This window comes from Azospirillum sp. (assembly GCF_035627195.1).
GTDB lineage: Bacteria > Pseudomonadota > Alphaproteobacteria > Azospirillales > Azospirillaceae > Azospirillum.
Genome location: NZ_DASPMG010000380.1, coordinates 1 through 45,168, shown reverse-complemented (window position 1 = coordinate 45,168; position 45,168 = coordinate 1). Strand labels below are relative to the sequence as shown.

The following is a 45,168-nucleotide window of genomic DNA, read 5'->3' as shown; positions in this document are numbered from 1 at the left end:
GATGATGCGGCGGCGCCTGCTGCGCGACGAGCGCGGGTCCGTGCTGATCGAGTTCGCGCTGGTCCTGCCGCTGTTCTTCGCCGTGCTGGTCGCCATCATCGAGACGGCGACCTTCTTCTGGACGCGCAACACATTGCAGTTCGCCGCCGAGGAGGCCGCGCGGCTGTCCATGGTGAACACCGCCACGACGCCGGCCGCCATCAAGACCGCCGTGAACGCCCGGCTGACCACGATCTCCCTCGATCCGGCCCGGCTGACGGTGACCGCGGTGCTCGACCCCTTCGGCGGGGTGAAGTTCATGAAGGTGACGGCGCGCTACGCCTGGCCGGCCGGCGGCATCACCGGCCTGCTCCCGGTCGCGCTCGGCGACGCGGTGGGCGAGGCGCGGGTGCCGATGGTGCAGTGACGGCCGGGGGGTGCCTGGTCAGACCGACACCACTTCGCCGTGCCGCGTGCAGGCCGGTTCGGCCAGATCGACGAAGCGGTCGGTGATCTCCTCCGGCGCCGGCAGGGTGTCCGGGTTCTCGCCGGGGAAGGCCTGCACGCGCAGCTTGGTGCGCACCACGCCGGGGTCGACCAGATTGACGCGCAGGTTCGACTGGGAAACCTCCAGCGCGTAGGTCTGCACCATCATCTCCAGCGCCGCCTTGCTGGCGGCGTAGGGGCCCCAGTAATGGGTGGGGCCGTGCGCGGCGCCCGAGGTGACGAAGATCGCCCGCCCCGCGTCGGAGGCGCGCAGCAGCCGGTCCGTGCTGCGGATCAGCCGGTAGTTGGCGGTGACGTTGGTGTCCATGATCCGGTGCCAGTGCTTCGGATCGTAGGTGGCGATCGGACCCAGCGTCTCCAGGACGGCGGCGTTGCCGACGACGATGTCCAGCCGGCCGAAGCGCTCGAAGATCGCCTGGCCCAACTGGTCGATCTTGTCGAACTCCATCAGGTTCAGCGTCACCAGCGTGGCATTGGCGCCGGTTTCCTTCTGGATGGCGTCGTCCACCTCCTCCAGCGCACCGGTGGTGCGGGCGGTGAGGATGACGTGGGCACCCTCGGCGGCGAAGCGCTTGGCGACGGCGGCGCCGATGCCGCGCGAGGCGCCGGTGATCAGGGCGATGCGGCCTGCAAGACGGGACATGCTTGCTCCGCTCCTCAGGCGCGCACGGCGGTGCGGACGGGGGCGTCCGGCCCGTTTTCCGCGTCGCGGTCGGTCAGGCGGATCGGGTAGTCGCCGGTGAAGCAGGCGTCGCAGAAGCTCAGCGCGTCCGGGTCGCGCTTCGCCTCGCCCATGGCGCGGTAGAGGCCGTCGAGCGAGATGAAGGCGAGGCTGTCGGCCTGGATGAACTGCCGCATCTCCTCCACCGACATGCGGTGCGCCAGCAGCTTCGACTGCTCCGGCGTGTCGATGCCGTAGAAGCAGGGGTGCGAGGTCGGCGGGCTGGAGATGCGCATGTGCACCTCCTTGGCGCCGGCGGCGCGCACCATCTCCACGATCTTCTTGGACGTGGTGCCGCGCACGATGGAGTCGTCCACCAGCACGACGCGCTTGCCTTCGATCATGGCGCGGTTGGCGTTGTGCTTCAGCTTCACGCCCAGGTGGCGGATCTGGTCGGTCGGCTCGATGAAGGTGCGGCCGACGTAGTGGTTGCGGATGATCCCCAGCTCGAACGGCACGCCGCTTTCCGCCGCGTAGCCCAGCGCCGCCGGCACGCCGCTGTCCGGCACCGGGACGATCAGGTCGGCCTCGACCGCCGCCTCGCGGGCCAGTTCGCGGCCGATGCGCTGGCGCGCCTGATAGACCGACGATCCCTCCATCACGCTGTCGGGCCGCGCGAAGTAGATGTATTCGAAGATGCAGAAGCGGCGGTTGGTCGGCTGGAACGGGCGCAGGCTGTGCACGCCGGTGTTGTCCAGCACGATCATCTCGCCCGGCTCCACGTCGCGCACGAAGTCGGCGCCGACGATGTCCAGGGCACAGGTCTCGCTGGTCAGGATGTAGGCGTCGCCCAGCTTGCCCAGCACCAGCGGCCGCACGCCCATCGCGTCGCGCACGCCGATCACCGTGTCGGCGGCCTGCGCCACCAGGGAGAAGGCGCCCTCGACCTGCCGGATCGCCTCGATCATGCGGTCAACGGGGGAGCCGCCGCGGGCCAGCGCCATCAGGTGGACGATGACCTCGGTGTCGGTGGTCGACTGGAACAGGCAGCCGCGGCGCACCAGCTGGCGGCGCAGCACCTGGGCGTTGGTCAGGTTGCCGTTGTGCGCCAGCGCGAAGCCGCCGAAGTCCAGTTCGGCGTACAGCGGCTGCACGTTGCGCATGCTGACGTCGCCGGTGGTGGCGTAGCGCACGTGGCCGATGGCGGCGTCGCCCTTCAGGCGCGAGATGACCGATTCCTTGGAGAAATGGTCGCCGACGACGCCCATCGTGTGTTCGACGTGGAAGTTCGTCCCGTCGAAGCTGACGATGCCCGCGGCCTCCTGGCCGCGGTGCTGCAGCGCGTGCAGGCCCAGCGCGGTGATCGCGGACGCCTGGGTGTGGCGCAGGATGCCGAACACGCCGCACTCCTCGCGCAGCTTGTCGTCATCGACGAACGGATGCGTCGTCAGCATCGGGGAATCCTCGTGTTGCACGGCCGGTCCTCAGCGCGTGTTCTGAATCAGTCGCTCGAGATCGCCGCGGTCGCGATCCTTATAGCCCGTATCATTGGCGGGCGCACCCGTCTTGGCGGTGCCCGCCGGCACCGGGGTGGCGAGGCGGTCAAGCGCCTGCTTGGCTTCCAGGGCCTGCCGCGTGGCGTCGCGCGCCATGCCCATCTGGTTCAGGCTTTCCGTGCGCATGTGCGCCGGAACCAGTTCATAGATCATGCCGGCCCCAGCCGTCAGCAGCGGCTGGGTCTTGGCCTCCTTCAGCCACTGCGGCTGCTCGGCCGGCGGCACCAGCCACGTGAAGAAGAGGAAGGCGACCGACACCAGGACGCCACCCTTCAACAGGCCGAACAGGAACCCCAGCGAGCGGTCGACCGCCGACAGGGACGAATTCTGCACGCCGCGCGACAGCCGCCCGGCGATCAGCGTCAGCGCCACCAGGGCCACGATGAAGATGGCCACCGCCGACAGCGCGTAGGCGATCATCTCCACCTTGATGTACTGCTGGGTGACCGGCAGCACGAAGGGCAGGGTGTAGAGCGTGATGACGGCGGCCCCGCCCCAGGCGGCGACCGACATCACCTCGGCCACCATGCCGCGGGTGAATGCCAGCAGTGCGGCCAGCAGCAGCACGGCGAACACCGCCGCATCCGCCGGATTGATCGGAAAGTTTTCCATGATCCGCTACCTCAGCCCTCTCATCGCCGCGTGCCGCCGTCCGCCTGGAACAGCGGCATCAACTCGCCCAGGTGCTGCAGTTCCACCGTGCGCAGGGCGGCGTCGCTGCGGCCGGCGCTTCGTCTAGCCGGAATGAGCGCCGATGAAAACCCCAGCTTTGCGGCTTCCTTGAGGCGGGCCTCGGTCTGGCTGACCGCGCGCACCTCGCCGGACAGGCCGATCTCGCCGAACACCACGGCGTCGGCGGGCACCGGCTCGCCGGTCAGCGACGACACCAGCGCCGCCGCCACGGCCAGATCGGCCGCCGGCTCGCCGATGCGCAGGCCGCCGGCGACGTTCAGGTAGACGTCGTTGGCGCCGATGGCGACGCCGCAGCGCGCCTCCAGCACCGCCAGCACCATGGCAAGCCGCGCCGAGTCCCAGCCCACCACCGCGCGGCGCGGCGTGCCCAGCGGGGAGGGGGCGACCAGCGCCTGCACCTCCACCAGCACCGGCCGCGTGCCCTCCATGCCGGCGAAGACGGCGGCACCCGAGACGTCGCCGCGCCGTTCCGCCAGGAACAGGGCGGAGGGGTTGGAGACCTCCGACAGGCCGGCGTCGCCCATCTCGAACACGCCGATCTCGTCGGTGGCGCCGAAGCGGTTCTTGACCGCGCGCAGGATGCGGAACTGGTGCCCGCGCTCGCCTTCGAAATACAGCACCGTGTCCACCATGTGCTCCAGCACGCGGGGGCCGGCGATGGTGCCTTCCTTGGTGACGTGGCCGACCAGCAGCAGCACGACGCCGCGCCGCTTGGCCACGCGGATCAGCTCGTGCGCCGAGGCGCGGACCTGCGCCACCGTGCCCGGCGCGCTGTCCAGCGTGTCGACGTACATGGTCTGGATGGAGTCGATGACGACGATCTCCGGCCCGTCCGCCATGTCCAGCGACGCCGCGATGTCGCGCACGCTGGTGGCCGAGGCGAGGTCGACCGGGGCGGACGCGCAGCCCAGGCGCTGTGCCCGCAGGCGCACCTGGTCCACCGCCTCCTCGCCCGAGACGTAGGCGCAACGCCAGATCTGCGCCAGACGCGCCATGGCCTGGAGCAGCAGGGTGGACTTGCCGATGCCCGGATCGCCGCCGATGAGGAGGACGGAGCCCGGCACCAGACCGCCGCCGCACACGCGGTCCAGCTCGGCGATGCCGGTCAGGCGGCGCGGCGCGGGTTCGGAGGCGCCGGACAGGCCGACGAAGTCGATGCGCCGCCCCTTGGCCGCGCCCAGGCCCTTCGGCGCCGATTCCGGGACCGCTTCCTCGACCAGGGTGTTCCATTCCCCGCAGGCGTCGCAGCGTCCGGCCCATTTGGGGAAGGAAGCGCCGCACGACTGGCAGGCATAGCGCGTGGTGGGCTTGGCCAAGGTCTTATGGAGCACGGTCGGGGGTTCGGGGTCGGCGCATATATAGCAAGCCGGGTGCCCGAGTCCTATGGGGCAAACATGAAATTATTGGGGTTGAGCGAGGGGCAGCTATACCGGATGGTGGGGCCATGATGACCGATACCGTTTCACTGACGAACGAAGCCTTCACGACCGATGCCGAGGGGCGGCGCGTGCCGCTGCACGGGCCGGAGGCGTTCGAAAAGCTGCGCCGCGCCGGCCGCCTGGCCGCCGAGACGCTGGACCACATCACCCCGCACGTGGTGCCGGGCGTGACCACCGGGCACCTGGACGCGCTGATCGAGCGCTTCATGCGCGACAACGGGGCGATCCCGGCCACCATCGGGTACAAGGGCTATCCGGCCGCCAGCTGCATCTCGCCCAACCACGTGGTCAACCACGGCATCCCCAGCCCGGACAAGCGGCTGGTGGACGGCGACATCGTCAACATCGACGTGACGGTGATCCTGGACGGCTGGTACGGCGACACCAGCCGCATGTTCTTCGTCGGCGACAAGATCGGCGTGAAGGCACGCAAGCTGACCGAGATCACCTACGACGCCATGATGGCCGGCATCGCCGCCGCCAAGCCCGGCAACACGCTGGGCGACGTCGGCCACGCCATCCAGACGCTGGCGGAGGCCAACCGCTTTTCCGTGGTGCGCGACTTCGGCGGGCACGGTATCGGCCGCGTCTTCCACGACGCCCCGCACGTCGACCATTTCGGCCGGCCGGGGCAGGGGACGCGCCTCGTCCCCGGCATGGTCTTCACCATCGAGCCGATGCTGAACGCCGGCAAGCCGGACGTGAAGATCCTGTCCGACGGCTGGACCACGGTGACCCGCGACCGCTCGCTCTCCGCCCAGTTCGAGCATCAGGTCGGCATCACCGAGGATGGCTGCGAGATCTTCACCCTCTCGCCCGCCGGCTTCACCAGACCGCCCTATTGACGGAGCCCCCGCGCGTGTCCGACGAACTGAAGCCCTGGTCGATCGTCGCCAGCCGCGACGTGTACGTGCACGAGCCCTGGCTGAAGATCCGCGTCGAGACGCTGGAACTGCCGGACGGACGGCGCGTGGAGTTCCATCAGGTCGACACGCGCGACTTCGTCATCATCGTGCCGCAGACCGACGACGGGCGCTTCGTGCTGCTGCGCCAGTACAAGCATGGTGCCCGCCGGGTGAACGTGAACTTCCCCGCCGGCACCATGGAGACCGGGGAGCCGCCGCTGGAGTGCGCCCGGCGCGAGTTGCTGGAGGAGACGGGGTACGAGGCGGACGACTGGACGGCCTGCGGCGGCTACGTGCTGATGGGCAACGCGCGCGGCGCCACCTGCCACCTGTTCGTCGCCCGCAACTGCCGCAAGGTGGCCGAGCCGGACTCCGGCGACCTGGAGGAGATGCGCGTCGAGGTGATGACGCGCGACGAGCTGCTCGCCACCGTGGCGCGCGGCGACTTCGCCATCGCGTCGCAGGTGGCGGCTCTCGGGCTGGCGCTGAACCCGGAGATGGCGGCGGCACTGGCCCAAGGGGCCGCACGGGGAGCCGAGGTGACGGGATAGGCGTTTTCCGGTAGGATCATACCGATCCCTGGGAGGTGCCGCGATGAACGCCCTGCCGAAACGCCGCTCGATGACGCTGGCCGAGTTCCTCGACTGGGAGGAACGGCAGGAGGAGCGGCATGAATTCATTGATGGCGAAATCACCGCCATGGTCGGTGGAACCATCCTGCATTCACGGATTGCCGGGAACCTTCACGTGGCCCTCCGCAGCCGTTTGCGTGGCTCGCCGTGCGAGGTGTTTCAGGAGGGGATCAAAGTCGTTACGGCATCGGGTGCCTTTTACCCCGACGCGTTCGTCACCTGCACCAAGCTCACGGACGCCGACCGGCTGGTGGCTGAACCCGCGGTGATTTTCGAGGTGCTTTCCCCAACCACCAGGAATCGCGATCTCATCACGAAAAACCGGGCTTACCGCACCATCGGAAGCCTGTCGCAGTACGTCGTGGTGTCGCAGGAGGATCTCAGCGTTCAGAGCTTTCTTCGTAAGGGCGAAGACTGGACGCACCAGATCGCGGACGGTGCCGACGGCATTCTTGCCGTCCCGAGCCTCGGCTTCGCGATTCCGCTGAGCGAGATTTACGAGCGGACGGAGTTGCTCGCCGCCGCACAGGCCGACGAGGCGTGATCACGCTGGCAGGGTGACGTTGCCGTCGGCGTCCAGCGGGAAGAACGGGTTCCAGGCGACTTCCCACAGGTGCCCGTCGGGATCGGCGAAATAGCCGCAGTGGCCGCCCCAGAACACGTCCTGCGCCGGCTTCACCAGCGTGGCGCCCGCCGCCACCGCCTCCGCCAGCACCGCGGCGACCTCGTCCTTCGTCGCCACGTTGTGGGCCAGCGTGACCCCGCGGAAGCCGCTGCCCTGCTCCGGCACCGTCGCGTCCTGCGCCAGCGCGGCCCGGCCGAACAACGCCAGCACCGTGCCGCCAGCCTGGAAGAAGGCGACGTTGGCGTTGCTGGTGCTCGACGCCACGAAGCCCAGCCGTTCGTAGAAGGCGCGGCTGCGCGCCACGTCGGCGACACCCAGGGTGACGAGGCTGAGGCGCGGTTGCATGGCTTTACAGCGCCCGGATCTGCATCTGGATCGGCCCCTCGGCGCGGCCGTGCACGAACTGGTCGACGTAGGGGTTGCCGGAGTTGTCGATCTCGCTGGCGTGGCCGGCCCAGATGATCTTGCCCTGGTAGATCATGGCGATCCGGTCGGCGATCTTGCGGGCCGAGGCCATGTCGTGCGTGATCGTCACGGCGGTGGCGCCCAGGTCCTTCACGCACTTCACGATCAGCTCGTTGATCACGTCGGCCATGATGGGGTCGAGGCCGGTGGTCGGCTCGTCGAAGAAGATGATCTCCGGCTCGTCGGCGATGGCGCGGGCCAGCGCCACGCGCTTCTGCATGCCGCCCGACAGCTCGGCCGGCGACAGCTCGCCCACCTCCGGCGACAGGCCGACGGCGCCCAGCTTGGCGATGGCGATCTCCCTGGCCTGGGGGCGCGGCATGTGCTCGCCCTGGATCAGGCCGAAGGCGACGTTCTCCCACACCTTCAGGCTGTCGAAGAGGGCCGCACCCTGGAACAGCATGCCGAACTTGTGCAGCAGCTTCTCGCGCTCGCGACTCTTCAGGCGCGTGGTCTCCTGCCCATCCACCTTGATGGAGCCGGTGTCCGGCTGCAGCAGGCCCAGGATGCACTTCAGCATCACCGACTTGCCGGTGCCCGAGCCGCCGATGACGACCAGCGATTCGCCGCGCCCCACCTCCAGGTCGATGCCGTTCAGCACGACCTTGTGGCCGAAGCGCTTGTGCACGTGCTTGAGCGCGATCTTGGGCGGGGGATTGGTCATTTCGTCGAGAAGAATATGCCGGTGATCAGGTAGTTCGACACCAGGATGAGGATGGAAGCGGCGACCACCGCGTTGGTCGTCGCCTGACCCACGCCCTGCGCGCCGCCGCGCGACTTGTAACCGAAATAGCAGCCCATCAGCGCGATGACGAAGCCGAACACTGCCGCCTTGACGAGGCCGGAGATCACGTCCAGCGGCTCCAGGAACTCCCAGGTGCGGCTGATGTAGGAGGACGGGTTGAAGTCCAGCCGGTAGACGCTGACCAGGAAACCGCCGAACACGCCGATGATGTCGGCCACCAGCACCAGCAGCGGCAGCATGGCCGTGCCGGCGATCAGGCGCGGCGCCACCAGATACTTGAACGGGTTGGTGGACAGCGTGGACAGCGCGTCGATCTGCTCGGTCACCCGCATGGTGCCGATCTCGGCCGCCATGGCGGCGCCGATGCGCCCCGCCACCATCAGGCCGGCCAGCACGGGACCCAGTTCGCGCGTCACCGACAGCACCACGACGGTGGCGATGGCGCCCTCCGCCTGGAAGCGGGCGAAGCCCGTGTAGCTTTGCAGCGCCAGCACCATGCCGGTGAACAGCGCGGTCAGGCCCACCACCGGCAGCGAGTAGTAGCCGATGTCGATCATCTGCCGCAGGATCTGCCGGGCGTAGTACGGCGGCCGGAAGCAGTGCGAGATGGCGCGGCCGGTGAACAGCGACAGCTGCCCCGTCGCCTCCAGGAAGATCAGGAAGGCACGGCCCGTCGCGGCTAGGAACGGCATCGCGCGCCCTCGGCCGGATCGACGTAGACGCGGTGGTAGCGCGGGCCGAGCGACGTCAGCACCTCGTACCCGATGGTGCCGGCCTGCTCCGCCACGGTGTCGACCGTCCGGTTGGGGCCGATCAGCTCCACCAGCATGCCGGGGGCGACGGCGCCGTCCGGCAGCGCGGTGATGTCGACCGTGATCAGATCCATGGAAATCCGTCCAACCACCGGAGCCGGGACGCCGCCGACGTGAACATGCCCGCGACCGCTGAGCGACCGCAGGTAGCCGTCGGCGTAACCCACTGCGATGGTTGCAATTTTGCCTCTCCCCGCAACGCGGTGGGTGGCACCGTATCCAACGGTCATAGGGCTGTCAACGTTGCGCACCTGCAGGACCCGCGCGTCCAGGCGCACCGTCTGCGCCATCGGGTTCGGCTGCGTCGGCGTCGGGTTCACGCCAAAGAGCGCGCAGCCCGGCCGCACGAGGTCGAAATGCCAGGGATTTCCAAGGAAAATCCCCGACGAATTGGCGAGGCTGGCCGGCGCCGCCGGCAGCCGCGCCAGCGCCATGCGGAAGCGACCGAGCTGCTGCGCGTTCATCGGCGTGTCCGCCTCGGCGCAGGCGAGGTGGCTGATCCACGCCCGGACACGCATGCCCGACAGGCGTGCGGGATCCTCCGCCAGCGTGTCCAGCTCGTCGGGACCCAGCCCGAGTCGGTTCATGCCGGTGTCGATGTGCACGGCGGTCGGCAGGGACTCGCCGCGCGCCCGGCAGAAGGCCGCCCAGGCGTCGATCTCGCCCAGGTGGTTCAGCACGGGGACGATGCGGTGCGCTGCGAACTCGGCCTCCGTCCCGGTGGGCAGGCCGCCCAGCGACAGGATCTCGGCGTCCGGCACGACGGCGCGCACCGCCAGCGCCTCCTCGAACTGTGCCACCACGAAGGTCTCGCATCCGGCCGCCGCCAGGGCAGGGGCCACGCGCGCGGCCCCCAGGCCGTAGGCGTCTGCCTTCACCACGGCCGAACAGCGCGCCGGGGCCACGCGGTTGCGCAGCAGGCGCCAGTTGGCGACGACGGCGCCGAGGTCGACGGTCAGCACCGCGCCGGCGCGGGCCAAGGCATCACGGGTCGGGTCACTCATCGGGGCCGATGTCGTGCGTGGTGTCGAGGTCGCCGAAGCGCGTGAACTGGCCGTCGAAGTAGAGGCGCACCGTGCCGACCGGGCCGTGGCGCTGCTTGGCGATGATCGCCTCGGCGGTGTTGTGCACCTCGGCGTAGCGCTTCTGCCAGGCGGCGTAGCGGTCGTTGTACTTGTCCTCCGTCTCCTCCGGGCGGCGGGCCGGCTCGGCGCGCTCCAGGTAGTACTGTTCGCGGAAGACGAACATGACCACGTCGGCGTCCTGCTCGATCGAGCCCGATTCGCGCAGGTCCGACAGCTGCGGCCGCTTGTCCTCGCGCGACTCGACGGCGCGGCTCAGCTGCGACAGCGCCAGCACCGGCAGGTCCAGCTCCTTGGCGATGGCCTTCAGGCCGCGGGTGATCTCCGAGATTTCCAGCACGCGGTTCTCGCTGGCCTTGGCCGAGCTGCCGCGCAGCAGCTGGAGGTAGTCGACCACCACCATGCCCAGGTTGTGCGTGCGCTTCAGCCGCCGGCAGCGCGTGCGCACCGCGGCCACCGACAGGGCCGGCGTGTCGTCCACGAAGAACGGCACGCGCGACAGATCCTGGCTGGCCTTGATGAATTTGGGGAAGTCGGTGTCGCGGATCTCGCCGCGGCGGATCTTGTCGCCCGACACCTCCGCCTCGTCGGCGAGGATACGGGTGGCCAGCTGCTCGGACGACATTTCCAGCGAGAAGAACCCGACGCACGCCCCTTCCTGCCCGTTCGACTGCATGTGCGCCTTGGCCGCGCGGAAGGCGATGTTCGTAGCGAGGGCGGTCTTGCCCATGCTCGGTCTTCCGGCCAGGATGATCAGGTCGGACGGGTGGAAGCCGCCCAGCTTGCGGTCCAGGTCGCGCAGGCCGGTGGTGACGCCGGTGACGTGGCTGGAGCGGCGGAAGGCCGTCTCCGCCATCTCGATGGCCAGTTTCAGCGACTCGGAGAAGGCGACGAAGCCGCCCTGCACGTCGCCCGTGGAGGCCAGGTCGAACAGCTGCTTTTCCGCCTGCTCGATCTGGTTCATGGCGTTGGTGTCGAGGTCGTGCTGGTACGCCTCGTTCACCATGTCGGTGCCGACCTCGATCAGCTGCCGGCGCAGGAACAGGTCGAAGATGGTGCGGCCGTAATCCTCGGCGTTGACGATGGTCACCACGTTGGCCGCCAGCTCGGCCAGATAGCTTCCGCCGCCGCCGTCCGCCACCAGATCCGGGTCGTTCTCGAAATAGGCCTTCAGCGTCACCGGGTTGGCGATCTGCCCGCGCTCGATCATCTTCATGACGGCTTCGAAGATGCGCTGGTGCGCGGGGTCGTAGAAGTGCTGCGGCCGCAGGAACTCGGCCACCCGCTCGTAGGCCTTGTTGTTGACCAGGATGGCGCCCAGCAGCGCCTGCTCCGCCTCCTCGTTGTGGGGCGGGGTGCGGTACTCGGACGACGTGCGGGCGGAGCCGGCGTCGAGGATGCGCGGCTCGAAGGCTGTGGGAAGCTTGTTCTCCATGGGCCGCACTCTACCAAAGCGCCAGGGCCGGGAGCTGTGCCAAGCGCGCACGGCTCCCAGAAAAACCTGTGCACAACTTTCATCCCCAGGGGGACAACACCGGGGATAACCGCAAAGCGCGGCCAAAAACAAGCCATTGCGGGCCGATGTTCAGGCGGCGATGCCGGTGGGCGCAGCCGCCAGGGCGTGTTCCGCAGTGCCGATGTAGTCGCGCGTCAGCGGCACCGCGTCGGCGCGCTTGGCCATCTGCACCTGGAAGACCATGTGGCCCTGGAAGCGGAAGGCGATCTCGCAGCCGGCCAGATAGAACTCCCACATGCGGCAGAACCGCTCGTCGTAGAGCCGCCGCGCCTCCTCCCGCCGCGCCGTGAAGCGCTGGCGCCAGTGGCGCAGCGTCTCGGCGTAGTGCAGGCGCAGGATCTCCACGTCGGTCGCCCACAGCCGCGCCTCTTCGATGCGCGGCAGCACCTCCGACAGCGCGGGGGAGTAGCCGCCGGGGAAGATGTACTTGCGGATCCAGCCGTTGGTGGTGCCCGGCCCGTCGCTGCGGCCGATGGAGTGCAGCAGCGCGACACCGTCGTGGGCCAGCAGCGCGTGCACCCTGGCGAAGAACTCGGGATAATGCGGCACGCCCACGTGCTCGAACATGCCGACGGAGACGATGCGGTCGAAGCGGCCGGACATGTCGTGGCCCGTCATGGCGCGATAATCGCGCAGTTCGAAGCGCACGCGGTCGGCCAGCCCGGCGCGCTCGGCGCGCTCCTGCGCCACGGCCAGCTGCTCCTTGGACAGCGTGATGCCGGTGACCTCGACGCCGCAGGTCTGCGCCAGGTACAGCGCCATGCCGCCCCAGCCGCAGCCGATGTCCAGCACGCGCTGCCCCGGCTCCAGCAGCAGCTTGGCGGCGATGTGGCACTTCTTGGCCTCCTGCGCCTCCTCCAGGCTCATGCCGGGCCGCGCGAAGTAGGCGCAGGAGTACTGCATGTCGCGGTCGAGGAAGAGTTCGTAGAGCTGGCGCGACAGGTCGTAGTGGTGGGCGACGTTGCGCTGCGCGCGCTGCATGGGGTTGTGCTGCTGGATCGCGCGCACGGCCTTGCCCAGCGCTTCGCGCAGGCGGCCGAAGGGGCCGACTACGTCGGCGTCCTGGCACAGCACCACCAGCGCGTCGTAGATGCTGCCGCCCTCCACGCTGATGCGGCCGTCCATGTAGGCCTCGCCGAAGGCGATGCGCGGCTTCATCAGCAGCTCGCGCTGCACGGCCTTGTCGTGGAAACGCAAGGTGACCCGCGGTTCGCCGCGGCCGAATCGATGAGTCCTGCCCGCGCCGTCGACGATGGCGAGTGCGCCGGTGACGATCGCGGGTTCAAGGAAACGCGCAAGGAGCATTGCTGCCCTCCCGTCTCTGTCGAGCCCCCGCTTGGTAAGAGTGGGTGCCGAACGCGCGGGAGGAAAGGGGCAATCGTACGCATGCTATCGATTGCGCACGAAAGAGTGCTCCGAAGGCCACCCCCGGAAACGCGGAAAGCCGCCCCACTCCCTTGCGGGAGCGGGCGGCTTCCGGACGAGCGGTTCCCCGGTGAGGGGAGAGGATCAGGCCTCTTCGGCCTCGCCCTCGGTACCCTCGGTGGTCTCCTCGGCCTCTTCCTCCTCCAGGAGGTCGGCCGCGGTGACCATGCCGCCGCGCTGCGCCTGCAGCTCGGCTTCTTCCTGGGTGCGGGCGACGTTGACCGTCACCGACACGCTGACCTCCGGGTGCAGCACGATGCGCACCTTGAACAGGCCCAGCGTCTTGATCGGCTGGTCGATCGCCACCTGCTGGCGGCCGGTCTTGTAGCCGGCGGCCTCCAGGGCGTCCGCGATGTCGCGGCTGGACACCGAACCGTACAGCACGCCGGTCTCGCCCGCCTGGCGGGTGATGACGACCGACACGCCTTCCATCTTCTGCGCGACGAACGTGGCGTCCTTGCGGCGCTCGAGGTTCTGGGCCTCAAGCGTGGCGCGCTGCTTCTCGAACAGCTCCAGGTTGGCCTTGCTGGCGCGCAGCGCCTTCTTCTGGGGCAGCAGGTAGTTGCGGGCGAAGCCGGGCTTCACCTTCACAACCTGACCCATCTGGCCGAGCTTCTCGACCCGCTCCAACAGAATAACTTCCATCACTCGTCCTCCTGATCGGGGCCGGCGTTCGCCCAGCGGCGGCGCAGCCCAATCCATTGCTCGATCACCCCGAGGCCGACCAGAACCACGATCGGCCAACCGAAAAGAAACAGGAACAGGTAGAACCCGACGAGGAGCGCCACCCTGGCCTTCTGACGACCCGCGAACGCGTGCACGACGGCGAGGCCCGCGAAGCTGAACGGCACGGCGAGCACCAGCGCCACGTTCAGCGCCAGGAACCCGACCGGATCCGGCAGCAGCGCCGCCCCGGCGACCGCCAGCGCGAACGCAAGCGGCAGCCAACCCGGCAGCTCCACCGCGGTTATCCGCATCGGCGGCCGCCGATTGCGGGAGAACCGCATGAGGAGCCCCTGCGCCAGCGCCCCGTTGATGATGGTCATGAGCAACCACGACACCACCACGAGGCCCGGCATCAGCCGGGCGATGCCGAACGCTTCCGGCCCCAACGCTCCGGACTGGGCCGCCGTCCCCCCTTCCGGGGCGACCGCGCGCACCATGCCGGCGAGCGTCTCGCGCAACACGCCCTCCAGGCCGCCCGGCTCGCCGATCGTCCACACCACGGCGGCGAAGAACGCCGCGATGCCGAAACCGGTGAGCCCCATGAGCAGGAGGCCCGGTGGATACCACTCCACCCCGCCGCCGGCCGTGGGCCGGGCCAGCAGGGCTTGCCGCACCACGAACGCCGCGGGTACCGCCGCGGAAATCGCGTAGCCCACGAGGGCCGTCACGCTTCCGCTCGCCAGCAGCACCAGCACCGCCGCCGTCCCGCCGGCGATGGCCGTGGCCCGAGGGCCCAGCCAGAGACCGGCGAGGAGCAGCGGCAACGGCGCCAGATACGCCAGGATCAGCGCGCCGACGCTGCCGAACAGGACGGCGGCGTAGAACAGCGCGCTGACCGCGCCACCCGCGAGGGCGGCCACCAGGGCCGTTGGCATGCGGGCACCACTCCCAGGCGTCGGGTCCGTTCCGTTCCCGCCCTTACTTCACCACGTAGGGGAGCAGGGCGAGGAACCGGGCGCGCTTGATGGCGCGGGCCAGTTCACGCTGCTTCTTCGCGGACACCGCGGTGATGCGGCTCGGCACGATCTTGCCGCGCTCGGAAATGAAGCGCGACAGGAGCTTGACGTCCTTGTAGTCGATCGCCGGAGCATTCGCGCCCGAGAACGGGCAGGTCTTGCGGCGGCGGAAGAACGGGCGGCGCGGGCCGCCGCTGCGCGGCGCGGCGCCGCCGGTGGTCTGCTTGTCGCTCATCAGGCGGTCTCCCCTTCGGCGGCGGCGGGCTGCTCGGAACGGCGGGGCGGGCGGGGCCCGCGGTCATCGAAGCGGCGCGGGCCGCGGTCGCCGCGGTCACCACGCTCGCCGCGCTCGCCGCGGCTCTGCATCATCGCCGACGGGTTCGGGTCGAGCTTCTCGACGCGGACGGTCATGAACCGCAGCACGTCTTCGTTGATGCCCATGTTGCGCTCGGCCTCGAGCACGGCGGCCGCCGGCGCGTCGAGGTTGAGGAACAGGTAGTGACCCTTGCGGTTCTTCTTGATCTTGTAGGTGAGCGTCTTCAGGCCCCAGTACTCGGTCTTGGCGACCGAACCGCCGTTGTCGCGGATGATCTGGGAAAACTGCTCGCCCAGCGCCTCGGCCTGGGCGGCCGAGATGTCCTGGCGTGCGATGAGCACGCACTCGTACAAAGCCATTTGACTCCCCATGGCTGTTCATGGTCCGCCGCTGTGCCGTTTCCCACCACGGGTCGGGCCAGCCGCACGGGCCTAGCCGGCGGCACGGAGGCGCGCCGGCAAGGAGTTTGAAGCGCGGGAGTATGCACAGAACATGCGGCAGATCAAGCGATTCCGCGTGCGTGCGCGGATTCGATGCGCCCGCGTCGTCGTCGCCGGGAAAACAGGCGCAGAGGCAGGGAAGAAGGGGCCGCCGGCCGATCCGGCGCGGGGACTATAATATATATGGATACGGCCGTCTTGATCGGCCGGCCCGGGACAGCGGTCCAAGCATCGCTTGACTTGGCGTTTTTCGCGGGTATGACTGTCGCCCACTTCCATGGCGGCGCGCGGGGCGCGCCGCGTCCACACACGGGTTTCCGCACAGCATGACCAGGGCGTTCGTGTTTCCGGGGCAGGGCAGCCAGGCGGTCGGCATGGGCCGCGAGCTGGCCGAGGCTTTCGAAGTCGCCCGTCTCACCTTCGAAGAGGTGGACGATGCGCTGAACCAGCGCCTGTCGCGCCTGATGTTCGAGGGGCCGGACGCCGACCTGACGCTGACCGAGAACGCCCAGCCGGCGCTCATGGCCGTCTCGGTCGCCGTCGTCCGCGTGCTCAAGGACCAGGGCAAGCTCGACCTGCGCAAGCACGCCACCTTCGTGGCCGGGCATTCGCTGGGCGAGTATTCGGCGCTGTGCGCCGCCGGCTCCTTCTCGCTGGCCGACGCCGCGCGCCTCTTGAAGCTGCGCGGCCAGTCCATGCAGAAGGCGGTGCCGGTCGGGCAGGGCGCCATGGCGGCGCTGCTGGGCGCCGAGCTGGAGCAGGCGCAGGCCATCGCCGCCGACGCGGCGGAAGGACAGATCTGCTCGGTCGCCAACGACAATTCCTCGGGGCAGGTGGTGATCTCCGGCCATGCCGAGGCCATCGACCGCGCCATCGTGCTGGCCGCCGAGCGGGGGCTGAAGCGCTCCGTCCGGCTGCCGGTGAGCGCCCCCTTCCATTGCCCGCTGATGCAGCCGGCCGCCGACGCCATGGCGCAGGCGCTGGCCAACATCACCATCCTGCCGCCGGACGTCCCGGTGGTCGCCAACGTCACCGCCACGGCGGTCAGCGATCCCAGCCAGGTGCGCAGCCTGCTGGTGCAGCAGGTGACGGGCATGGTGCGCTGGCGCGAGAGCGTGCAGTACATGAAGGCGCAGGGCGTCGACACCCTGGTCGAACTGGGCGCCGGAAAGGTGCTGGCCGGCCTCGCCAAGCGCATCGACAAGGAGCTAACGGCCACCTCGGTGGGCTCGCCGGCCGACGTCGAAGCCTTCCTCAAGACCCTGTGAGGCGTCCCATGTTCGACCTGACCGGTAAGTGCGCGCTGGTGACCGGCGCTTCGGGCGGAATCGGCGCGTCGATCGCCCGCGCGCTGCACGCGCAGGGCGCCACCGTCGCCCTGTCGGGCACCCGCGTGGAGCCGCTGGAGGCGCTGGCCGCCGAACTGGGCGAGCGCGCCCGGGTGGTGCCCGCCAACCTGTCCGACGCCGCCTCGACCGAGCAGCTGCTGAAGGACGCCGAGGCCGCCATGGGCCAGGTCGACATCCTGGTCAACAACGCCGGCCTGACGCGCGACCAGCTGGCCATGCGCATGAAGGACGAGGACTGGCAGACGGTGCTGGACGTCAATCTGACGGCTGCCTTCCGCCTGTCGCGCGCGGCGCTGCGCGGCATGATGAAGCGCCGCTGGGGGCGAATCATCGGCATCACGTCGGTCGTCGGCGTCACCGGCAACCCGGGGCAGGCGAACTACGCCGCCTCCAAGGCCGGCCTGATCGGCATGTCGAAGGCGCTGGCGGCCGAGGTCGCGTCGCGCAACATCACGGTCAACTGCGTGGCGCCGGGCTTCATCACCACGGCGATGACGCACGCGCTGAACGACGATCAGAAGAGCAAGATTTCGAGCGCCATTCCCGCCGGCCGCATGGGCGAGCCGGCGGAAATCGCCGCCGGGGTCGTGTACCTGGCGAGTGAAGAGGCCGCCTACGTCACCGGCCAGACGCTGCACATCAACGGCGGCATGGCCATGATCTGAGGTGGTTTAACCTAGGGTTGGACGAAACGGAACCGGTGCCTCAGCGGCGCTGGTCAAGTCCCCCGAAATGTGTTATCGGACGGGGCTTTTCGCGGCAGGACGACACGCTTACGACGCGTGCCCGGGATGCCGGATTCGCCCGAGCGGCATCAAGGATTTGGAAGGTCGAAGATGAGTGACATCGCCGAGCGCGTGAAGAAGATCGTTGTGGACCACCTGGGGGTCGAAGAGTCGAAGGTGACGGAGAACGCCTCCTTCATCGACGATCTCGGCGCCGACAGCCTCGACACCGTCGAGCTGGTGATGGCCTTCGAGGAGGAGTTCGGCTGCGAGATCCCGGACGACGCCGCCGAGAAGATCCTCACCGTCAAGGACGCCATCGCGTTCATCAAGGACAACGCCGCCGCCTGATCCAGGCGGGGTTCTGCCGCCGCCCGTTCCCGGGGGGCGGCTCTACCACGAGGGCCAGCGGCTCCGGCTACCGGAGACCCTGGCCGTCGCAGGAACAAACGGAACAAGGTCAGGGATCGCCATGAGACGTGTCGTCGTCACCGGCCTCGGTCTGGTCACGCCGCTCGGCGTCGGTCACAAGCTCAATTGGGACCGCTTGGTCAACGGCCAGTCGGGCATCCGCGGGATCACGTCGTTCGACGTGTCGGACCTCGCCTCCAAGATCGCCGGCCAGGTGCCGCGCGGCAAGGGCGACGGGGAGTTCGACGCCGACGCCTACGTGCCGCACAAAGACCAGCGCAAGATGGATGACTTCATCCTCTACGCCATCGGCGCGGCCCACGAGGCGGTCCGCGACGCCGGCTGGATGCCGGAGGACGAGGAGGAGCGCGAGCGCACGGGCGTGATGATCGGCTCCGGCATCGGCGGCCTGCCCGGCATCGCCGAGGGCGCGGTCACCCTGCACGAGAAGGGCGCGCGGCGCATTTCGCCGTTCTTCATCCCGGCCTGCCTGATCAACCTGGCCTCCGGCCACGTGTCGATCCACTACGGTTTCAAGGGCCCGAACCACGCGGTGGTCACGGCCTGCTCGACCGGCGCGCACGCGCTGGGCGATGCCGCGCGCCTCATCATGTGGGGCGACGCCGACGTCATGGTCGCCGGCGGTGCGGAAGCGGCGGTCAGCCGCCTGGGCGTCGGCGGCTTCGCCGCCATGCGCGCCCTGTCCACGAACTTCAACGACACGCCCGAGAAGGCCTCGCGTCCCTATGACAAGGACCGCGACGGCTTCGTCATCGGCGAGGGTGCCGGCGTCGTCGTTCTGGAGGAGCTGGAGCACGCGAAGAAGCGCGGCGCCCACATCTATGCCGAGATCGTCGGCTACGGCCTGTCGGGCGACGCCTACCACATCTCGGCCCCGGCCGAGGACGGCAACGGCGGCTTCCGCGCCATGCGCGGGGCCCTGCAGCGCGCCGGCCTCGACCCGTCGGACATCGACTACGTCAACGCGCACGGCACCTCGACGCCGCTGGGCGACGAGATCGAGCTGGGCGCGGTGAAGCGCCTGTTCGGCCCGGCCATGGACTCGGTCGCCATGTCCTCCACCAAGTCGGCGATCGGCCACCTGCTGGGTGCCGCCGGCGCGGTCGAGGCGATCTACTCGATCAAGGCGATCAACCACAGCGTGGTTCCGCCGACGCTGAACCTGGAAAACCCGTCGGAGAGCTGCCTGGGCGTCAACCTCGTGCCGAAGGCGGCGCAGGAACGCCGGGTGCGCGCGGCGCTGTCCAACTCCTTCGGTTTCGGCGGCACCAACGCGTCGCTGGTCTTCAAGGAGTTCGCCTGAGGAGGCTGCCATGGGGTGGGGCCTCCGGATCGCGGCCGGGGCACTCGCCGCATCGGCTCTCCTGGCTGCGACGGTGTTGTGGGGGACCCTGCGCATGGTGGCGCCGGGTCCGCTCTCCGAACCGGCCACCGTCGTCATTCCGCGCGGCAGCAGCCTGGAAGCGATCGCCGCCACGCTGGCCGAGGCCGGCGTGGTCGAGTCGCCGTGGCTGTTCCTGTTCGACGTCAAGCTGAGCGGCGCCGGGCGTGAGCTGAAGGCCGGCGAATACGCCTTCGCACCCGGCATCAGCACGGACGGCGTCGTCACGCTGATGCGCCAGGGGAAGACCGTGGTGCGCCGGCTGACCGTGCCGGAGGGGCTGACGGCCGCGCAGATCGTGGCGTTGGTGGAGAAGGAACCGGCGCTGGCCGGCGAGGTGCGCGAGCGCCCGAAGGACGGCACGCTGCTGCCGGAAACCTACCACTTCTCCTACGGCGACGGCCGCGAGGCGCTGCTGGAGCGCATGCGCACGGCCATGGAGCAGACGCTGGCCGAGGCGTGGAAGAGCCGCGATCCGGACCTGCCGCTGCGCACGCCGGAGGAGGCCGTCACGCTCGCCTCCATCGTCGAGAAGGAAACCGGCGTGGCGGCGGAGCGTGCGCGGGTGGCCGGCGTCTACGTCAACCGGCTGCAGACCGGCATGCGGCTGCAGTCCGACCCCACCGTCATCTACGCGCTGACGCAGGGCAGCGGCGAACTGGGCCGGGCGCTGACGCGCAACGACCTGAAGGCCGAATCGCCGTACAACACCTACGTCGTCACCGGCCTGCCGCCGGGTCCCATCGCCAATCCGGGCAAGGCCTCGATCCTCGCCGCGCTGAAGCCGGAACGCCACGAATACCTGTACTTCGTGGCCGACGGCACGGGCGGGCATGCCTTCGCCAAGACGCTGCCCGATCATAACCGGAACGTCGCGCGCTGGCGGGACGTCCAACGCCGTCAGTCGGGGAACGGCGATTCGTCATCGGAGTGACGGCCGATACTTTTGGACTCCCACGTCCGACGAAGGCGAAATTGCGCGCGCGAACCACCTTCGGCACGATGCGACGCAACACAATCGCCGCAACACAATCGTCGAAGGGAGAGTGCGGATGAGCGCGGGTATCGAAGAGCGGGTCCGGGAGCGCGCCCACGCGATCTGGATCGAGGAAGGCTGCCCCGAGGGCCGCGACCAGGATCACTGGCTGCGCGCCGAGCAGGAAGTGGGCGCCGTGATCACCGTGCCGGCGAAGGCTCCGGCCCGCAAGCCGGCCGCGCGCAAGCCGTCCGTCAAGGCCGCTGCGGCGGCACCCCAGGCCGCGGCGCGCAAGCCCCGCGCGCGCAAGGCGGCGGTGACGGCCTGAGAGCAGGGCAGGGGGCGGGATCGTGAAGATCCCGCTTTCCGCAGACAGGAAGCGGGATCAGGCCGCGGAGGGCACCGCGACGACGCCGGCCAGCTCGCCATAGGACTTCCGCGCCGCGCGCATCTTCTCCAGCGATTCCCGCAGGCTCTCCTCGGCGAAGCCGGGCTGGAGCTGGTTGAGTTCCTTCTGCGTCAGATCGATGAAGGCGTCCAGCAGACGGGCATGGATGCGGCAGGCCTTGCGGACTTCGTCAGCAACCATCGGACCGGGCATTTCCTGATCTCCTGTCAGGTGATTGATCGTTCGCCCACAGTTGACGCTGGCCCGGTTAACAAAACCTTTCACATCTCCGCAAAGCGAAGTAATCTTTAGTGTTAATCCCTTCGAAATTCTTCGGAAATCCCACTTTTGATAAGACATGGCCCGAAAAGCGGCGGCCTCCATAGGCAATGTTGAGACAGGAATGGGATTTATAGTGGCACGGGCCTGATAAAAAGCTTCACCGCCTGTCCATCGCCACGGCACCCCTGCAACCTTCCGGCCGCCGGCGCATACCAGCAATCCGCCACGCCCACCGGGCGCCGACGCCGCGTCCGTCGTATACAGGCGGGGAACGATGCGAGACGGCGGGGGACGGCGGGCATGCAGGCGACCGACACGCAACCGGCCCTGGCGGAGCGGCCCGCCTACTGGTGGATCAGCGGCCTGCTGCTGGCGACGGCCGGCGTGCTGGCCTTCTCCGTGCGGCCGGTGATCATCAAGCTGGCCTACGGCTACGGCGTCGACGCCATCACGCTGCTGATGCTGCGCATGCTGTTCTCGCTGCCCTTCTTCCTGGCGGTGGCGGTGTGGAGCGGCGGCCGGCGCGGCGGCGCGCCGATGACCGGACGCACGCTGGCCGCCACCCTGGCGCTGGGCATCACCAGCTATTACGTGGCGAGCTTTCTGGACTTCCTGGGCCTGCAATACGTCTCGGCCGGCATCGGCCGGCTGCTGCTGTTCCTCTACCCGACCATCGTCGTGGTGCTCTCCGCCCTGTTCCTGGGCAAGCCGATCCGTGGGCGGGAGGTGGCCTCGCTGGTCATCTCCTACATCGGCGTGGCGCTGGTGCTGTCCAGCGAATGGGGGCACGGCGGGTCGGACATCGCGCTGGGGGCCGCCCTCGTGTTCGGCGGGGCGGTCTGCTACGCCATCTATCTGGTGGCCGGCAGCCGGCTGGTGGAGCGGGTCGGCTCCATGCGTTTCACCGCCTACGGGATGACGGCGGCCAGCGTCTGCTGCATCGCCCAGTTCGTGGCGCTGCGCCCGTTCTCCGCGCTTGAGCTGCCGTGGCAGGTCTACGCGCTGTCGGTGCTGATGGCGGTGGCCTGCACGGTCCTGCCCGTCTTCATGACGGCGGAGGCGCTGCGGCGCGTCGGCGCCAACACGGTGGCGCTGCTGGGCGCCCTCGGCCCGGTCTCGGCCGCAGCACTCGGCGCGCTGATCCTGGGGGAGGCGGTGACGCCCGCCCAGGCGGCCGGCGCCGTTCTTGTCATGGTCGGCGTGCTGCTGATCAGCCTGCGGCGGAAGGCGGCGGTGTAACCGCCGGCCCGGTGCGCCGTTGTAGGGGCAGTTAACCCCACGACGGAGGCACCGGTGATCGAGCGCCCGGCAACACAACGAATGGTGGCCGTGGACCAGGGCCGCGTGCGCCTGCACACCCTCCTGGCCGGCCCGGAGGACGGCCCGCTGGCCGTGCTGCTGCACGGCTTTCCCGACACCTCGCACGGCTGGCGCCGGCAGGTCCCGGCGCTCGTCGCGGCCGGCTGGCGGGTGGCGGTGCCCGACCAGCGCGGCTACGCCACCAGCGACAAGCCGCCGGGCCTCGACGCCTACCGCCTGGAACGCCTCGCCCGGGACGTGGTGGATCTGGCCGGGGCGCTGGGGCGGCGCCGCTTCGCCGTGGTCGGGCACGACTGGGGCGGCATCGTCGCCTGGGCGCTGGCGCTCGGCCATCCCGACCGGGTCGAGCGCGCCGTCATCCTCAACGCGCCGCACCCGGCGACGGTGCTGCCCTATTCGCTGCGGCACCCCGGCCAGCTGGCGCGCAGCTGGTACGTGCTGGCCTTCCAGCTGCCCGGCGTGCCGGAGCGGATGTTCCGCGCCGGGGACTTTCGCCTGGCCCGGCGCGCCCTGCTCGCCACCAGCCGGCCCGGCACCGTCACGGCCGACGACCTGCGCCGCTACCGCGAGGCGTGGGCGCAGCCCGGCGCGGTCACGGGCATGCTGAACTGGTATCGCGCCCTGCGCCGCCGCGCGCCGCTGCCGCAGGATCGGGTGCGGGTGCCCACGCTCGTGCTGTGGGGCGACCGCGACGCGTTCCTTCAACCGGGGCTGGCCGACGCCGCGCTGGAGCGGTGCGACGACGGCCGGCTGGTGCGCTTCGCCGACCTCGGCCACTGGCTGCACCAGGAGGATCCGGCCCGCGTCAACCCGCCCCTGATCCACTTCCTGGACGCCCATTTCCTGGACGCCGGCCGGGCCGACCCGGCGCCGTTCCCCGGCGAGGAGAAACGCTTTACAACGGAGGGGGCAACACCGGGCAGGCAAGGGCGCAGCGCATGAAGATCGCCATCCTCGACGACTACCAGCGCGTGGCGCGCGGCCTGGCCGAGTGGGACCGGCTGCCGCCCGGCAGCGAGCTGCGCGTCTTCCACGAGCATCTGGGGGACGAGGACGCGGTGGCCGAGGCGCTGCGCCCCTTCGACGTGCTGGTCATCATGCGCGAGCGCACGCCGATGCCGGCTTCGCTGATCGCCCGGCTGCCGAACCTGAAGCTGCTGGTCACCACGGGGATGCGCAACCTCGCCGTCGACCTGGACGCCTGCCGGGCGCGCGGCATCCCCGTGTGCGGCACGGCCATCGGCGGCACGCCGACGGCGGAGCTGACCTGGGGCCTCATCCTGGCGCTCGCCAAGCGCATCCCGGCGGAGGACCGCGCGCTGCGCGAGGGGCGCTGGCAGACCGGGCTGACGCGGACCATCGCCGGCCGGCGCCTGGGCGTCGTGGGCCTGGGCAAGCTGGGCGCGCAGGTGGCGAAGGTCGGCCTCGCTTTCGGCATGGAGGTGGTGGCGTGGAGCCAGAACCTCACCGACGCCCGCGCCGCGGAGGTCGGCGTGCGCCTGGTGGAGAAGCCGGAGCTGTTCGCCACGAGCGACGTGGTGACGCTGCACCTCGTGCTCGGCGAGCGCACGCGCGGCGTCGTGGGGGCGGCGGAGCTGGGCGCCATGAAGCCGACGGCGTGGTTCATCAACACCGCGCGCGCCGGCCTGGTGGACGAGGCCGCGCTCCTCGACGCGCTGACCAACCGCCGCATCGCCGGCGCCGCGCTGGACGTGTTCTCCCAGGAGCCGCTGCCGCCCGGCCACCCGCTGCTGGCGCTGGACAACGCGGTGCTGACGCCGCACGTCGGCTACGTCACCGAGGAGAACTACGCGGCCTTCTACCGCGAGGCGCTGGAGGACATCCTCGCCTGGACGGAGGGGCGGGTGGTCAGGCCGCTGACGTGACAACGTTGGGTTTTCGGCTTCGGCCTCAACCCAACCTACTGAAAACATTCCATAATCGTCATGGCCGGGCCCAGTCCCGGCCATCCACGCTCCTTGGATTGGTCGGCGTGCGTGGATGCCCGGGACAAGCCCGGGCATGACGGCTTGAGAAAGGTCACGCCAGCGCGATGCCCTCGCGCTCCACGGCGCGGCGCACGGCCGGACGGGCCAGCATGCGCTGCTTGTGCGCGGTGTAGTTGGCCAGCTCCGCCACCGGCAGCTCGATGCGCATCCCCCACCAGTAGAAGACCAGCAGGTACGGGTCGCACACCGTGTACGGACCCTGCACCCATTCCTTGCCGGCCAGCAGCCCGTCGATTTCCTTCAGGTAGTCGTGGAAGACCTGCCGGCCCTTCTCCTTCAGCGCCGGGTGGACCGCCGTGTCGTCGGCGAACCGCTCGGGGCGGAAGATGTGGGCGAAGGCGGGGTGCACGCTGCTGGACAGGAAGGCCATCAGCGACAGGCAGCGCGCCTCGGCCAGCGGGTCGGTGGGCAGCAGCTTCGCCTCGGGGAAGCGCTTGGCGAGGTAGGCGAGGACCGCCAGGTTTTCGGTCAGGATTTCGCCGCCGTCGACGCGCAGGGCCGGCACCCGGCCGCGCGGGTTGACCGCCCGGTATTCCGGCGTGTTCTGCTCGCCGTTGGCCAGCGCCACGCGGCGTGCCTCGAACGGAGCGCCGGTTTCTTCGAGCGTGATGTGCGAGGCCAGGGAACAGGCACCGGGCGAGTAGAACAGCGTCAGCATGCGCTTCCTCCTGAATTGGTGTTACGTTCTTAGCCACCGGGCGGGATGCGGTCCATGTGGGCGGCTGCATGCATCCCATGCCGCAACGTGGGCTTGTTCCGGGGGCGGGTCGGGTTATTCTTTTCGCCCTGCGACGTTCCTGGAGATCCGCATGCCGCAGGCGCCCGTGATCTGGACCATCGGCTACGAGCGCGCGGCACCCGACGCGCTGATCGCGGCGCTGCGCGAGGCGGGCGTGCAGGCGGTGCTGGACGTCCGCGAACTGCCGCTGTCCCGGCGGGCCGGCTTCTCCAAGGGGCCGTTGCGCGCGGCGCTGGCGGAGGCCGGCATCGACTATATCCACCTGAAGGCGCTGGGCACCCCGGCCGAGGGGCGGGAGGCGGCGCGCCGCCGCGACCACGGCCGGTTCTGGGCGATCGTCGAGGAACGCCTCGACACGCCCGAGGCGGAGGCCGCGCTGCACCGCGCCGCCGAGCTGGCGCGGGCGCGCCGCAGTTGCCTTCTGTGCCTGGAGGCCGATCCCTGCGTCTGCCACCGCCTGCGCGTCGCCGAGCGGCTGGCCGGCCGGTTCGGATTCACGGTGGAGCATCTCCACCCCGTCATCCTGTGACCCCCAAGGAAGCCCAAGGAAGAAAGCATGAGCCTGGAGGAAACGACGGCGGCCGACTGGGCCGCCTGGGAAGACACCGTGCGCCGCGCCGGCGGCAGCCCGGCCGCGAGTGCCGAGGACGCGATCACCGGCCGCCGCTCGGTGCGCGCCTTCCTGCCCACGCCGGTGCCGCGCTTCGTGATCGAGCACCTGCTGACGGTGGCCAGCCGGGCGCCCAGCGGCTCCAACATCCAGCCGTGGAAGGTGACGGTGGTGACGGGGGCGGCGCTGGACCGGCTGCGCGGCGTTCTGGTCGACACGTTCCTCACGGGCGGCGATCCGGAATGGCCCTACCACTACTACCCCCGCCGCTTCAGCGAGCCCTACCTGTCGCGCCGCCGCGCCTGCGGCTGGGGCCTGTACGGCGCCCTGGGCATCGGCAGGGCGGACGCCGTCCGCATGCGCGAGCAGCATTCCCGCAACTTCCGCTTCTTCGACGCGCCGGTCGGCCTGATCGTCACCATCGACCGGGAGTTGGAGATCGGCAGCTGGCTCGACCTCGGCATGTTCGTGCAGTCCATCATGGTGGCGGCGCGCGGCGTCGGGCTGCACACCTGCCCGCAGGCGGCCTTCGCCCCCTACCACGCGCAGATCCGCGATCAACTGGGCATCCCCGAGGATCAGGTGGTGGTGTGCGGCATGGCGATCGGCCTGGAGGACACGGCCGCCCCCGAGAACGGCTTCCGCACCGATCGCGAGCCAGTGTCCGCGTTCGCCCGCTTCATCGGGGAGTAGCCGCGCTCAGGCCCGCTTGCGGTCGGATCCGGCGGGGGCCGGCGCCTCGTCGGTCCCGCCCGGCCGCGGCTTGCGCGTGGCGAACAGGCCGCAGGGCGAGACCGTGCCCACCGTGTAGCCGGTGTTGCGCGGAAAGCGCTGGGTCAGGCGGTCGAGCGCCTCGCGCTGGCTGGCGGCGGCGATGAGATAGGTGCGTGCACCGCCCCAGGCCGACGCGAGGCGCGTCGTTCCCGAGGTGGCGTCGGTGGCCAGCTCGACGCGCGCCGCCCAGATGACGCCGGGCCGCGGTTCCAGCCGGTCGAAGACGTGGAAGCGCTCGACGGGCATGCGGCGGGTCTTCTCCAGATCGGCCTCCGCCGCCTGCAGGGCGGCGCGGCCCTGCTCGATGCGGGCGTCCGCTTCTTCCAGCCGGCGCTCGGCGTCGCGCAGGGTGCGCTGCGCGGCCAGCAGGTCGCGGTCCAGGTCGCGCATCGCCTGCTCCTCGGCGGCCATGTCCCGCCGCACCCGCGTCAGCCGCCGCGCCACCGCGCGGTTGGCGAAGACGCCCAGCGCCAGCATGACGACGCTGGCGTAGAGAAGCAGCATCGTCATGTCGCCTCCGGCGGCGGCTGCTCGGGATGGGCGTCGGTGAACCGTTCGATGCGCGCGTGCAGGATGCCCGAGCGGGGATGGAACGCGCGCTGCAGCGCCGCGTGCGCGGCGTCCGGCGATTCCGCCCAGATGTGGGCGACGTTCCGCCGGTGCCAGATGTCGCGCGCGAAGATCAGGTTGCGCTGGTCGACGCGGGCGAAGTCGGGCGCCGTGCGCAGCGCGCACTGGTACAGCACGTGGCCGGGATCCGGCCCGCCCAGCTCGTCCACCAGCTCGACCTTGTCGGCCTGGATGGAGGCGGCGAGGGAGGCGACGCGGGCGCGCTGCGCGTCCAGCTGGCCGCGCTGGTCTTCGCGGTGGCGGACCAGCTCCTGCGCCTCCTCGACCCGGCCGCGCAGCAGGCCCAGCTCCTTGCGGTGGTCGGCGAGGCGCTTGCGCAGCAGCGACTGGCGGCCGGTCAGGACGCTGATGCGCGACGCCTCGATCACGATGATCAGGCCGAGGGCTGCGGTGCTGAGAACGATGAGGGCGAGGGCGAAGATATCGAGGGCAGGCATCATGCGTTCAGGCCTGGCGGGCTTTCGAGCATAGCCCGGAAGGCCATGAGATCGCCATCGCCAAGGAGCCGCAGGTCGATGCCGGCCGCCAGCCGCTGACGCTCCGCGTTCACCTCGGCCAGCACGGCGCAGCGGGCGATGGGACTGTCGCGCAGGGCGTCCAGTTCGGACAGGCTGCCGCGGCGCAGGTCCTCGGTCCAGCGCGCGGCGTCGGGGGAGGCCAGCACCGCGTCCAGCGGCATGCGCTGGGCGCGCGCGGCGGCGGTGTCCTGGATCTCGGCCACCAGCGGCGCCATGCGGCGCGACAGGGCGGCCCACCAGCCGGCGGTGTCGATGAAATGGATGCAGCCGGGCGTGGGCTGCGGGTGCGCCAGGGTCACCGCGTCGCGCAGCATCACCGGCTCGACCCACCGGGTCCACAGGCGGCGCGCGTGCGCCCGCCGGCGCCCGTTCAGCACCTCCAGCAGCGCAGCACCCACGTGCGCCGGCCGCGCTCCGCCGTCGCGGGGATCGGGGGCGACGGCGTCGAACAGCCGGGACACGGTGCGGCGGTCGAGGTTGCGCAGCAGGCGCCGCACGCGCTCCACCCGCGACTCCACCGTCTCCCGCGCCGTGTCGTCCCGTTCGCCCATGCCACCCCCTTGCGGACTGCACACTCCAATATGCACCTGACAGGGTAGGCCCCGGCGGGGCAGGGGGGTATCCTTCAATGGCGCGGATTTGCCACGGTATTCGTCGAATCGTTACGATTTGCGACGTTCCGTGACGGCGTGCGACGGGCGGCGGCGCGCGCCGGGCCGGCCCGGTGCTATTCGACGCGGCTTGTCGCAATTCATCGTTTGACGGTAACCGGGCGCCGATGCTTCCTACACGCTGAGGGCGCGCAGGACGAAGGTGTGGGGATGAGCATGGCGGTCGACGAGCCTCTGTTCCGCGAGGACGAGGACGAGCTTCCCCCGCCCGCCTTCGCCGAGCCGTGGCCGGTTCTGGTGGTGGACGACGACCCGCAGGTCCACACCATGACCACCGTCCTGCTGCGCGACTTCGAATTCGAAGGACGCCCGTTCGAGGTGGTGAGCGCCCTGTCCGGCGCGGAGGCGCGCGCCGTCCTGGCCAGCCGGCCGGACATTCCCGTCGCACTCCTCGACGTGGTTATGGAGACCGACGACGCGGGCCTGCGCCTCGTCCGTCACATCCGCGAGGACCTCGGCAACGGGCGCATGCGCATCATCCTGCGCACCGGCCAGCCGGGGCAGGCGCCGGAGCGCGACGTGGTCGTCGCCTACGACATCAACGATTACAAGAGCAAGAACGAGCTGACGGCGCAGAAGCTGTTCACCGCGCTGGTCAGCGCGCTCAGGGCGTGGCGCGACATCGTCACCATCGAACGCCACCGCCAGGGGCTGGAGCGCATCCTGAACGCCACCTCGCCGCTGCTGCAGATGCGCTCCATGCGGGCGCTGGTGGACGGGCTGGTCGACCAGCTGCCGCGGGTCATCGACAACGCGCACGGGTCCGTGCTGGCCTGCCGCGACAGCGACCGCGCCGACCTGCCGCGCCAGCTGTGGGTGATCGCCGGCACCGGGCGCTTCGCGCACCTGGCCGGCGTCGCCGGGGCGGAAGGGCTGCCCGCCGACATCCACGCCGCCGTGATGGAGGCGTTCGAGACGCAGCGCAGCGGCTTCGGCCCGCAGCGCTGCGTGCTGGCCTTCCGCACGCTGGAGCACGGCACCACCGTGTTCGTGCTGGAACGGCCGGAGCCCTACACCGAGGACGACCACCGCCTGCTGGACGTGTTCTGTAGCCGCGTCGCCATCGGCTTCGACAACGTCTGCCTGTACGAGGACATGCTGGCCTTCAGCCAGTCGCTGGAAAGGCGCGTGGCCGAGCGCACGGCGGAGCTGGAGGCCAGCCAGCAGGCGCTGATCGCCGCCAAGCGCCGGGTCGAGACGGCCCTGGAGCGCGAGATGGAGGCCAAGCACAACCAGAACCAGTTCCTGGGCATGGTCAGCCACGAGTTCCGCACGCCGCTGGCGGTCATCGACAGCGCGGCCCAGCTGATGGCGTTGCGGGCCGAGCGGGTGGACCCGGAGATGCTGGACCGCCTCGCCGTCGTGCGCAGCAGCGTGCACCGCCTGACCGGCCTGATCGACGCCTACCTGACCGACGAGCGGCTGCAGTCCGGCACGCTGGTGCTGGAGCGGCGCGAGGTCGATCTGGCGGCGCTGCTGGAGACGACGCTGAAGAGCTTCCGCATCGCCTATCCCGGCCACGGCTTCGTGGTCGAACTGGGCGGGCTGCCGCCGCGCATCGCGGCCGACGCGCACCTTCTGGGGCTGGTCTTCACCAACCTGATCGGCAACGCCGTGAAGTACTCCGCCGACACCACGCCGCACGTCACGGTGCGCGGCGGGCGCGACGGCTCCATGGTGGTGGTCGAGGTGGCGGACCGCGGCCGCGGCATTCCGGAGGGCGAGATCCCGCGGCTGTTCGAACGCTTCTTCCGTGGCGTCGGCGCCGCCGGCGTGCCGGGCACCGGCATCGGCCTGCACACGGTCCAGCAGATCGTCCAGCTGCACCAGGGCGCCATCACGGTGGACAGCGTGGTGGGCGAGGGATCGACCTTCCGGGTCGTGCTGCCGGCCACGGCGGGGGACAAAGGATGGGGCAACCGATGATCGCCGACGCGGCGCCGCCGTCAACCAAAAGTTCGCAAACCGAAAGTTCACCGTGGCCCTCGCCCGGCGATGGTGAGATATTGGGCACAAGTGGCAACGGACGACCTTCCATGCTCGGGCAGCAGTACGCCGCGTTCAAACGCGAACTCGACTCCAAGGGAATCATCTTCTCGTTCAGCGGCTACCTGTCGGAGGGCATCCTCTACTCGCTGGGCGAGGCCCTGCGGGAGAAGATGGCGCTGGAGGATGCCGACGGGCCGACCGTGCGCCGCGTCTTTTCGGTGTTCGTCGAGCAGATGCAGAACATCATCCGCTATTCCGCCGAGAAGATCGTCGGGACCGACGGCAAGAACATAGAACTCAGCGCCGGCATGGTGACCATCGGGATGGAGGACAAGATGTTCTTCATCGTCTGCGGCAACACCGTGCGCAACCAGGACGTGCCGCGCCTGCGCGAACGGCTGCACTTCCTGCAGGGGTTGGACAAGGACGCCATCAAGACCTATTACCGCGAGCAGCTTCGCGAAGCCCCGGACGAGGGCAGCCGCGGCGCCACCATCGGCCTGATCGAGATCGCCCGGCGCGCCAGCGCGCCGATCGAGTTCGACTTCCACGCCATGGACGACGAAAAGACCTTCTTCTGCCTGAAAGTCCGGATCTGAGACCGACATGGAACGTTTGACCATCGCGCCGACCGGACGCACCCCGGCGATCGACTTCGATTTCGACGGCGGCGTGCTGCGCCTGAGCGGCGAATCCTACCCGGACGACGTGGCCACTTTCTTCGGGCCGGTGTTCGGCGCGCTGCGTGGCTTCCTGGCCGAGCCGGGCGGCCCGGTCACCTTCGACATCGAGCTGGTGTACTTCAACAGCTCCAGCGCCAAGGCGCTGATGAACATCTTCCAGATGCTGGAGGAAGCCGCCCGCGGCGGCCGCGCGGTCACCGTGAACTGGCGCTTCGAGGACGGCGACGACGCCATGCGCGAGTTCGGCGAGGACTTCTCCGAGGACCTGGAGGACGTGACCTTCAACCTAGTGGAAGGCGGCTCGGGCGGGGCGGCATGAGCTTCAACCTCTTCGACGCCGAAGAGAAGGCCATCGAGCGCGCCAAGGCGCTGGGCGAACGGATCGCGCTGGACGCGCCGGAGTGCAGCGCCGGCTTCAACGAGCTTCTGGAGGCGTTCACCCGCAGCTACCGCGAGCAGCGCCGTCTGGTGCGCTTCAGCGACCGGCTGCAGGGCCAGCTCGCCACCCTGAACCAGGAGCTGGAACGCCGCCGGCAGGAGGCGGAGACCGCGCTGGCCCGCCTGCAGGAGGCACAGGAGGTGCTGGTCCAGTCGGAGAAGCTGGCCTCGCTGGGCGCCCTGGTGGCCGGCGTGGCGCACGAGATCAACACGCCGGTGGGCATCGCCGTGTCCTGCGCCTCCCACCTCGCCGACGCGACGGGCAAGCTGAAGGCGCTGACCGAGCAGGGCGGCCTGGGCCGCAACGACTTCAACCGCTACCTCGCCACCGCGACCGACACGACCGCGCTGATCCTCGCCAACTGCGAGCGCGCGGCGCAGCTCATCAACAGCTTCAAGCAGGTGGCCGTCGACCGTGCCAGCGCCGAGCGGCGCGGCTTCGCGCTGAACGCCTACATCCAGGAGACGCTGGTCAGCCTGCAGCCCAGGCTGCGCCAGGGCAACCACGCGGTGTCGGTGGACTGCCCGCCGGGCCTGACGGTGGACGGCTTCCCCGGCGCCCTGTCGCAGATCCTCACCAACCTCGTGATGAACTCGCTCCAGCACGGGTTCGGGCCGGAGCACGAGGGGCGGATCGCCATCACCGTGACGCAGCCCGATCCGGACACGGTGGTGCTGGCCTACGCCGACGACGGCCGGGGCATCCCGGCGGAGATCATGCCGAAGGTCTTCGACCCCTTCTTCACCACGCGCCGCGGCGAGGGCGGCAGCGGCCTGGGCCTGCACGTGGTGCACAACCTCGTGGTCGGGCCGCTGAAGGGCGGCATCACGGTGGGCGGCGCGCCGGGGCGGGGGGCGCTGTTCACCATCACCTTCCCGCGCGTGGCGCCGGGGGCGTAGGGCCGCCCGTCACACCATCCGCACCGGCGCGGAGAAGACATAGCCGACGCCGTGCACCGACTTCAGCGGCGGCGTCTCGCCCACAGCGCCTTCCATCTTGTGGCGCAGGCGGCCGACGACGGTGTCGATCGAGCGGTCCTCGGGGTTCCAGCGGCGGTTGTAGATGGCCAGCGAGATCTGGTCGCGCGACGCCGGCTGGCGCGCCTGCCCGGCCAGCAGCGTGATCAGCTTCATCTCCGTGCTGGTCAGGGCGACGCGCACGCCGGCCGGGCTGGTGATCGACCAGTCGGTGGTGTTCAGCAGCCAGCGCGGCTCGTCGTCCGCGGATCCCGTCTCGGCGGCCGGGGCGCTGGCCGCCGGGCGCGCGACGGGGGTGCCGTCCAGCCGGCGCAGCAGCGATTTGACCTGCGCCTCCAACTCGCGCATCTCCACCGGCTTCACGAGGTAGGCGTCGGCGCCGATTTCCAGCCCGACGACGCGGTCGACCGTGGAACCGCGCGCCGTCACCATGATGACGCCGGTGCCGCGCCCGTCGCGCAGGCGCGCGGCGATCTTGAAGCCGTCCTCGCCCGGCAGGTTGACGTCCAGGATGGCGATGGCGACGGAGCGGGTGGCGAGGTGGTCGTCCAGTTCGCGCCCGTTCTTGGCGCCGACCGCGTCGAATCCGCAGCCGCGCAGGTATTCCACCATGTCGCGGCGCAGCGAAGCCTCATCCTCAACCACGACGATCACAGGAGTGGACATGCTTCAATCGACCCCGTGGCGGTAAACCACCTCTGCACGAACAGTCGCATCCATACTAGTGCATGCGCGGATATGCAAGCCTGCCGTCGCCCGGTGCAATGCGCTATCATCCGCCCGCCTGCCGGGACGGGGCACCCGGGGGCGGTTTCCAAGGGGCGACGGGGGAATGCGGCGATGCGGCGAAAAATTTCGCTGATGCTGATCGGATTGTTCATGGCGGTGAGTGTATTCGGTCCGGCGCAGGCGTCCAGGCTGGATGAAATCCGCGAGCGCGGCACGCTGCGCTGCGGCGTTACGCCGCTGGGTGAATCGCTGACCGCGCGCGACGTCGAGGGACGGTTCGTCGGCTTCTACCCCGACTTCTGCCGGGCCATCGCCACCGCCGTCACCGGCGGCACCGACACGGTGGAGTTCGTGCTGGTCGGCACCAACAACCGCTTCGACGCCATCCGTTCGCCGGACCTGGACGTGCTGGTGGAGGCCACCACCTGGACGCTGTCGCGCGCCACCGGCATGGGGCTTTCCTTCACGGCGCCCTACCTGTTTGACGGCCAGGCGTTCCTGGTGAGCCGCAAGGCCAGGTACCGGCACATCCCCGACCTGAAGGGCGCGTCCGTATGCGTGGAGGGCGACTCGACGTCGCTGGAGAACCTCAAGGCCTACAACACGGCCAAGGGCCTCGGCCTAAAAATCATGGAGTTCTCGACCATCGAGGCGGCGTTCAGCGCGCTGGTGGAGCGGCGGTGCGATGCCGTTAGCACGGACTACACGATCCTCGCCTCGATCATGCTGTCGCTGGCGTCCAACCCGTCGGAGTTCGCCCTGCTTCCCGAACTGATCAGCAAGGAGCCGCTGACCCCCGTGGTGCGGGCCGGCGACGAGGCGTGGGCCAACGTCGTGCGCTGGGTCGTCCACGCCACCCTGGAGGCGGAGGAGATGGGCATCACCGCGGCCAACGCCGACCGCCTGCGCAAGGAGGGTCCGCCGGAGGTGCGGCGTTTCCTGGGCGCCGAGCCCGGCTTCGGCCGGACGCTCGGCCTCGACGACGCGTGGGCGTACCGCGTGGTCAAGGCGGTCGGCAACTATGGCGAGATCTTCGCGCGCAACCTGGGGGAGGGCTCGCGCCTCAAGCTGCCGCGCGCCGCCAACGCCCTGTGGCGCGACGGCGGCCTGCTGTGGGCGCCGCCGATGCGGTGAGCTCGACCTTGGCATTCATGCCGGATGGCAGGCGGCCTCGCCGAGGCGGTCGATGAAGGGGGACGGGATTTCCTTGCCGCGGCGGGTGAACAGCGCGGTGGCGACGTCGTGCTGGCGCGCAGCTATGCGGCCAGCGACCTCGACCGCCCGCGTCACCGGCCTCAAACCGCCTCCACCGGTGAAACGATGGCCACGGACCGCAACGCCACGCGCGCCACGCGGTAGCGCGGGCGGCGCGGCGCCACGGCCCGGTGTGCCCGGCGGCGGCGGCTGGCGTCGAGCAGGACGCGCGCCACCTCCTCCTCGCCGACCGGGCGGCCGGCTTGGCCGGAGACGAGGCTGGCGGTTTCCAGGAGGGCGAGCTGGTGGGCCACCGGTCCGTCGATGCGCTTGGCCGCCGCGGTCGCCAACGCTTCGGCGTAGAACGACAGGATCATCGCCCTCAACCACTCGTCCGCCTGCTTCACCATCGCCGTTCTCCCGACGCGTTCCACGCAGCCCGAAACGTCAACTGGGAAGCGATTCGGCCGGCCGCTATGGCGCTTAGCGGATAGGACCGTGTCCGCCGGACGCCCTATGCGGGCGCGACAAATTGCGCGTGGTGGGAAGGAACACGGCGGGCGATGACTTTCTTCGCGTATCGACGCTAAGATCCTTGCACCCTCACCATCAGCGCTGCGGAACCCCTGCGTATGTCGGAACGCACCCAGGCCGAGATCGAAACCATCAAGGCCGCCCTCATGGGCCACCAGAACTGGCTCAAGCGCAAGGGCGGCAAGCGCGCCGACCTCAGCTTCAAGAACCTGTCCGGCCTCAACCTGGAAAAGATGAACCTGTCGGGGGCCAAGCTGTCGGGGGCGACCTTCGTCGGCTCGCGCCTCGCCGGCGCCGACCTCAGCCAGACCGACCTGTTCGGCGCCGACCTGGAGGGGGCGAACCTGACCGGCGCCAATCTGGCCGGGGCCGACCTGCGCGGCGCCAACCTGCACCGCGCGGCGCTGACCGACGCCATCCTGCGCGGCGCCGACCTGCGCGCCGGCGCGATCATGAGCGACGGCGGGGCGGCCAAGGGCGGCGGGCAGACGAAGCTGACCGAGGCGAAGCTGGAACGCTCGATCCTCAACGGTGCCAACTTCGCCGGCTGCGATCTGTCGGGCGCCGACCTCAACGACGCCGACCTGTCCGGCGCCGAACTGACGGGCGCCGTGCTGGTCGGCACCGATCTGGCCGGCGCCACGCTGGACGGCGCCACCTTCGGCAACACGGTCATCGACGCGGCCGCGCTCAGCCAGACCTACATCCCCTTCGCCCTGCCGGCCAACGCGCTGGCCCAGCCCACCTACCGGGAGGTGGCCGCCGCCGACTTCCTGGCGATGGTGGTGGAGCACGAGCGCTGGGTCGAGACCGAGGGGCGCGAGGGCAAGCGGCTGGACGCCGACCTGCTGTCGGTGACCGGCTCCGACATCGGCGGGCGCATCCTGTCGGCCGCCCGGCTGCGCCGCTGCCGCTTCCCGCGCGCCAAGTGGCGCGGGGTCGATCTGCAGATGGCCGACCTGTCCTACACCGACCTGGAGGGCGCCGACCTCGCCGAGGCCGACCTGCGCGGCGCCACCCTGCGCCGGGCGCGGCTGGCCGCCGCCAAGCTGGGCAAGGCCGACGCGCGCCCGCTGCACCTTGCCGGCGGCCGGGCGTGGCCGGCGAACTTCGACAGCGCCGATTTGTCCTTCGCCGACCTGCGGGGCGCCCAGATGGCCGAGGCGGTGACGGGCAGCGCCAAGATGGACGGCGCCAAGCTGGACGGCAGCGGCCTCAGCGTGCCGGAGACGACGGGCGCCGCCCCGCCGCCGCGCCCGACCTCGCCCACCGAGCGGCGCCGGCACAAGCGCTTCTCGCGCCCGGTGCTGATGCTGCAGGACGACCGCGGCGCGCACCACAGCCGCAACTGGTCGGTCGCCGGCCTGTGCGTGCGCGTCTACGACCAGGAGAACCCCTACCAGCCGGGTGAGGTGATCCGCGGCCGCCTCATCCTGGGCGACCGGATGGACGTGACGGCACCGGTGGAGTGCACGGTCATCCGCAACCAGGTCGCCAAGGGGCAGGTGTCGTTGAAGTTCAACGGCATGAACGACGAACTCAAGACGCTGCTTAAGATCGCCTTCGCCGACTACCAGCGTTTGACGTCGGGGTAACTTTATCCCTTCCCGCGGCCCAGCATCTATGGGATGCACACATCTTTTAGTCGACAGTAACGCATTGATGCAGGGAAGAAAAAAGCCCCTCTCCCTTGAGGGGGCGACGCCGAAGGGCGTCGCGGTTGGGGTGAGGGTGATTACGGCCGGATGGCCGGATAAGAAGACTCATTTTCCCGCCATCCGGCGGTAATGACCCCTCATCCCAACCCTTCTCCCGCTTTCAGCGGATGCCAAAGGCATCCGCCTGTCGCGGCAGCCGGATCGAAGATCCGGCGAGAGCGAGGGGAGAAGGGCTTATACAGCGTCCGCCATGATGTGTGCATCGCGTAGCAGCGGGGCCGGGAGAGGGTGTTTAAAGCTTGTTCCGGCCGTCGGGGTCCTGGCTGTCGGCGTAGGGCTTGCCGTCCGGCGTCTTGGCCTCGACGTGGCGCCCCTCCTTCTGTGCCTTCAACCGCTCGCTGATGCCGGCGGCGCCGGTGTCCGGCGCGTCGGGGTCGGCGCTGCGGCGGGGGGCGCGGGTCTCGTCGATGCCCTGGTCGCGCTGGTTGTGGTCGGGGTGGCCGGGAACCTGCGGGGTTTTCTGGCTCTCGTGCGCCATGGCTCGTCTCCGTCTCGCAGGGGGAGGGAGTCCTGCCAACCGGACGCGGTGCGCGGAGTTCCCCCCGCGCACCGGCCCATGGCTATTCGGCGGCTGTTCGGCGGCTATTCGGCCCGCATGCGCCCGGCCCAGGCGATCAGCAGCTCGTCGCGCGACTTCAGGCCGGGTTCGGGCAGGGCGTGGTTGACCACCGCCTTGGACGCACCGCCGGTGGCCTCCGGCAAGCGGTTCTCCCACATGGCCTGATGCAGGGTCGGCAACGTCTCCCAATCGCCCAGGTGCGTGGCCGGGACCTTGACGGCGCCCGACGCGATGACGCGGTTCAGCCCGGCGATTTCCGCCGCGTTGGACAGGTGGGTGCCGATGATCGACGCGGTCGGCATCAGGATGCGGCGCTGGCGCATCCACACCTGCGGGGCGTAGAAGCTGTACCTGCGCCCAACGCCATCCGGGGCCATGTCGCCGCAGTAGACGACACGGCCCGTGCTGGGCTTGACCAGCATGGTGGAGACGAACAGCGTGTCGCGCCGTGCCCGCTCCACCACCACGTCCGGCATGCCGCGCGGGTTGTCGGCGGAACGCAGGATGCGGCCCACCGCCTGGCCCAGCGGCTTGAATGTCTCCTCCGTCATCAGGCGCACGGCCTCCTTGAAGGCGGCCGTCTCCTTCTGCGGGTCGGGCAGGTCGGGCATGGTGTCCGGCCAGACGAAGTGCGGCACGCGGCGGCGGATCTCCGCCAGCGACACCGCCCCCGCCAGCGCCTCGCCATAGCCCAGCGACAGCACGAAGTCGCGCTCCGCGTCCTGGTCGGTGACGACGCAGACGCGGGCACCAGCCTCCCGCGCCGCCTCGATGGCCGACAGCGCCATGTCGTCGCGCAGGCCCACCGCACCCGCCCCGTAGAACACCAGCACCGTCTCGCCCGGCTTCAGCCGCGCCCGGCGCAGCATCTCTGCCGGCTCGGCCGATCCCGGCTTGCCGAGGAAGGTCATGTGGTAGCCGCTGGACGCGCCGAAGAAGGTCAGCGCTCCCCCCTCGGCCAGCGCCTGGAAGCTGCGCGGGAAGGTCGTCTCGCCGGCATGGCTGACGGCGTAGTCGACCAACGCGCCGCCGTTGGCCGCGCGCACGGAGTCGAGGAAGCCGGAGCCGGCCTGCTCCCACGCCGCCCACTGCGTCGGGTCGGCCGGGATGCGGGTGAAGGCGGCGTCGAAGGCCGCGCGGTCCACCGCCTCCGCACCACGGGCGCGCAGCGCCTCGGCGCGACGGGGCGACGACACCATGCCGGTGACGCGCATGCGCCGGGCGAGCGCCAGCTCCACCGCCCAGGCGCCGGTGCCGCCCAAGGCACCCTCCACCAGCAGCCGCCCGCCGGGGCGCACGTCCAGTGCCGTGAACAGCGCGCGGTAGGCGGTGCCGGCGGCCAGCATGTAGCTTCCCGCCTCCTCCAGCGTCAGGCCCGGCGGCAGGGGGAAGAGCTGCGGCCCGTCGGCCAGCATGAATTGCTGGTGGCTGCCGTCCGGCGACTGGTAGCCCTGGATGTGGAAGTCGGTGAACATGGGGTCCGCCCCGGCTTCCGGGTCCAGCAGGTCGGACACGCCGGAATAGACGGCCACGAGGTCGCCGACGTTCAGCCGCCCCTGCGCCTGCAGCGCCTCGCCCAGCCGCGCCACCAGCGCGACACCGCCGGAACCGGTGACGTGCACGTCCTCGTCATGCTCGTCGAACAGCGAGATGGGGATGCCGGTCAGCGCCCAGACGTCGTTGTAGTTCACCTCCGACGCCAGGACGTAGAGCAGCGCCTGGTTGGGGCCGGGCTCCGGCACCGGGACGACGACCTCCACCTCGGCGTCCTGAGGGTCGCCGTGCGCGGCGGCACCCGTTTCCAGGTCGCGGACGACGGCCTGCGCCAGTTGCCACGTGGGCAGCGGTGTGGCGCCTGGGAAGAAGGGGCTGCCGATGGGCAGCACGCCGTCGCGGTCCTGCCGGCGCGGGCGGGCGGGCAGGGGCGGGGACTTCTTCTCCAGGAACAGCGCGATGCCCTTCTTGGCGCCGTTCTCCGCGTCCAGCAGGAAGCGCGCGAAGGCGTCGACCTCGGCCGCCGAGCCGGCGTCGAAGCCCTGTTCCAGGCCCGTGCGGACCAGCGCCACGATGGTGTCGGCGACCGGGCCGCGGCCGACGCCATGGGCTTGGCGGAGGAGGCGGGCGATCGTGGGCGACGCGTGCCCCCACCCGGCGCCTTCGGCGCCACCCTCCCCCGCTGCGCAGGGGAGGGTTGTAGGGGCAAGCGCCATCTCCCGCGCCATACCCTTCGCGAGCGTCAGCGCGTCGTCCGCGCCGCGGGCGATGACGTCGACCAAGCCGTAGTCCAGCGCCGTTTCCGCGCCCACCTGACGGCCGGACAGCAGGATCTCCAGCGCGCGCTCCAGGCCCCGCTCCGCATCCTTGCGCAGCAGCAGGCGCGGCAGGCGCTGCGTGCCGCCGTAGCCGGGCGGCAGGAACAGGTTGATCTCCGGCTGGCCGAGCCGCGCGCGCGGGTCGGCGACGCGCAGGTGGCAGGCCATCGCCAGCTCGCAGCCGCCGCCCAGCGCCACGCCGCGGATGGCGGCGATCACCGGCTTGTCCAGCGTCTCCAGCGCGCGGAACACGGCGTGCGCCTTGGCGGGCAGGGCGCGGGCCTCCTCCGCGTCGTGCACCTCGTCGGCCAGCTGGCGGATGTCGGCGCCGGCCACGAAGCTCTTGCCGCCGGCCCCGGTGATGACGACGGCGCGGATGTCCGTACGGCGCCTCAGGTGGCCGACCAGCGTGTCCAACTCGTCCAGCAGGCGGTCGGACAGGGCGTTGACCGGCGGGTTGTCGATGGTCACCGTCGCCATGCGGATGCCGTCGGCGAGCGTGTCGTACTGGATGGACAGGAAGCGCTGGCGCTCCAGCAGTTTCTGTTCGTCGGCGCGCTGCTGGCCGCGCTTCCACGCCTCGATCTTCGCGCGCAGGTCCGGCAGGCATTCGGGGTTGCGCAGGGTGGAGGTGTCGCCCAGGTCCTCGTCGTTCATCATGGCCGTCAGGAAGCGGCGCATGTACTTGCCCGACCGCGTCTCGGGGAAGGCTGGCACGGTGATGACGTCGGACGGCACGGCGACGGCACCCTTCTCCTGCCGCACGAGGTCCTTCAGGCGCCGCTCGTCGTCGCCGGTCAGGCTCTTGCCCTTGGCGGGCAGGACGAAGGCGACGGGGGTCAGGCCCTTCTCCCGGTGCGGGGCGCCGACGACGATGACGTTGCCGACGGGGCTGTCCGGGTTGATCTGCTTGTCGCGCAGGATGGCGCCCTCGATCTCCTCCGTCCCCATGCGGTGGCCGGAGACGTTGATCACGTCGTCGGAGCGGCCGTGCAGGCTGAAGGACCCGTCCGCGTACCGGCGCGCGAAGTCGCCCTGCAGGTAGGCCCACACCGGCCGGCCCGCCGCGTCGCGGAAGCGGCCGAAATAGGTCTTCACGAACCGCTCGAAATCGCCCTTCCACCCCGGCGTCCCCACGGCCTCCGCGTCGCCCCAGATGGTGCGGGCGAGGTAGGGGTAGGGGGCGGCCACCACGATCTCCCCCTTCTCCTCCAGCTCCGCCGGGCGGCAGGCGAAGCGACCCTGCGCGTCCGCCTCGCCCTCCGTCACCCACACGTCGCCCATCACCCAGGGCAGCGGGTAGGTGTGGGCGTCGGCGCGTAGGCGCTGGTCGGCGTTGCCGTAGGGGTGGGTCCAGACGATGCCGCCGTGCTCCGTCGCCCAGTAGGAGTTGATGTACTGCGGCGTCATCACCTGCATGCCGAAGGCCTGCACGGCGGGGCTGGTCGGCTCGGCGCAGAAGGTGGCAACGCGCAGGGTGGAGCGGTCGTAGCGCTCCACGTCCGCGCGGTTCTCCGGGTGCGTCATGACGGTCTTCAGGAAGGTCACGCCCGCCTTGAAGATCGTCACCTTGTGCCGCTCGATGATGGAGGCGAAGCGGCCGGCGTTGGGGAACACCGGTGCCCCTTCCGTCACGATGCCGGGGATGCGCGCGGCCAGGCTGGCGGTGATCAGGTAGCTCTGCCCGGTGATCCAGCCGGGGTCGGCGACCACGTAGATGACGTCGCGGCCGGGCAGGGCGTCGAACGACACCGCCATGGTGTGCGCCAGCCCCGCCACATAGCCGCCGTGCACGTGCACCACGCCCTTGGGCTTTCCGGTGGAGCCGGAGGTGTAGATGATGAACAGCGGGAACTCGGCGTCCACCGGAACGCAGGGCACCGCCTTCCACAGCGCGGCGCACAGGGCGCGGTCGGGCAGGGCGCGGAGATCCGCCATGCCCGCCACCCCGGCGGCGGCGCAGACGGCGCGCTCGGCCTCCGCCAGCAACTCGTGCGCCCAGACGTCGCGGCCCTCCACCCAGGCGATTTCCGGCAGGGCGGCGTGGCGGACGACGATGACCTTTTCCACGCGCGGCGGCGCCTGGGTCAGCGCCTCGGCCACGCTGGCGCGCAGGTCGGCGATGGCCCCGGCGTCCAGGCCGCCGCGCTTGTCCAGCGCCTTGCCCAGCTCGCGCATCACGTCGGCCGGGGCCACGGTGATCTCGCCTTCCAGCCCCTGGCGCACGGCGTCCACCAGCGCGGCGGCGTCGGCGCCCGCCTTCTCCCCCACCACCCGCTCGACGATCGCCAGCGCGGCCGGCAGCGCCACGAAGCGGTCGAGCGCCGGGTCGGTGTACGCCTCCTTGAACGCCGCCATCTCGGCGTTGCGGGACGCGCCGTCGGCGGTGATGACGACGCGCGCCCCGGCGTTCTCGATACGGTCGGACAGCGTCTTGTCGGAGAAGCCGCCGAAGACGGGCGTGTAGATCACGCCGATGCGCTTGGCCCCCTCGGTCCAGACGATCTGGTCGAGGATGTTCGGCATGTTCAGCGCGATGCGGTCGCCCTGGCCGAGGCCCAGCGCCTTCAGCGCCTGCGCCGCCAGCACGGAACGGACCAGCAGTTCCCGCCGCGTCAGCGTCACGTGGTGCACCGGCCCGCCGCGCCCGCCGTTGGCGGCGGCGTCCCAGCGGTCGCCCTCGTACCAGTAGGCGGGCTCGGCGCCGAATCCGGCCAGCACGTGGCGGTCCACCTCGTTGAAGGCGGCGTTGGTCAGGGCGCCGGAGAACCAGCGGTAGAAGGGCGCCTCGCCGTCGTCGAACGCCGTCGTCCAGGGCTTCCAGTCCGCCCGCTCGGCCGGTTCGCCGGTGGCGGCGTCCCAGCCGCGCCAGACGCCGTCCGCCGCGCGCGTCAGCCACGCGGTGCCGTCGAACCAGTGGATGGTCCGGGCCGCGATGTCGCCATGGAACGCGCCCGGATCGCTCTCGCACGCCGCGCGCATACGTTGCCAGTCGTCCGCCGTGCGGATCGGGTTGACCGTGGCGTCCTGCGGCAGCGGCGGGGTGAACACCTCCGTGACGGCGGCGTCGTCCATGTTCTCCTCCCTCTTGTTCGTGGCCGCGTGCGGCGGCGCGCCCACTATAGCGCGCCGCCGGGCAGACGGTTCAAGGGGGCGGATCGTTCAAGAGGCGGAGGATTCCCGATACCGCGCATAGCCGTCGGCGCGCAGGCGGCAGGCCGGGCAGGCACCGCAGCCGTACCCCCAGTCGTGCAGCTCCTTGCGTTCGCCCAGGTAGCAGGTGTGCGTCTCCTCGCGAATCAGCTCGACCAGCGCGGCGGCGCCCAGCGTCTCGGACAGGCGCCACGTGGCGGCCTTGTCGATCCACATCAGCGGGGTGTGCAGCACGAAGCGGCTGTCCATGCCGATGTTGAGGGCCACCTGCATGGCCTTGATCGCGTCGTCGCGGCAGTCCGGATAGCCGGAGAAGTCGGTCTCGCACATGCCGCCGACGATGTGGCGCAGCCCCCGGCGGTAGGCGAGCGCCGCCGCGAAGGCCAGGAAGATCAGGTTGCGGCCGGGCACGAAGGTGTTGGGCAGGCCGTTGGCGCCCATGGCGATCTCGGTCTCGCGGGTCAGCGCCGTGCTGGCGATGGCGCCCAGCGCCTCCAGGTCGATGGTGTGGTCCTCGCCCAGGCGGGCGCCCCAGGCCGGGAACCCCGCCGCCAGCCGGGCGCGCACGCGGGCGCGGCAGGCCAGTTCCACGGCGTGGCGCTGTCCGTAATCGAACCCCAGCGTCTCGACCCGTTCGAAGCGGTCGAGCGCCCAGGCCAGGCAAACCGTCGAATCCTGCCCGCCCGACAGCAGAACCAGCGCACCATCCCCTGCCGCCATCGCCGCCTCCCGTCTTCACACGCTGTGCCACACACGCTGCGCCACCCAACAGCAGGCGCGCGCCGCTGTCCAGCGGTCAAGATGTCCGGCCTATTCAAAAGGCGTAGAGTTTAGCCAGGATATATGACGTTTGATGTGTCGGCCGGCGGCGAAAGGCGGGTGGCTGCTATAACCAAAGATGTCTTCAGAAAAACTGTGGGCTTTGGCATAAAACGGGCACGCGAGATCGAACGGAATGCCGGGTCGGTTTCGGGGGGAGGAAAACGCAAACCAAAGACCAAAATAAACGCAGGACTTAAGCCCGGTGCCATAGTCACCGGGCTTTATCTTTTTGTGATCCTTTTATTTCGAAGGGATGACGGTGCTCCTGGCGGTGGTATGACCAGCCGGGTGCGTCATTCCGCCGCTTCCGCCGGCTGGCGCACGGGAACCAGCAGGTTGGCGACCAGACGCTGCACCACCTCGCCCTTTTGGTTGTAGGTGGTCGTCCGGATGCGTGCGATGCCGCGGTCGGGGCGGCTGGTCAGGCGCTTTTCCAGCACCTCGCTTTCAACCCGCAGGGTGTCGCCCGGCCGCGTCGCCGTCGGCCACGCCACTTCGTCCACGCCCAGCCCGACGAAGCCGCCGGCCAGGCGCCCCTCGCCGCCGACGATCATTTTCATGGTCAGCGCCGCCGTGTGCCAGCCGCTGGCCGCCAGGCCACGGAAGATGCTCGCCTCCGCCGCCGCGGCGTCGAGGTGGAAGGGCTGCGGATCGAACTGCCGGGCGAAGGCGACGATGTCCTCCTCGGTCACCGTGACCGGTCCGCCGGCGTGACGGTCGCCGATGTTCAGGTCGTCGTAATACCGCATGCTCAACCCTCCCGTGGATGCGATGCCGCTTTCCCGCGCGGCCCTGTGGGTGTATGGTAGAGACAGGTCTGTCTCATGGCTGTGGATGATAGAGACAGGTCTGTATCATTGTCAACACGCTTCAAGACGGATTTGCGGCATGGCGGAGACGGCACAGAAACCGGCGCGGGAGCGGATCCTGGAGACGGCGACCGACCTGTTCTACCGCGAGGGCATCCGCTCGGTCGGCGTGGACACCATCATCGCCCGCTCCGGCGTGGCGAAGATGAGCCTGTACCGGAACTTCCCTTCCAAGGACGATCTGGTCTGCGCGTGGCTGGAGGACACCCGGCGCCGCTTCTGGGGCTGGTGGGACGGCATCATGGCGCGCGCGCCCGGCGATCCGCGCGCCCAGGTCGCGGCGCTGTTCACCGCGCTGGGCAAGTGGCGGGCGCACCCGGCCTTCCGCGGCTGCCCGTTCCTGAACACGCTGACCGAGTACCGCGACACCGGACACCCCGGCCGCGCTATCGCCGAGGCGCACCAGCGCGCGGTGCGCGGCCGCTTCGCCGAACTGGCGGCCATGGCCGGCGCGCGGGAACCGGACCTGCTGGCCGACCAGCTGATGATCCTGCTGCACGGCGCCTACGCCAGCGGCCCCTGCGCCTCGGCGGAGGTGTCCGTGCGGACGCTGGTCAGCGCCGCCGATGCGCTGCTGGACGCGGCATGCTCGCCGGCGCGGTAGCCCGAGTTCCCACCGGGGAGCGCGCCAACCCGCAGCGGAGTGGAACGAAGACAGAGCCCCTCTCCCCTGGCGGGAGAGGGGTTGGGGAGAGGGGGATCCCCGGCGTCAGCCGGGATATGAATCTCTTCCGGGCATCCGCCCGTAACCACCCTCTCCCCACCCCCTCCCCCGCCAAGGGCTATCGCATGTAAGCAAAGAGTTCGAAGAAGAATTCTTCGCTTATCATGGCCCTGAACATTTTCAGGCTCATTGACCGGTCCAACGGGTGCGCCCGCAAGATGTTCTGAGCCAAGCGCCGGATG

At 70.2% G+C, this 45,168-nt stretch carries 48 protein-coding genes; 22 read left to right on the top strand and 26 right to left on the bottom strand.

The genetic code is table 11. From position 1 onward, the window contains the following. Positions 1-406 (top strand): TadE/TadG family type IV pilus assembly protein (locus tag VED21_RS33370; protein ID WP_324890231.1); only part of this gene is annotated, 406 nt, incomplete at its 5' end. A gap of 18 nt (positions 407-424) precedes the next feature. Here the strand turns inward: VED21_RS33370 and VED21_RS33365 are convergent. Genes VED21_RS33365 through radA form a run of 4 tightly spaced genes read right to left on the bottom strand, consistent with a single transcriptional unit; the run spans position 425 to position 4,712 of the window. Beyond that, on the bottom strand, positions 425-1,129 hold the full coding sequence (locus tag VED21_RS33365) for an SDR family NAD(P)-dependent oxidoreductase (RefSeq protein ID WP_324890230.1): 705 nt from the start codon (positions 1,127-1,129) through the stop codon (positions 425-427). Positions 1,130-1,143: 14 nt separating this feature from the next. Beyond that, a complete protein-coding gene (gene purF, locus VED21_RS33360) occupies positions 1,144-2,601 on the bottom strand; it encodes an amidophosphoribosyltransferase (protein ID WP_324890229.1) in 1,458 nt (485 codons plus the stop codon). A gap of 30 nt (positions 2,602-2,631) precedes the next feature. Continuing rightward, entirely contained in the window at positions 2,632-3,315 is a 684-nt protein-coding gene (locus tag VED21_RS33355; RefSeq protein WP_324890228.1) for a CvpA family protein, read from the bottom strand. 20 nt (positions 3,316-3,335) lie between these two features. Further along, positions 3,336-4,712 (bottom strand): DNA repair protein RadA, encoded by a 1,377-nt coding sequence (gene radA / locus VED21_RS33350; protein ID WP_324890233.1) that lies wholly within the window; start codon positions 4,710-4,712, stop codon positions 3,336-3,338. Positions 4,713-4,843: 131 nt separating this feature from the next. On the opposite strand from radA, the gene map reads away from it, so the two are divergent. From map to VED21_RS33335, 3 genes are read left to right on the top strand one after another with little or no spacing between them, the layout of a single operon-like run. Further along, positions 4,844-5,680: a type I methionyl aminopeptidase gene (gene map, locus VED21_RS33345; RefSeq protein ID WP_324890232.1), complete on the top strand. Its 837-nt coding sequence runs from the start codon at positions 4,844-4,846 to the stop codon at positions 5,678-5,680. A gap of 14 nt (positions 5,681-5,694) precedes the next feature. Beyond that, the gene (locus VED21_RS33340; protein WP_324890227.1) at positions 5,695-6,291 is read left to right on the top strand and encodes an NUDIX hydrolase; all 597 of its coding nucleotides are present in this window, start codon (positions 5,695-5,697) and stop codon (positions 6,289-6,291) included. A 43-nt stretch (positions 6,292-6,334) separates the two neighbouring features. Then, positions 6,335-6,916, top strand: a complete 582-nt coding sequence (locus VED21_RS33335) for a Uma2 family endonuclease (protein WP_324890226.1) — start codon at positions 6,335-6,337, stop codon at positions 6,914-6,916. Here the strand turns inward: VED21_RS33335 and VED21_RS33330 are convergent, their stop codons facing one another. From VED21_RS33330 to rpsF, 10 genes are all read right to left on the bottom strand, one after another. Beyond that, positions 6,917-7,342 (bottom strand): VOC family protein, encoded by a 426-nt coding sequence (locus VED21_RS33330; protein ID WP_324890225.1) that lies wholly within the window; start codon positions 7,340-7,342, stop codon positions 6,917-6,919. It abuts the gene before it with no gap. 4 nt (positions 7,343-7,346) lie between these two features. After that, positions 7,347-8,126, bottom strand: a complete 780-nt coding sequence (locus tag VED21_RS33325; RefSeq protein WP_324890224.1) for an ABC transporter ATP-binding protein — start codon at positions 8,124-8,126, stop codon at positions 7,347-7,349. Then, entirely contained in the window at positions 8,123-8,899 is a 777-nt protein-coding gene (locus VED21_RS33320; protein WP_324890223.1) for an ABC transporter permease, read from the bottom strand. The genes VED21_RS33325 and VED21_RS33320 overlap by 4 nt, the downstream gene beginning before the upstream one ends. Continuing rightward, positions 8,887-10,023, bottom strand: a complete 1,137-nt coding sequence (alr, locus tag VED21_RS33315; protein ID WP_324890222.1) for an alanine racemase — start codon at positions 10,021-10,023, stop codon at positions 8,887-8,889. Before alr ends, VED21_RS33320 begins: the two co-directional genes overlap by 13 nt. After that, the gene (locus VED21_RS33310; protein WP_324890221.1) at positions 10,016-11,536 is read right to left on the bottom strand and encodes a replicative DNA helicase; all 1,521 of its coding nucleotides are present in this window, start codon (positions 11,534-11,536) and stop codon (positions 10,016-10,018) included. Before VED21_RS33310 ends, alr begins: the two co-directional genes overlap by 8 nt. A 150-nt stretch (positions 11,537-11,686) precedes the next feature. After that, the gene (locus tag VED21_RS33305; RefSeq protein ID WP_324890220.1) at positions 11,687-12,922 is read right to left on the bottom strand and encodes a cyclopropane-fatty-acyl-phospholipid synthase family protein; all 1,236 of its coding nucleotides are present in this window, start codon (positions 12,920-12,922) and stop codon (positions 11,687-11,689) included. A 204-nt stretch (positions 12,923-13,126) separates the two neighbouring features. Continuing rightward, positions 13,127-13,687 (bottom strand): 50S ribosomal protein L9, encoded by a 561-nt coding sequence (gene rplI, locus VED21_RS33300; RefSeq protein WP_324890219.1) that lies wholly within the window; start codon positions 13,685-13,687, stop codon positions 13,127-13,129. Beyond that, on the bottom strand, positions 13,687-14,643 hold the full coding sequence (locus VED21_RS33295) for a DUF2232 domain-containing protein (protein WP_324890218.1): 957 nt from the start codon (positions 14,641-14,643) through the stop codon (positions 13,687-13,689). Before VED21_RS33295 ends, rplI begins: the two co-directional genes overlap by 1 nt. Positions 14,644-14,686: 43 nt before the next feature. Continuing rightward, the gene (rpsR, locus tag VED21_RS33290; protein WP_324890217.1) at positions 14,687-14,959 is read right to left on the bottom strand and encodes a 30S ribosomal protein S18; all 273 of its coding nucleotides are present in this window, start codon (positions 14,957-14,959) and stop codon (positions 14,687-14,689) included. Continuing rightward, positions 14,959-15,399: a 30S ribosomal protein S6 gene (rpsF, locus tag VED21_RS33285; protein ID WP_324890216.1), complete on the bottom strand. Its 441-nt coding sequence runs from the start codon at positions 15,397-15,399 to the stop codon at positions 14,959-14,961. The genes rpsR and rpsF overlap by 1 nt, the downstream gene beginning before the upstream one ends. A gap of 407 nt (positions 15,400-15,806) precedes the next feature. Between rpsF and fabD the strand changes: the two genes are divergently transcribed. From fabD to VED21_RS33255, 6 genes are all read left to right on the top strand, one after another. After that, the gene (gene fabD, locus VED21_RS33280; RefSeq protein ID WP_324890215.1) at positions 15,807-16,748 is read left to right on the top strand and encodes an ACP S-malonyltransferase; all 942 of its coding nucleotides are present in this window, start codon (positions 15,807-15,809) and stop codon (positions 16,746-16,748) included. Positions 16,749-16,756: 8 nt separating this feature from the next. After that, complete coding sequence (gene fabG, locus VED21_RS33275) at positions 16,757-17,494, top strand: 3-oxoacyl-[acyl-carrier-protein] reductase (RefSeq protein ID WP_324890214.1); 738 nt, start codon at positions 16,757-16,759, stop codon at positions 17,492-17,494. 171 nt (positions 17,495-17,665) lie between these two features. Continuing rightward, positions 17,666-17,905, top strand: coding sequence for an acyl carrier protein (locus tag VED21_RS33270; protein WP_324890213.1), 240 nt, complete (start codon positions 17,666-17,668; stop codon positions 17,903-17,905). 121 nt (positions 17,906-18,026) lie between these two features. Beyond that, positions 18,027-19,289, top strand: coding sequence for a beta-ketoacyl-ACP synthase II (fabF, locus tag VED21_RS33265; protein WP_324890212.1), 1,263 nt, complete (start codon positions 18,027-18,029; stop codon positions 19,287-19,289). Between the two features lie 10 nt (positions 19,290-19,299). After that, the gene (gene mltG, locus VED21_RS33260; protein WP_324890211.1) at positions 19,300-20,301 is read left to right on the top strand and encodes an endolytic transglycosylase MltG; all 1,002 of its coding nucleotides are present in this window, start codon (positions 19,300-19,302) and stop codon (positions 20,299-20,301) included. Between the two features lie 118 nt (positions 20,302-20,419). Further along, a complete protein-coding gene (locus VED21_RS33255) occupies positions 20,420-20,671 on the top strand; it encodes a DUF2934 domain-containing protein (protein ID WP_324890210.1) in 252 nt (83 codons plus the stop codon). Positions 20,672-20,728: 57 nt separating this feature from the next. Here the strand turns inward: VED21_RS33255 and VED21_RS33250 are convergent, their stop codons facing one another. Further along, the gene (locus VED21_RS33250) at positions 20,729-20,932 is read right to left on the bottom strand and encodes a hypothetical protein (RefSeq protein WP_324890209.1); all 204 of its coding nucleotides are present in this window, start codon (positions 20,930-20,932) and stop codon (positions 20,729-20,731) included. Positions 20,933-21,313: 381 nt separating this feature from the next. Between VED21_RS33250 and VED21_RS33245 the strand changes: the two genes are divergently transcribed. Genes VED21_RS33245 through VED21_RS33235 form a run of 3 tightly spaced genes read left to right on the top strand, consistent with a single transcriptional unit; the run spans position 21,314 to position 24,219 of the window. Further along, positions 21,314-22,252: a DMT family transporter gene (locus VED21_RS33245; RefSeq protein WP_324890208.1), complete on the top strand. Its 939-nt coding sequence runs from the start codon at positions 21,314-21,316 to the stop codon at positions 22,250-22,252. 54 nt (positions 22,253-22,306) lie between these two features. Next, positions 22,307-23,275, top strand: coding sequence for an alpha/beta hydrolase (locus tag VED21_RS33240; RefSeq protein WP_324890207.1), 969 nt, complete (start codon positions 22,307-22,309; stop codon positions 23,273-23,275). Beyond that, a complete protein-coding gene (locus VED21_RS33235) occupies positions 23,272-24,219 on the top strand; it encodes a D-2-hydroxyacid dehydrogenase family protein (RefSeq protein WP_324890206.1) in 948 nt (315 codons plus the stop codon). Before VED21_RS33240 ends, VED21_RS33235 begins: the two co-directional genes overlap by 4 nt. A gap of 154 nt (positions 24,220-24,373) precedes the next feature. On the opposite strand, the gene VED21_RS33230 is transcribed toward VED21_RS33235, so the two are convergent. After that, positions 24,374-25,000, bottom strand: coding sequence for a glutathione S-transferase family protein (locus VED21_RS33230; protein ID WP_324890205.1), 627 nt, complete (start codon positions 24,998-25,000; stop codon positions 24,374-24,376). Positions 25,001-25,151: 151 nt separating this feature from the next. Between VED21_RS33230 and VED21_RS33225 the strand changes: the two genes are divergently transcribed. Both VED21_RS33225 and VED21_RS33220 read left to right on the top strand, forming a co-directional pair. Beyond that, complete coding sequence (locus VED21_RS33225; RefSeq protein ID WP_324890204.1) at positions 25,152-25,610, top strand: DUF488 domain-containing protein; 459 nt, start codon at positions 25,152-25,154, stop codon at positions 25,608-25,610. 27 nt (positions 25,611-25,637) lie between these two features. Next, the gene (locus VED21_RS33220; RefSeq protein ID WP_324890203.1) at positions 25,638-26,384 is read left to right on the top strand and encodes a nitroreductase; all 747 of its coding nucleotides are present in this window, start codon (positions 25,638-25,640) and stop codon (positions 26,382-26,384) included. A gap of 6 nt (positions 26,385-26,390) precedes the next feature. Here VED21_RS33220 and VED21_RS33215 read toward each other — a convergent pair whose 3' ends face one another. From VED21_RS33215 to VED21_RS33205, 3 genes are read right to left on the bottom strand one after another with little or no spacing between them, the layout of a single operon-like run. Next, entirely contained in the window at positions 26,391-26,975 is a 585-nt protein-coding gene (locus VED21_RS33215) for a hypothetical protein (RefSeq protein WP_324890202.1), read from the bottom strand. Then, on the bottom strand, positions 26,972-27,535 hold the full coding sequence (locus tag VED21_RS33210) for a hypothetical protein (protein ID WP_324890201.1): 564 nt from the start codon (positions 27,533-27,535) through the stop codon (positions 26,972-26,974). The genes VED21_RS33215 and VED21_RS33210 overlap by 4 nt, the downstream gene beginning before the upstream one ends. Beyond that, a complete protein-coding gene (locus VED21_RS33205) occupies positions 27,532-28,164 on the bottom strand; it encodes a hypothetical protein (protein ID WP_324890200.1) in 633 nt (210 codons plus the stop codon). Before VED21_RS33205 ends, VED21_RS33210 begins: the two co-directional genes overlap by 4 nt. 270 nt (positions 28,165-28,434) lie before the next feature. Here VED21_RS33205 and VED21_RS33200 point away from each other — a divergent pair, with 270 nt between their 5' ends. The 4 genes from VED21_RS33200 (at position 28,435) to VED21_RS33185 (ending at position 32,294) form a co-directional block, all read left to right on the top strand. Continuing rightward, complete coding sequence (locus VED21_RS33200) at positions 28,435-30,210, top strand: DUF3369 domain-containing protein (RefSeq protein WP_324890199.1); 1,776 nt, start codon at positions 28,435-28,437, stop codon at positions 30,208-30,210. Between the two features lie 110 nt (positions 30,211-30,320). Further along, positions 30,321-30,872, top strand: a complete 552-nt coding sequence (locus tag VED21_RS33195; protein WP_324890198.1) for a SiaB family protein kinase — start codon at positions 30,321-30,323, stop codon at positions 30,870-30,872. Between the two features lie 7 nt (positions 30,873-30,879). After that, entirely contained in the window at positions 30,880-31,275 is a 396-nt protein-coding gene (locus tag VED21_RS33190; RefSeq protein ID WP_324890197.1) for a DUF1987 domain-containing protein, read from the top strand. Then, the gene (locus tag VED21_RS33185) at positions 31,272-32,294 is read left to right on the top strand and encodes a sensor histidine kinase (RefSeq protein WP_324890196.1); all 1,023 of its coding nucleotides are present in this window, start codon (positions 31,272-31,274) and stop codon (positions 32,292-32,294) included. Before VED21_RS33190 ends, VED21_RS33185 begins: the two co-directional genes overlap by 4 nt. A gap of 9 nt (positions 32,295-32,303) precedes the next feature. Here the strand turns inward: VED21_RS33185 and VED21_RS33180 are convergent, their stop codons facing one another. Beyond that, positions 32,304-33,038, bottom strand: a complete 735-nt coding sequence (locus VED21_RS33180) for a response regulator transcription factor (RefSeq protein WP_324890195.1) — start codon at positions 33,036-33,038, stop codon at positions 32,304-32,306. Positions 33,039-33,212: 174 nt separating this feature from the next. On the opposite strand from VED21_RS33180, the gene VED21_RS33175 reads away from it, so the two are divergent. Then, positions 33,213-34,235 (top strand): amino acid ABC transporter substrate-binding protein, encoded by a 1,023-nt coding sequence (locus tag VED21_RS33175; protein ID WP_324890194.1) that lies wholly within the window; start codon positions 33,213-33,215, stop codon positions 34,233-34,235. A 15-nt stretch (positions 34,236-34,250) separates the two neighbouring features. Here the strand turns inward: VED21_RS33175 and VED21_RS33170 are convergent, their stop codons facing one another. Next, positions 34,251-34,400 (bottom strand): hypothetical protein, encoded by a 150-nt coding sequence (locus VED21_RS33170; protein ID WP_324890193.1) that lies wholly within the window; start codon positions 34,398-34,400, stop codon positions 34,251-34,253. Further along, positions 34,397-34,705: a hypothetical protein gene (locus tag VED21_RS33165; protein ID WP_324890192.1), complete on the bottom strand. Its 309-nt coding sequence runs from the start codon at positions 34,703-34,705 to the stop codon at positions 34,397-34,399. The genes VED21_RS33170 and VED21_RS33165 overlap by 4 nt, the downstream gene beginning before the upstream one ends. A 222-nt stretch (positions 34,706-34,927) precedes the next feature. Here VED21_RS33165 and VED21_RS33160 point away from each other — a divergent pair, with 222 nt between their 5' ends. Continuing rightward, entirely contained in the window at positions 34,928-36,424 is a 1,497-nt protein-coding gene (locus tag VED21_RS33160) for a pentapeptide repeat-containing protein (RefSeq protein WP_324890191.1), read from the top strand. Positions 36,425-36,779: 355 nt separating this feature from the next. Here the strand turns inward: VED21_RS33160 and VED21_RS33155 are convergent, their stop codons facing one another. From VED21_RS33155 to VED21_RS33140, 4 genes are all read right to left on the bottom strand, one after another. Continuing rightward, positions 36,780-37,025, bottom strand: a complete 246-nt coding sequence (locus tag VED21_RS33155) for a hypothetical protein (RefSeq protein WP_324890190.1) — start codon at positions 37,023-37,025, stop codon at positions 36,780-36,782. 104 nt (positions 37,026-37,129) lie between these two features. After that, complete coding sequence (locus VED21_RS33150; RefSeq protein WP_324890189.1) at positions 37,130-42,493, bottom strand: AMP-binding protein; 5,364 nt, start codon at positions 42,491-42,493, stop codon at positions 37,130-37,132. Between the two features lie 87 nt (positions 42,494-42,580). Beyond that, positions 42,581-43,291: a 7-cyano-7-deazaguanine synthase QueC gene (gene queC, locus VED21_RS33145; RefSeq protein WP_324890188.1), complete on the bottom strand. Its 711-nt coding sequence runs from the start codon at positions 43,289-43,291 to the stop codon at positions 42,581-42,583. Positions 43,292-43,686: 395 nt separating this feature from the next. Beyond that, entirely contained in the window at positions 43,687-44,142 is a 456-nt protein-coding gene (locus tag VED21_RS33140) for a MaoC family dehydratase (RefSeq protein WP_324890187.1), read from the bottom strand. Between the two features lie 139 nt (positions 44,143-44,281). On the opposite strand from VED21_RS33140, the gene VED21_RS33135 reads away from it, so the two are divergent. Further along, entirely contained in the window at positions 44,282-44,866 is a 585-nt protein-coding gene (locus tag VED21_RS33135; RefSeq protein WP_324890186.1) for a TetR/AcrR family transcriptional regulator, read from the top strand. Positions 44,867-45,168 lie beyond the last annotated feature (302 nt).

Coding starts and splice junctions, on each gene's coding strand:
- VED21_RS33365 (WP_324890230.1), bottom strand. CDS start 1,129: ATGTCCCGTCTTGCAGGCCGCATCGCCCTGATCACCGGCGCCTCGCGC.
- purF (WP_324890229.1), bottom strand. CDS start 2,601: ATGCTGACGACGCATCCGTTCGTCGATGACGACAAGCTGCGCGAGGAG.
- VED21_RS33355 (WP_324890228.1), bottom strand. CDS start 3,315: ATGGAAAACTTTCCGATCAATCCGGCGGATGCGGCGGTGTTCGCCGTG.
- map (WP_324890232.1), top strand. CDS start 4,844: ATGACCGATACCGTTTCACTGACGAACGAAGCCTTCACGACCGATGCC.
- VED21_RS33335 (WP_324890226.1), top strand. CDS start 6,335: ATGAACGCCCTGCCGAAACGCCGCTCGATGACGCTGGCCGAGTTCCTC.
- VED21_RS33330 (WP_324890225.1), bottom strand. CDS start 7,342: ATGCAACCGCGCCTCAGCCTCGTCACCCTGGGTGTCGCCGACGTGGCG.
- VED21_RS33325 (WP_324890224.1), bottom strand. CDS start 8,126: ATGACCAATCCCCCGCCCAAGATCGCGCTCAAGCACGTGCACAAGCGC.
- VED21_RS33320 (WP_324890223.1), bottom strand. CDS start 8,899: ATGCCGTTCCTAGCCGCGACGGGCCGTGCCTTCCTGATCTTCCTGGAG.
- alr (WP_324890222.1), bottom strand. CDS start 10,023: ATGAGTGACCCGACCCGTGATGCCTTGGCCCGCGCCGGCGCGGTGCTG.
- VED21_RS33310 (WP_324890221.1), bottom strand. CDS start 11,536: ATGGAGAACAAGCTTCCCACAGCCTTCGAGCCGCGCATCCTCGACGCC.
- VED21_RS33305 (WP_324890220.1), bottom strand. CDS start 12,922: ATGCTCCTTGCGCGTTTCCTTGAACCCGCGATCGTCACCGGCGCACTC.
- rplI (WP_324890219.1), bottom strand. CDS start 13,687: ATGGAAGTTATTCTGTTGGAGCGGGTCGAGAAGCTCGGCCAGATGGGT.
- VED21_RS33295 (WP_324890218.1), bottom strand. CDS start 14,643: ATGCCAACGGCCCTGGTGGCCGCCCTCGCGGGTGGCGCGGTCAGCGCG.
- rpsR (WP_324890217.1), bottom strand. CDS start 14,959: ATGAGCGACAAGCAGACCACCGGCGGCGCCGCGCCGCGCAGCGGCGGC.
- rpsF (WP_324890216.1), bottom strand. CDS start 15,399: ATGGCTTTGTACGAGTGCGTGCTCATCGCACGCCAGGACATCTCGGCC.
- fabD (WP_324890215.1), top strand. CDS start 15,807: ATGACCAGGGCGTTCGTGTTTCCGGGGCAGGGCAGCCAGGCGGTCGGC.
- fabG (WP_324890214.1), top strand. CDS start 16,757: ATGTTCGACCTGACCGGTAAGTGCGCGCTGGTGACCGGCGCTTCGGGC.
- VED21_RS33270 (WP_324890213.1), top strand. CDS start 17,666: ATGAGTGACATCGCCGAGCGCGTGAAGAAGATCGTTGTGGACCACCTG.
- fabF (WP_324890212.1), top strand. CDS start 18,027: ATGAGACGTGTCGTCGTCACCGGCCTCGGTCTGGTCACGCCGCTCGGC.
- mltG (WP_324890211.1), top strand. CDS start 19,300: ATGGGGTGGGGCCTCCGGATCGCGGCCGGGGCACTCGCCGCATCGGCT.
- VED21_RS33255 (WP_324890210.1), top strand. CDS start 20,420: ATGAGCGCGGGTATCGAAGAGCGGGTCCGGGAGCGCGCCCACGCGATC.
- VED21_RS33250 (WP_324890209.1), bottom strand. CDS start 20,932: ATGGTTGCTGACGAAGTCCGCAAGGCCTGCCGCATCCATGCCCGTCTG.
- VED21_RS33245 (WP_324890208.1), top strand. CDS start 21,314: ATGCAGGCGACCGACACGCAACCGGCCCTGGCGGAGCGGCCCGCCTAC.
- VED21_RS33235 (WP_324890206.1), top strand. CDS start 23,272: ATGAAGATCGCCATCCTCGACGACTACCAGCGCGTGGCGCGCGGCCTG.
- VED21_RS33230 (WP_324890205.1), bottom strand. CDS start 25,000: ATGCTGACGCTGTTCTACTCGCCCGGTGCCTGTTCCCTGGCCTCGCAC.
- VED21_RS33225 (WP_324890204.1), top strand. CDS start 25,152: ATGCCGCAGGCGCCCGTGATCTGGACCATCGGCTACGAGCGCGCGGCA.
- VED21_RS33220 (WP_324890203.1), top strand. CDS start 25,638: ATGAGCCTGGAGGAAACGACGGCGGCCGACTGGGCCGCCTGGGAAGAC.
- VED21_RS33215 (WP_324890202.1), bottom strand. CDS start 26,975: ATGACGATGCTGCTTCTCTACGCCAGCGTCGTCATGCTGGCGCTGGGC.
- VED21_RS33210 (WP_324890201.1), bottom strand. CDS start 27,535: ATGATGCCTGCCCTCGATATCTTCGCCCTCGCCCTCATCGTTCTCAGC.
- VED21_RS33205 (WP_324890200.1), bottom strand. CDS start 28,164: ATGGGCGAACGGGACGACACGGCGCGGGAGACGGTGGAGTCGCGGGTG.
- VED21_RS33200 (WP_324890199.1), top strand. CDS start 28,435: ATGAGCATGGCGGTCGACGAGCCTCTGTTCCGCGAGGACGAGGACGAG.
- VED21_RS33195 (WP_324890198.1), top strand. CDS start 30,321: ATGCTCGGGCAGCAGTACGCCGCGTTCAAACGCGAACTCGACTCCAAG.
- VED21_RS33190 (WP_324890197.1), top strand. CDS start 30,880: ATGGAACGTTTGACCATCGCGCCGACCGGACGCACCCCGGCGATCGAC.
- VED21_RS33185 (WP_324890196.1), top strand. CDS start 31,272: ATGAGCTTCAACCTCTTCGACGCCGAAGAGAAGGCCATCGAGCGCGCC.
- VED21_RS33180 (WP_324890195.1), bottom strand. CDS start 33,038: ATGTCCACTCCTGTGATCGTCGTGGTTGAGGATGAGGCTTCGCTGCGC.
- VED21_RS33175 (WP_324890194.1), top strand. CDS start 33,213: ATGCGGCGAAAAATTTCGCTGATGCTGATCGGATTGTTCATGGCGGTG.
- VED21_RS33165 (WP_324890192.1), bottom strand. CDS start 34,705: ATGGTGAAGCAGGCGGACGAGTGGTTGAGGGCGATGATCCTGTCGTTC.
- VED21_RS33160 (WP_324890191.1), top strand. CDS start 34,928: ATGTCGGAACGCACCCAGGCCGAGATCGAAACCATCAAGGCCGCCCTC.
- VED21_RS33155 (WP_324890190.1), bottom strand. CDS start 37,025: ATGGCGCACGAGAGCCAGAAAACCCCGCAGGTTCCCGGCCACCCCGAC.
- VED21_RS33150 (WP_324890189.1), bottom strand. CDS start 42,493: ATGGACGACGCCGCCGTCACGGAGGTGTTCACCCCGCCGCTGCCGCAG.
- queC (WP_324890188.1), bottom strand. CDS start 43,291: ATGGCGGCAGGGGATGGTGCGCTGGTTCTGCTGTCGGGCGGGCAGGAT.
- VED21_RS33140 (WP_324890187.1), bottom strand. CDS start 44,142: ATGCGGTATTACGACGACCTGAACATCGGCGACCGTCACGCCGGCGGA.
- VED21_RS33135 (WP_324890186.1), top strand. CDS start 44,282: ATGGCGGAGACGGCACAGAAACCGGCGCGGGAGCGGATCCTGGAGACG.